Below are 42,076 nucleotides of genomic sequence, written 5' to 3' on the forward strand. Positions count from 1 at the left end.
TGCTAAAATTCCATACAAAATTTTAATTCCTTTTTCTTTCATCTTTTAGCGTTCTGCTTTTTGCTTGTTGCCAACGTGTTTGTGTAATGAAAGTTGCGTGGTTTAAGCAATAAAGTTAATAAATAAAACACGAACCAAGAAAATCCGAGAGGATTTTCGTAAGTAGGCTTTTACCAGCAATTTTTTTTACACGGTGTTAGGCACTTTTTTTTATTTTCCACCTTTCTTTCTATTATATTTTTCCATTATTTTAAATGCTTTTTTTCCATTATTTAATATGTCATTTTGTGTCAAATAATGAATTGCAAATACAATTTGAACACCTCTATTTTCAATATTTATAGATTTCGGATATTCCAAAATATTAGTTGCGATAAAATTTAGATTTCCTAATCCACCAGTGTCTAAAGTTTCTGCATATTTTATAAGATATCCACTGGTTTTTCCTAATTCACGAACAAATTTTATATAATTTTCATTTCCACTGAAGCATAGACTGTAATACTCGTATTTGGGTTCGTAATCACTCCAATTTCTGCACCCACTCCATATTTTTATAAACGTGCTCAATGAAATTTTCTTCAAAAGATTTTTCTGTCTTCTAAAATTTATTTTTTTAGCTATATATGTACCTCTAGATTTTTCAATTTTAGGAATTATTTTTTTGACACATTTTCCAAAATTCTTTCTTTCGGAATCGCCACAAAGTTCTTTTTGAAAAAAATCTGTTATAATATTTAGCTCCTTTATTTCCTGCGTAGAAAAATAATTATTTAAGCTTGTTGAAGTTTCTTGTCCAAATGAAACTTGATTTAAAAATAGTAAGATATATAAGATTATTTTTTTAATCATTAGAGTCTCATTTTCATAATTGTGCCTAACGTTGTTGTATAAGGTTTGTTGCGTTGGTTTTGCAGTAAAGTTAGTAAATAATTACTGACAAAGAAAGTCCGCGAGGACTTTCGTAAGTAAGCAAAAAGCCAGCAATAAATTTTATACGGTGTTGCCAGTAGTTTTTATTTAAATTCTTTCGGTTTTCTTCTTATATATTTATTTTTTTTTATTTCGTTTGAGTTTGAGTAAAGAGTATAAAATAGTTTCTTTTGTGGATTTTTATATTCTAAAAGGATTTTCAAATCATTAAAATTAGGAGGAAGCCCTTTAGCTTGAGTTCTTTCATTTCCGTTAACTTCTTCAAACATAGTATAAGTTCCTTTTAGAAGTATCTGTTCATTAGCTTGAATTGGTTTATTTATGTCAAGTTTGTCAATTTTCGTAAAACTTAACTGTTGGTTCAAGTAATTTAGTTTTGGGTAATATGCAGTTATTTCTGAATTATTTGTGATTTTTAAATCAATTCTCCAATCTATTTGAAAAACATATATTGCTTTATTTCCTTCAACATAACCTTTTGACGTGTCATTTTTCCCACTCAAACCTCGATTCATACTTAAACTTCCATCAGGAATTAATTCAATAGTCAGTTCAGGGCCGTTGAAATAAACTTTTCTAAAATAAGGAATAAGTGCTAAAAGAATAGTTATTACTAAACCTAAAATTCCAATTGTAATACTTAATGGATCCATTTTATCTTCAATTTGTAGCAAACAAAGTTGCATTATTTATCTTCCTTTAGTTTTTTAATACTCCATATTGTAGAATAAATTAAATATCTAACTCCAAAAATGATAGATATGATAATAGTAAATAAATCTAATGGATAAATTTCATTATTAAATATTGATTTTTTTAGACTTCTTATTTTTTTCTTTAAAACTAAAACTTCTTTTTTTTCTTTATTTCCAAAAACCTTTAAATTCCATTCTGCATAATTAGCCTTTAATGTTGCTTTACCTCCTAAAATTTCGAAAACGTTCTTTTTTTCAATTTCGCTATTCTTTATTTTATTTATCCACTTTTCTTCGCTCATTTTTAATGAGTCGGTTGCTCCTAAATAATTAAAAAGCCCTGATAAATATTCATTATTGGGTTTTCTAAATTCAGAGTTTAATAATTTTACCTCCTTATTTAAAGATTCAATTTCATTTTTATTACTGGAATTTAAGTAATTCCAAATTACAAAAATTCCAATAAATAATATTATTGAAAATAAAGAATATAAAAACTCTCTTGCTATAATTTTCTTAACTTTTTCTTTCATTTCGGATTTGAGTGAGTAATTACTGGCAACGTTGTTGTATAAGGTTTGTTGCGTGGTTTAAGCACTAAAGTTACTAAATAATTACAGACGAAGAAAGTCCGAGAGGACTTTCGTAAGTGAGCAAAAAGCCAGCAATAAATTTTATACGGTGTTAGCTACTGGCATTTTTTATTAATTCCATTATTTCATTACTGTTACCTGCTGATTCAATTATTATTTCGTTAAAGTCTTTAAAATCAGATATTCCAATTCCACCTTCAGGATTTAATTTTTGTTTGTTATCTAATTCTAATATAAAATCAAAGTCAGAACAATTAGCAATTCCTTTTTTTTCAGATAAAGACTGAATATTTGATTTATATAATTTATAGTTTTCATTTGGAACTAATTCTCCAATTATTCCACCCATACTTTCGTCTGAAATTTTTAAGTTTGTTGTTCCAACAACATTTTCATTTATATAAATTTTCGCTTTCATTAATCTTTTCCTTCTATTGATATTTTAACAAGTTCAATTCCTATATTTAAACCTAAAAGAATATTTATCGTTTCTTCATCTACTGAAATAATTATTAATTTATAATCTTTTTTTTCCTCAGAAAATTCCACAGTTTCTATTTCCGAAATTCTCAAGGTCAAGGAAAGTCCTAAATTTAAAGAGATATTAACAAACCAATTGACTTGCATTGTTCCTTTTTTAATTTCACCAATCATATAGAATTCATTCCTTCTTTTGATTGCAAAACTATCAATAACTTCAAATTCTCCTTGTTCAGTTTGGGTGTTCATTTTGCTTGTAGCTAACGTTTTTGTATAATATTAGTTGCGTGCTTTAAGCACTAAATTTAGCAAATAAATCACAGATAGAAAGTCTGCGAGGACTTTCGTTAACTGGCTAAAACCAGCAATTAATTTTATACTGTGTTGTGTATAGTGCTTTATTCAGTTGCTAAATCCATTTTTTGATTCAATAATTCTACATTAAAATTAATTTTAGCATTTAAGGCTCTAAAAACTTTCAAAATTGTTTCAAATCTTGCGTCAGTTAAATTGTTTTCAATTTTAGAAATTTGAGCTTTTTTTACTCCAATAAGTTCTCCAAGTTGAGTCTGTGTTAATTTTCGGTCTTTTCGTGCTTGTCTAATTGCTTCTCCAATTAGGTCAAGTCGTAATTCGTTTTCGTAAGAATCTCTTTCATAAGTTCCTTTTTTACCAATATATTTGTCTTTTACTTCATCGAGTGTATATGTTTTCATTTCTTTTTGTTTTTAAATTCAAAGTATTTTTTCATTAATTCGGTTGCTTTGTCAATCTCCTTTTTAGGTGTTTTTTGAGTTTTCTTTATTATTCCGTGAGTTGCAATAACAATTGTCACTTTCTTGTCAGTTTTATTCCAAAATGCAAAAAGACGATACTGTTTTTTATTAAACAATGTCCGAAATTCCCAAATATCTGAAGTCAGTTTTTTAAAAAGTGTATTGTCGGATTTGACTTTTGCTTTGTCAATATTGAAAAGTATTTTTTCTCGTGCCTTCTCGTCCAATTCATCAAGAAATTCAAAAACTTCTTTAAGGAACTCAACTTTAAATTTTTCTATCATTCATATTTGTTTAATACAAAGATATAAGTTTCCTTTTTAGTAAACAAGTTTAATTTTATAACTGAATTTTTTTTCGCATTATACACAACTTGTATATACACCCAACTTTTATCAGCCTTTAAAACCAAATTGGCGGGCTATGCTGAGTTTTTATTGTTTATACTTATCTTTAATTTTTTAGTTAAAGATATCATTTTATTATAAAACATCAAACCCATTTTTAGAATTTTTACATACAGCATAAAATAAAACGTTCTACTCCCCTATTTTGCCTTTTTTTATAGCCAAATTTCAACATAAAAAAAGCTAAAAAAATACCATCCATAAACACACCAAATTTGTACTCTAAAAAAGACAAATAAACATACTCCATATCAGTGTCATATCAGCGTCATATTAACGTCATATTAACGTCATATTAACGTCATATAAACGTCATGTTAAGCCACCTCAAAATTAAGCCTTAAAAAAGGGAAAAATTCCACTCAAAAAAGGCAGCAAAAATACCACAAAAAAAAGGGTAAAAAACAACCCTTTTTTATACTACAAAAGCACACCAAAAAAAGGGGTTCAATAAAAGCATGTTTAAACCCAAAAAACAGCATAAAAAAAATTGGTAGCATTACTTCTAAAAGTAACCATACCAATTTTAAAAAAGTGTTGTTCAAAAAGCCTTACTTTGCAGCTTCTTGTTGCAATGCTTTAAACTGTTGCAATAATTCTTTGTAACGGTTTTCGGCTTCTTGTCCTGGTTTTTGGTCTGCATTGCTAATCATGTTTAGCAAATACCCTACTTGAGCTACAAACATTTGTTGCGGATACACTACATCATCATTTTTAAGTTGTTGTAGTACTTTTTTAGCAGTTTCTGACTTGCTTTTCTCCAATTGGGCTTGCAGTTTTCTAGCGTCAGAAAGTAATACAATTACTTTTTCTTGCAACGCAATCTGATTCACCAAATCCGTTTTGCTCAATCCGCTTTTAGCAACCCTAGGATCCATTTTAATTTCAAAAGGCTGGCTTAACGTTTGTCCGTTTACTTTTAAGTTTACGGTATACAGGCCAGGCGCTACAATAGGGCCTCTTTTAAAACTTCTTCTTGGGTTGCTAGACCATGCTCCTTTTTGTCGTAAATCCCACGCAAAACGATTAATTCCTGCTTTGGTTTCTAGCTTAGTATCTACATATCGAAAAACCTGACTCAGGTTCATGTCTTCTACCTCTTCTACTTTTGGCAATAAGGTTTTATTACTTACAATACTAGCAACCGTTTTGTTTTGGGCATCTATAATTTCCAATTCAATAGGACCTTTGTGGCCTTTTGGCAAATAATAATCAATACGTACACTGGTTCTTGGGTATTGTGCCACCCCTGCTCTACTGCTTACCTTCGGATATCGATAACGGATGGTATTGTCTGGCTGAAACAATACAGGGACATCTTTTAATTGAGTAATACGTGCATCTCTCAAAGCCGTAATATTGTCTAGAATCCAAAATGCTCGTCCCATGGTACTCAATACCAAATCGCCTCTAAATATTTTAAGGTCGGTAATGGGAGTTACAGGTAAATTTTGCTGAAAAGAGTGCCACTGCTCACCATCATCAAAAGAAACAAACATCCCATATTCTGTACCTGCATACAACAAACCTTCTCGTACAGGGTCTTCTCTTAACACTCGCGTATAGTAATCTGAAGGTATTCCGTTAGTTGCTGTAGTAAGCAATTCCCAACTTTTTCCATAGTTTTCTGTTTTATAAATATACGGTGTCGCATCGCCCAACAAATGTCTTTCTACGGCAATATAGGCTTTGGCAGGATTGTGGTGCGAAGGTTCTACAGACTCAACGCGTCCGCCTTTAGGCATTTTTTTAGGGGTCACATTTTTCCAAGTTTTCCCTCCATCTTGGGTGATAGAAATTACTCCATCGTTAGATCCTGTCCAAATCAACCCTTCTTTTAGTTTCGATTCTCTAATGGAATACAAAGTACTGTAATATTCTTCTCCGGTGATGTCTCTCGTAATCGGCCCACCAGAAATCACTTGTTTGTCGGCTTCAAAAGCGGTTAAATCGGGTGATATGGTTTCCCAACTCTCGCCATCGTTTATGGTTTTATGCAAATATTGCGATCCATGATACACCACATCAGGATTGTGAGGCGAAACATGAATGGGTGCTACGCGCTGAAAACGGTATTTTAAATCTTTAGGATTGTGTCCATAAATGTTAGACGCTCCAACATAATAACTTTTTTCGGTACCTGTGGTTTTGTCGAATACAAAAAAGCGCCCTTTACAATTGGCATACACAATATTGGCATTGCCTGGTTTGGGTACTGCTGGGCCTGTTTCGCAACCTCCTGTATTCATAATCCAGCCTACACCCGGATATTGAATGGCGCTTGGCGGAAAACTTGGCACAGAAACAGTGCTACTATTGTCTTGCTGCCCTGCATACAACCAATACGGATATTGATCGTCTACTTCTACTTGATACAATTCTGCTGTGGGTTGGTTAAATTGGGTAGACCAAGTTTTACCGCCATTATGCGATATGTTGGCCCCACCATCATTGGCCTGAATTATTAGTGATGGATTCTTCGGATTCAACCAAATATCATGATTGTCTCCATGGGGTGCGCTCATACGTTTCCAAGTTTTTCCACCATCGGTTGATTTTAACAACGGATTGGCATTGGAATACACAATGTCTGGATTGGTAGGATCTAATTCTATATTGGTATAGTAAAATGGTCGGTTTACCAAACCTTTGTTGTTAGAAATGTGGGTAAAAGATTTCCCTTGATCTACTGATTTGTACAAACCGCCTTCTTTGCCAGGGGCTTCTATAACCGCATACACAATGCTAGAATTTACAGGCGACACTGCCAAATCAATTTTACCAATCAATCCTTTAGGCAATCCGTTTTCTAGTTTTACCCAGTCTTTACCACCGTTAATAGATTTATAGATTCCGCCTTCATCTTTGTTTCCTCCAGAAATAATCGTCCAAGGTTTGCGTTCTGCTTTCCAAGCTGCAGCATACACAATATCCGGATTGTTGGGTAACAATTCCAAATCGGCAAAACCTACTTGGTCAGAAACAAATAAAACTTTTTCCCAATGTTTCCCTCCGTCTGTGGTTTTATAAATACCGCGCTCGCTATTGGCTTTAAAAGCATTCCCAATGGCTGCTACCCAAACTACATTGTGGTTGTTCGGGTCTATTTCTACAGCACCAATTTGGCCTACATCCTTTAATCCAATGTGCTCCCAAGTTTTTGCACCATCTATAGATTTGTACATTCCTTTACCCGCAATTACATTGCTTCGTAATCCGTCAGAACCTGTACCAACATACACAATATTAGGGTCGTTAACGGCTACTTCTATAGCTCCAATAGATGGGGTAGCAAAATAACCATCAGATACGTTGTTCCAAGACACTCCATAGTCTTCTGTTTTCCAAACGCCACCACCAGTAGCTCCTAAATAAAAGGTGCCTGGTAATTGTGAAGTTCCTGTTACTGTGGTTACTCTTCCTCCTCTTTCTGGTCCTACAGTTCTGTACTGAAAAGCATCAAAATCTTGAGCTTTAATTCCCAATGCCATCAATACAAAAAGAAGACTAATTTTTATTGTTTTAAATTTCATACTATCTGTTATTTATCTTCTTTGATGAGTTCGTAGCCTTGGTTAATTCCCTTTTCTAGGGCAGGTACCCCACGTTCCATCCACATTGGTTTTGGGGCTCCTTTTAAATAATAATCAAAGAATTGCGCCAAACGAATGTTAAAGTCTATTCTATTTTGCATTTTTAAAGGCCAGTGGGGTTCGCCATTATAATTCAATAACCACGAAGGTTTGCCCAAACGTCTTAAGCTTACAAAGAATTCAATTCCCTGATACCATGGCACATGTCCGTCTGCATCATTGTGCATAATTAATAATGGAGTTTGTATTTTATCGATATTAAAAATCGGTGAGTTTTCTACATAACGCTGCGGATATTCCCATGGCGTACCTCCTATTCTACTTTGGGTATGCTCGTACTGAAACTGTCTGCTTAAACCTGTCCACCAACGGATTCCTCCATAAGCACTAATCATATTCGGTACAGGTGCTCCTGATTCTGCAGCTTTAAAGATATTGGTTTTGGTTACTAAATAGGCAATTTGATACCCTCCCCAGCTGTGCCCTTGCACACCAATATTGTCTTTGTCTACAAATCCTTTGTCTATTAAAGAGGTAATTCCAGGTATAACACAGTTCAAAGCACTTTCTCCAGGATACCCATCTCTATAATAAATATCAGGATTAAAAATTAAATACCCACGACTGGCATAAAAAGGATAATTGATGGTAGATCTACCATAAGAAGGCGCACGATGTCTGTAAATACCGTCTGAATTTTTCTCATAGAAATTCACAATCATTGGGTATTTCTTATTCGGATCAAAGTTTTCTGGTTTTACCAACATCCCTTTTAAGGGTTTGCCATCTAAAGAAGTCCATTCCACCATTTCAATTGTTCCCCAATTGTAGTCTTTTTGTTGCGGATTGGCATCTGTTATTTGTTTGGGTGATTTTAGGCTAACGTCTGTAACATAATAATTCGGGAATTCCGTAAAATTTTGTCGTGTAAACAGCATTCTCTTTTTTTTATCTTGTTGTGCCATTTTATAGGCTCCATACGTATGGCCAGATTCCACCAATTGTGTTATTTTATTGTTCTTCGGATGAAAACTTGCTATTCCACCAAACTTGGTCTCATCATTAAAGGTTCTTAACAACCAAGTGTTCTTTGTTGAGATGGATTTTTCATCATCATCTAATTTAATATAACGATAGCTGGTCTTTTTAGCCCTACCATTTGTCAATTGTTCTGCAGCTCCTGTATCAGGATCAAAAGCCCAAATGTCGTAACGATCGTAAACCAATAGCTTTTCATCGTTTTCTGTCCAGCCCATAGCCCTATAACTTCTTGGATCATCAGGATAATCGTGCAACTCGTTATAGAATTGTTTTCCTTTGGTTAAGGCTTTGTAGCTCGATGTTTTAAGGTTGTAAGTAAACCAGGTAGAGTCTTTTCTAGAATAGCCATACATATAATTTCCTTTCGGACTCAATGCGTTTCCTCCGTAAATCTTTTTACCCAACATTGTTTTTTTACCCGTAGATAAATCTACTTTCATCATGTCCATAGCACGTTGGCCTGTCCACTGACTCTCTAACATATAAGGCGTATTGTTACCAATAACGGCATAGTCTGAGTTGCCTTCATCTGCATAACGTGCAACATCAAACTCAGCATCTGCAATCTGCACCATTGTATTCGAGCTAAAATCATACAAAGACAAAAAGGCTTTTTTCTGATCTCTTTTTACTTGCATTTCTTGTACAGTGTACAATCTTGGTTCGTTATAACTCCACACTTCTACATTTACAATTTCTTCTTTAAGTAAGGTGGTGTCTTGTACAATAGGCGGTTTTCTTAATCCAAAGTACAAACGTTCTTCGTTTTTAGAAAAAACCAATCGTTCATCTGGCGATACCAATAAGTTGGCTGCATTCTCTTCAGAGGCTACCAATTGCTCTGCAGCAGCTGTTCCACTTTTCCAAGCAAACAAACTTGGCTTTTTAATTAGGCTTTTGGTAGAATCTGCATCTACTACAAAACCAATGCGTTTTCCAGAATCAGAGATGCCCATTTGTGGGTATTTGGTTTTAGCATGACTCTCAAAAATCAATGTAGATGCTCCATCTTTTACATTGTATTGGTAAACACCACTTTTCATTCCCGATTTTGTACCTGTAGTTGCATAGGTTATTACCTTACCTTCTTTAGACAAAGCATGTTTGGTTACAAACTTTAAGGTATCTTCTATACCTGTTTCTAATTGACGGATTACAATATGATAGCCATTTTTACTCGATACCTTTTTTACTTTTGGTTTTTGGGTTTTTGCCTTTGCTGTTTTTTCAGGTTGCTTTTCTTTCTTTGGCTTTTCTGTTTTTTCTGTTTTTTCTGATTTTCCTTTTTTAGGCGTTACCGGTTCTAATTGATAAGCCACAATACCAGCCCATTTTTCCGGAATTTTGTACCATTTTACATTCGGTATTTTTTCTACCTTTTCTTTCTGAATGTTATAAATTACCAAAGTATCTTTCGGAAAATCTTTCTTTTTGGTCTTTTTACGTTTCAATGCAGTAATACTGTCTTTAGACGCATTCACCGAAAAAACCACGAACTTAGAATCGTAAGTAAAATCTCCTCCTTTCGCACGAGGATATTCCATAATAGCATTGCCCTTAGTACTTTTTAAGTATAGGGTTTGGTCTTTTTCGTCTTGAGCTAAGCCGAATAAAACATAATCCCCAGAATTGGATATGCTTGCATTTTTAATCTGGTTCCATAATGCTTTATCTTCATGTTGCATTACTTTTTTTTGCGCTTGCAAAGAAATTGCGACGCAAAACAATAGAAAAGTGGACAAAGTTTTCATAAGTGTACTAGTTTGAATTTGAATTGATATACCTAAAGTTCTTTTGTGTTGAACTTGTCTGAATTATACTATGTTATTACTCGTAAAAAAGTGAATGCTTTTATAAACATTCACTCAAGTTGATTAGTTGTCAATAGCTAAAATGATTTAACTATGGTAAAGACCCATTTAAAAATAATTTGTGCTTGCAAACGCTTTTTAAATTAGTGGAGGATTACAAGTTTCTTTAAAATTTGTATCCTAAGGAACTTGCGCGTAAGTAAATAAAAAAAAGAGAGGTGTTATTTTGTGCATAGGTTAATTAGTTTGATTTGAATTTTGTCCTAAATTAAGAAGATTTTAACGAATTGATTGCCAAAAGCTAATACTGTTATCAATTTTAACGCATTTTAAAGAATACTTTAACATTATATCACCTACATGACCTATTTTATTTTTTTGCCAGTACAATCCCTAAGAATATAATTCAAATGATTTACATCGTTTTGATTCAATTGTAAAGTGCCTGTAATAGCCACTACATCATCCGTTTTAAAGGTATTCGAATTTATATAGTGAATCTCTAGGGCTGTTTCTGGTTATTGCACAACATTTCCTTTTTTTAAATACAACTAAGTTGCATTATATTTGTATTATGGGAGTAATAAGAAAAACGAAATCTGTAGCCGCTATTTTAGGTGAGTTTGAGAAATTAGAAGGCTCAGGTGCCATTTCAGTGATAGATTTGATTGCTATGATCGGCACAAGATTTAACAAGACCACTATATATCGTGTTTTAGATAAATTGGAAGAAGATGGTTTGTTGCATTCCTTTTTAGGAAAAAACGGATTAAAATGGTATGCCAAATGTAATGGCTGTACTTCTACTGCACATCATGATTTGCATCCGCATTTTCAGTGTGTAGCTTGTGGTAAAGTAGATTGTATACCCACTACTGTAAGTATCCCAAGTTTGCCCAACAGAAAAGTGGACACCACCCAGGTATTGATACAAGGTACATGCGAAAATTGCCTTTAGAAATACTACTTTAAAAGGAATTTTTCTGAACAAATGCTAAAAACTTTGGTTTGTACTGCTCAGAAACTGTAATACGTTTTTTGTTGATTATAATTTGGCTGCGTTCTATTTCTTCTATGTTTTTTAAAGACACAATATAAGAACGATGTACTCGCATAAATTGAGCACTAGGCAATTCTTGCTCTAAAGTTTTTAAGCTCATTAAAGTTAAAATGGCTTTTGGGTTGTGTTTTAACCAGATTTTAATATAATCTTTTAAGCCCTCAAAATACATTACATCCGCTAATTTTATACGCAATTGTTTGTATTCTGATTTTACAAAAAGGAATTCCTTTTCTTAAGACACTACTTGTTGTGCTTTGCCTTTTATCAACTCGAACCATGTATTGGCTTTGTTGGCAGCCGCTAAAAACTCAGCATAATCAAAAGGCTTTAACAGGTAATCTAAGGCCTCTACTTTAAAACCTTCTAGTGCATATTCATCAAAAGCAGTGGTAAAAATAACACGTGTTTCTTTGGGCAGCATTCTAGAAAACTCAATACCGGTTAAATCTGGCATTTGTATGTCTAAAAACAGCAAATCTACAGGATGTTCTTTGAGATACTGCAGGGCTTCTATAGTACTACTACACTTCTTTTTTAGCTCTAAAAAAGGCGTTTTTTCTACATAACTTTCTACTAAATTTAGTGCCATAGGTTCCTCATCTACTACAACACAAGATATTTTAATCTGACTCATGGTTTATTGGGTTTCAATTTCTAAATTTACAATAAAACGATCTGAAATGACTTCCGTTTGAAATAGATATTGTTCTGGATATAATAATTCTAGCCTTTTTTCTAAATTCTTAAGTCCTATACCAGAACCACTTTTATCGTTTGCTCTTTTTGGGAAATTTGTGTTTTTTATGGTAAACGATACGGTTTTGTGGGTACTAGTCATATTGATGTTAATCGTGCTTTCTTTGCTAGCAGAAACCCCATGTTTAAAAGCATTTTCTATTAAAGAAATAAATAATACAAGGTGCAATTTGAATGCCTGTTTCTGCATTCGGAAAATTATAATCTACCTTGGTCTTATCAGATACTCTAAGCTTCATTAATTCAATGTACTTTGTCATAAAATCAATTTCTTTGGTTAAGCCAATCGATTCTTCATTGGTTTCGTACAAAAGATAACGCATTAATTTACTTAAACTATGTATGGATGTTTTAGCCTTATTAGGCGAAAGATCTACCATAGCATAAATATTATTTAAAGCATTAAAAAAGAAATGGGGTTGCAATTGATAATGCAAATGCTGTAATTCTGATTGCAATTTAAAATTAAGGGCTTCTTTACGTTCTGCCTCTGTTTTTACCCAACGTTTGGTGGTTTTAACAGCAATAGAAAATAACAAAGGCGCCATATAAGATACCATTTGAATGTAAATAAACATTTTAAACGGAGGCCCTGAATTGGTACTATTATTAGGTCTATTTTTAGCGATATCTAGAAAAAAAGTATCTTCTATGGTTTCTTTTAAATAGATAAACCCTCCAATACAAATAATGTTAATAAGCACAAACCATAAGGTTTTTTTATTGAACAGATAGGTGTCTATCCATAAAAAATAGTTCAAATAAAAGAGCATTGCCGAAAACAATAAAGGAATCCAGAAATGAATGATTACTCTGTTTAAATCTTGTTCTTGTCCGTAAGACAATAAATAAGGCATACTAAACAGCACAAACCAAACCAGAATGTGCGAGAGTAAGGTAATGTTTTTATTTTTAATCATATTGTTTTATGCTAATGCTTTATTAAAATGATGTCTTATTTTTTAATGAGAATTCATTAGTTCATCTCATTTTATTCTCGATATAAATTTTACTGATTTCAGCTGTAAACTCTATTTGAATAGACAAAATTTTAATCTATCGTATAAATATAAAACAAATCCTTTTTTATGATATAAAGAATAGATGTTTTAAATGATTTACTATATTAATAAGGTTATTTTATAGATGGCAAATGGAAGAGTTTTGTAATGCATTACAAATTATAAAAAAATAGAAAGCACCTAATAATTTATTAACTTAAAAAATTATCTTTTAAAATAGAAGAAGAAATTAGTTAAGATTATTTTTATTATCATATTGCCAAACTTTTAACTTGGATTTTATTTACAACCTTACGGCTATGAAATGTGTGCAATTAGAAACATACTAGATTTTCGACCTAGTATATTACAGCTTTTTTGAGTTATAAATTTATTATAAGCTAAATAAAAAAAGGTTTGTGATTTTATAAAAGAATCACAAACCCTTGAAGTAGACATACGACCACATTTTTTTATAGCCGTTGTTGTATGTTGAACTTTGTTTATCATCTGTTATTAAATCAATTTTTTAAAAGTCGTATAGTATTAAATATCATTTTTAAAATATTTTACTCTTAATAAGTAAGTAAAAAGTGATATGTACATAATCTTTATTAACATTTTTAGACTTTATACATAACGAATTTACTACTTAATTAATTCAACTTTATAACAAAATGCATGTTTTCCGGAATGATTATCTGGGAACGAAAGCTCTAAACCATAAACATCTCTTTTCCAATGTATTTTTTCGTCAGATCCTATCAAGCTAATGTTTTTTATTTTTTTATTAAAGTATGGTAAAATTGTAGATGCCATTTTTGCAGTTGTTTTGCCTTTCGTTGGTCTGTCAAGAACTATAACATATAGCGTATTTTCGTCTTTACTTTGTGTGTAACGGATATCATTTTCTGTGTATATAGCTTCCCAATTTTCATTAAAATGACCATCTGATTTTAAGGTAGTTGGACCTTCTCCATCAATTACCCAAGGTCTCGTATTGTAAATTGCCTCTCCGTTCATCTTTAACCATTCTCCAATTCCTAACAATGTTGTTTTTTGATCTTCAGGTATGGTTCCGTCTGCTTTTGGACTTACATCTAATAATAAGCAACCGTTTTTACTAACTACATCACATAAAATCTCAACAATTGCTTCTGGAGAACGAGATTTACGTCCGTTATAAAACCAACCTCCAAGTGGTGTGTCGCTCAACCAAGGATCTGCACGTAGTCCCGTAGAACGACCTTTTTCATAATCTAAAATACCTGCTGAGGGTGGAATACATACATCATATTTTATTTTATAAGTTAGCCCAATATCTTGATTGTTATTATTTGCATGATTCAATAAATAAGCAAATGCTTTTTTACGAATGTTGTCACTTAGCAATTCTAGCCCCATATCAAACCAATAAAGGTCTGGGTTATACTTGTTAGCAGACTCCTTTAATATATTAAACCAACGCTGTTCAAAATCGGCACTTGGGTAAGGTGCAAAACTATCGCTATCTGATGAAAAAGCGTGAGGTGTTCCATATAAATCTTCATTTCCTGGTTTACCTCCATCAAAAGCAAACGAATGGTAGTACCAATACCAGGTAAAAGCATGATGGTAGGTAATAAGATATTTCATATCTCGTTTACGAATCGCTTTTTCTAACTCACCTGTAATATCAACACCTGCCATATCCATACTGTTCCAACGACTAACATCAGAGTCCCAGTTCAGGTAATTATCATGAAATACACCTATAGGCCCCATAAATTTAGCTCCTGCTTTTTGAAAAAGGTCTGCCCATTCTTCGGCATCGAATTTTGTTGGCTTAAATTGTTTGATAATATCTTTATAACCGACTTTGTTTTGATCGCCTCCAAATAGTTCTTTGTGTCTTTTAAATTCACCTGAAGGTTGCGTTTTTCCTCTTGGAGCATTGTTCCAATACACGCCAATAGTGTCGTACATAGCCCATCCATACCATTCTGTAGTTTTGTTTTGTGTAGCTAATGTTGCTGGTCCAATACAAGTAAATATTCCAAATTTCGCATCTCTAAACCATTCAGGAACTGAATGTTTGGCTATTGATGGCCATTCTTCTTTAAATTCAGCACCTGCTTTTTTAGCTTCTTCAATTTGATTGACTTCACTAGCGTTCTCTTTTTTATCTAGTTTGTTTTGCGTAAAACCTAATTGATACATGAAAACAGTTAGTAATACAAATATAATTTTCTTCATAATTATTTGATTTTAATTTTATATACAATAGCAGCATCACCTTCTTTAGGTTTGCTTTTGGGTTGAATTAGCGTTAAGCCCTCTTTTGTTTGTTTCCAATTAATTTTTTCACTGCAACCCAATACAGTTACCTCTTTAATATCATATTTTTTTGAGTCTATAAATGAATGGAGAGTTTTAGTTCGATTTTTAGATGCCCATCCTAATTGTATTGCATATATAGTATCACCATTTCTGGTATATCTAACATCTGACGGATTTAGCTTAAATAATTGTTTTTTACTAACAGAACCATCTGATTTATTTGCTTTAAACATAGAAGGACCTTCGCCAAAAACATCAAAAGGACGAGTATTATATATTGCTTCACCATATAATTTCATCCAGCGACCAATTCCTTCCATTGTTTCAACTTGTTCTGGAGGCATTGTGCCATCTGCCATTGGTCCTGCCGATAACAACATAACTCCATTTTTACTTACAACATCGGCTAAAAAGCGAATACCAAATTTGGGATCTAGTGCTACCCTGTGCTTTTTGTTGTAACTCCAATAAGAGCCTAATATAAAGTCAGTTACCCACACTTCATCTTGTATGTCATCCATAGAAGATTGTTCTACATTTACAATAGCCAAATCTTTAGGAAAAAAAGCTCCCTTTGTATTTACTACAACTTCTTTATTTAGCTCATTAGCTTTATTAAAATAATTACTTAAAAATTGCTTACGATATTCTTCAGCGATAAACTTTTGTCCAAAATCCATCCAAATATAATCAGGACAATGTGCATTAATTACTTCATCTAGTTTATTTAGCCAAAGTTCTTGCATTTCTTCATAGCTATAGTTGCCATAGAGTAGTTTGTATTTCTCGTCTTGTGGTACTTTACAGTTATGATAACTTTTGTTTCTTATACTATTTGGACGTAAAAAAAGAGAACTATCATCTTTTGGGTAAAAGAGACCATGAAAGCCATGATGAAAAGTAGACATAAACTTTAGATTACGTTTTTTAGTTTCGTAGGCCATGGCTTTAACTACATCAATATTAGGCCCCATATTGGCTGAATTCCATTCGTTAACCTTGCTATCCCATAATGAGAAACCATCGTGGTGTTCGGCAATAGCACCAATTATTTTAGCCCCCATTCCCTCAAACATATCTACCCATTGTGCTGCATTAAACTTTGGGGCTTTCCACATAGGAATAAAATCGTGATATTGGAAATTTTCACCATAAGTTTTTACATGATATTTATGCCCCCAATGCCAAGGCTTTTTTAAAGAATCTGCATCGTGAATGTACATGATGCGAGGATACCATTCACCCACCATAGCAGGTACAGAATATACTCCCCAATGGAAGTAGATGCCCAGTTTAGCATCTGCAAACCAATCTGGTACTGCTTTATGTTGTTTTAGTGATTCCCAACTAGGGCTATAATTTTTTTGTGCTGTTACAAACATGCTTGTAATAAGCATAACAAAACTTACTATTATTCTCATAACTATTCATTTTTTTGTTTCAATTTCAGTTTATAACAAAATGCATGTTTACCACTCACATTTTTTGGAAACGAAAAAGTCATATTTGTTTCGTTTTGCTGCCATTCAATTATTTCATTAGAACCAATTAAACTTACACTTTCAACCTTACGAGTTAAATACTCAAACCCTTTTCCTAGCTTTTTAGCTATTACAGTATTTGTTATTGGTTTATCCATTACAATTACGTACAAAGTATTATTATCTTTACTTTGGGTATATCTAATATCTTGTTCAGTGTAAATAGCCTCCCAGTTTTCGTTAAAATGACCATCTTTTTCAAGTTTTGTTGGTCCTTCTTCGGCTATTACCCAAGGACGCGTACTGTAAATAGCTTCTCCGTTAGTTTTTAACCATTCTCCAATACCCAATAAGGTTTCTTTTTGGTCTTCTGGAATGGTTCCATCAGGTTTTGGACTAACATCTAACAACAAACAACCATTTTTACTTACAATATCTATAAGAATTTCAATAATGGCTTCGGCTGAACGTGATTTACGTCCGTTATAAAACCATCCACCTAAAGGAGTATCTGTTAACCATGCATCTTCTCTCGCATTTTGAGAACGTCCTTTTTCAAAATCTAAAATTCCTGCTTTAGGCGGAATTGGGACACTAAATTTTACTTTATAAGATATTCCAATATCTTGGTTGTTCTTTTCTGCATTGTTTAACAGACCTGCAAATGCCTTTTGACGAATGTTTTCGCTTAATAATTCTAATCCCATATCAAACCAAAATAAATCTGGATTGTATTTTTGAGCTGCTTCTTGCAATAAAGCGTTCCATCTATTTTCATATTCAGCATCAGGATATTCATCAAAACTATCACCATCGCTAGAAAATTTGTGAGGTTTTGAATACAGATCTTGGTATTCTGGATTTGCCCCATCAAATTTATGTGATTCATTAAAAAACCACCACGAAAATGCATGATGAAAGGTCATTACATATTTCATACCCTTTGCGCGTATGGCTTTTTCAAGTTCTCCTACTACATCAATACCTGCAGTACGTTTCATATTCCAACGAGTAATTTTTGAGTCCCACAGCATAAAATTATCATGATGACACCCCATAGGCCCACTAAATTTGGCTCCTGATTTTTCAAATATATCAGCCCATTCTTCAGCATTAAATTTTTTGGGCTTAAAATCCATAATCAAATCCTTATAACCGTATTCATTTTGATCTCCAAAAAGTTCTTGATGTAATTTGAAGTTACGCGTTGTATCAGGAGAATTTGGTCTTACTGCATTTGTCCAGTATTTTGCCTTTTTATTATACATAGCCCATCCCCACCATTCTGTAGTTTTGTGTTGTGTTGCTAATACAGCTGGCCCAAAATGGGTGTAAATTCCAAATTTAGCATCTCTAAACCACTCAGGTGTTGAATGACGAGCTATAGAAGGCCATTCTTCTTTATATGTTTTTTTCTCAATTTTGTTCTCTTGCTTAGAATGGGTTTCGCTTATGTTTTTCTGAGATTTTTTTTGACCAAATATTGAGCCTCCAAAAAGAAGTACAAGAACCATTGCCAAAGTTTTAATTTTAATCATTTTATAATTGTTTTTAATTCTCTATTTCTTTGTTTATTAATAAATAGAACTATACCATGTTGTTTTTATAGAAAATTTTGATTTTTTCCACATCAGCAACTAAGTGTCTATTAATCAATACCCAAATTTATTATTTAATGTTATTGAGTTTAAAAAAAAAACTATATTAAAACTATACTTTGGGATTTAAGCTTCCAACATAAACTATATTTAAAACCGGAAATAGCTATCTTGCAAAAAAAATAACATGCGTTTTGGGATCGCTTTCCTGTATCTATTAATACTTGTCTGCTCGTCTAGGGTTTTAGCCCAAAACGAAATAGATACTTCGGTTTATGAACTTAAAAAGTTTAACAATAACCGTTATCTAATGTCGCAAGCTCCAACCACAGAGGCATATTATTATTTTAAAAACGGAGCCGAGTATTTTTTTTCGAAAGGTGATACTATTAATCATCTAAACTGTGTTGTTCATATGTCTGATATTGAATACAGAAAAGGAAAATTTAACAATGCTTTTGAGCTGCTTTGGGAAGCAATGCCTATGGCTAATGCTATTGTTAATAAAATGCCTTTACTTGAAGTGCACCAAATGCTAGGTATCTTATACGGTGTTTACAACAAAGAAAATGAAGCATTATTTCATTTAAAAGAAGGCGTAAAGATCGCTGAAAACTATGCAATATCCGACGAGCAATTTCAAAAAAGACTTACAGCTTGTTATTTAGATATCGCTGTACAATATGCTACAATGAAAAAATACGATGCTGCACTTAGCTACCTTAATTTGTGTTACAAAAGTGATAAGTCTGGTAACAGACTCTATTTTGTTGATGGTATATACGGACATGTTTACATTGAATTAAAAGCATTCAAAAAAGCTGAAAAATATTTAAAAGGCGTACTTAACTATCTTGAAAAACAAGGAAATGGTTTTCAGGCATCTGTAGCTTATTATATGGGAGAATTGAAAAATGGAATTAAACAAACAGATAGTGCTTTTGTTTATTATCATAAATCACTAAAAGCAATAGATTCTTTACAAAGTCAAACCAAATTAAAGCCAAAAGTTTTAGAGAGTATAGCTATGTTGTATGCTAAAAAAAACAACAATAAACAAGCATATAATTATATACAAAAGTCAAAAAAATGGTCTGATAGTTTATTTAATATTCAAAGTTTACAAAATAAAAATCTTTTTGAGATAAAAAATAAATACAGAGAAGATCTTAAAAAAAAGAAGTTACAACTAGTGAATCAAACTAAGCTTTTAAAATTAAGTAATAAAGCTCAATTTAGGTTACGTTTATTAATTTTTGTAATCCTATTATTAGGATTGATAGGCATTATTACTTTTAGGCTAAAAACAAAAATGAAAAAAACAGTTTTAGAAAAGAAACTCAATGATGAAAAAAACAAAGCTATACTTAGTGTTAAAAACAAAGAACTTACTGCTAACGCATTGCAAATAATAGAAAAAGAGCAGTTAGTTAAAGAACTTTTAGACGAAGTAAGAATTAAATTACCAAACTCACATAAAACTTTTAAAAATAAATATAAACAGAGTAGTAAAAAAATATGGCAAGATTTTCATCTCCGATTTACACAAATTAATAAAGGTTTCTATGACCAGTTATTAGAACAATATCCAAATTTAACATCAACAGATTTAAAACATTGTGCTCTTATAAAGCTAAATTTCGATAGTAAAGAGATGTCACACTTTTTAGGTATTTCTGTTAATAGCGTACATATGGCCCGTTCACGTATTCGAAAAAAAATGAATTTAAAAAGAGAAGAAAACCTAAATATTTTTTTAAATAAGATTTCTGAATCATAAAAGTTTCAAACTCTTTTAAAGAAGTAAAATATCAATTTTATAAATACTAATTATAATTAAGTAATAATTTAAAAATCCATGAAGTATCAATTTAAGGCAGCACTATTTTTAATTCTGGTTATCAATCTTACTACTAATGCACAAGATTTAGATTGGGAAACACCAGAAAATATTGGAGTTAATAAGGAAACCCCTCATACCTATTTTATATCGTATGAGTTGGAAAAAGACGCTATTAAAGATGAGTTACAAACCAGACATTATAAGTCTTTAAACGGTGTTTGGGAATTTAATTGGACTAAAAATGCAGAATTACGAGATAAAACCTTTTATCAATTAAATAAGTCTATGAAAGGTACAACACCTGTGCCTTCTAACTGGCAAATGCAAGGTTTTGGATATCCATTTTATGCAAATATTACTTACCCTTTTTCTAAAAATAAACCTTACGTACCTCATGACTACAATCCTGTAGGTCAATATAAAAGAACTTTTGTAATTGATGGTTTATGGAGAGATAAAGAAATTTACATTCATTTTGGAGCTGTAAAATCGGCCTTTTATCTTTGGGTAAATGGTAAAAAAGTAGGATACAGCCAAGGAAGCAAATTACCTGCTGAATTTAATATTACAAAATATATAAAAGAAGGCAAAAATGAAGTTGCCCTTGAGGTATATCAGTTTACAGATGCTAGTTACATAGAAGATATCGATTTTTGGAGATTAGGAGGAATAGAGCGAGATGTTTTTCTGCATGCAAGACCTAAATTAATGATTCAGGACTTTTTTGCAAAAACTACCTTAGATAAATCCTTTAATAATGGAGTGTTAAACTTATCGGTAGATCTGAAAAATGTTGATAAGCAGCAAAAAGGGACTCTTGAAGTTAAATTGTATGATGGAAATCAGATTATTTATGTTTCAAGTAAAAAACTTCAATTGAAAAAAGAAGAAAATAAAACTCTCAATTTTAGCACTGAAATTAAAAACGTTAAAGCTTGGTCCGCAGAGAAACCAAATTTATATACACTTAGTTTATTATTAAAAGACAAAAATAATAATCTATTAGAATGCACTACTCATCAATTAGGTTTTAGAACTATTCAACTTAAAGACGGACAACTATTGGTAAATGGTAAAGCCATATTATTTAAAGGTGTAAATCGCCATGAGCACGATCCAAAATCGGGTCATGTTATGTCTAAAGAAGTTATGTTGAAAGATATTAAATTGATGAAGCAATTTAATATCAATGCAGTTAGAACCTCTCATTATCCTGCAGATCCTTATTGGTACAAACTATGTAATAAATATGGATTGTATGTAATTGATGAAGCCAATATTGAAGCACATGGTTATGGTTGGATTGTAAATGAGGTTGCCAGAGACCCCAGATATTACAACGCGATTACAGATCGTATTCAACGTTTATTTAATAGAGATAAGAACAACCCTTCTGTTATTATATGGTCTATGGGTAATGAAACAGGAACAGGAAAACCTTTTATTGATAGTTACAATTGGCTAAAAAAAATAGACAACACTAGGTTGGTCTCTTATGATAGAGCAGAAATTGATCCAGAATACAACCACATTCGTCATACAGATATTATTGGGTATATGTATGCTCCTATAGTTGATGTTGAGAAAGAACATTTACCAATGAATCCTCATCGTCCATTTATTTGGGTAGAATATGCGCACTCTATGGGGAATAGTACAGGGAACCTTAAGGAATTATGGGATTTTGTTAGAAGAGAACCCAGAGTGCAAGGTGGTTTTATTTGGGATTGGATAGATCAAGGAATTACAACTAAAAACTCGAAAGGAGAAGAATATTGGGGGTATGGAGGAGATTTTGAGCCCGAAGGAAAACCGCATGCTGGAGCATTTTGCTTAAATGGGTTAATTTTTCCAGACAGAACTATACAACCAGCCTTATGGGAGGTTAAAAAGCAGTACCAGAATATTCATATGAAAATGATTGATGTTAAAGAATTGACTTTTGAAGCCTATAATGAGAACTTTTTTATCAATTTATCTGATTATAACTTAGAATGGGAACTATTAGAAAATGGAGTTATAATTAAAAAAGGGAAACTATTATTAAAAGCAAATCCACAAGAAAAAGTTAAGTTTCATTTAAAAGACCAAGGTATATCTTTAACAAATGCAAGTGAGTATTTAATCAACTTTTATTGGAAAACAAAAACAGACTACGGTTTATTAATGGCAGGTCATAATATTGCAAAAGATCAATTTTTAATTAAAAGAGCTTCTATAGTCGTTAAAAATAGCAATTCTAAAGAATTAGTAAAGGTTAAAGAATCAAAAGAAAACATTACTATTGTTTGCAAAGACAATATTTTGGTAGGTTTTAACAAAGCCACAGGAAACCTAACTTCTTATAAAGTAAATGGAGACAATTGGTTAACTGCTCCGTTAATATTAAATACATGGAGAGCTCCAATAGATAACGATTTAGGAGCTAAAATTCCTGTTAAATCATCTGACTGGAAGGATATTGAGTCTAAAATGAAAGTGAAACAAATAACATGGCAAATGTTAAGCGAAAAGAAAGCCAAGATTAGTGTTTTTAAAACGGATAATAAAACGGCTAATTTTATTTTAAGTTACACAATAGATAATGATGGTAAAATTCAAGTTCAATATGTTTTTGAAAGAATTGAAGGCAAAGGTATATTGCCTCGTATGGGAATGAACCTTAAGTTAAATAGAGGTTTAGACCTAGTTTCTTATTATGGACGAGGACCACATGAAAATTATCCTGATAGAAAAGAAGGTGCTTTTGTAGGCCTTTATAAAGCTGATGTTAAAGATTTTTACGTTCCATATATACGTCCTCAAGAAAATGGTTACCGAACAGATGTTAGATGGTTAGAAATTACAAATAAAGAAAAAAATGGATTTAGATTCTCTAGTAAACAATACCTTAACTTTAACGTTAATCATTTTAATAATGAAGATTTTGAAACACATACTAAAAATCGTCATACTACGGATATTGTTCCTAGTGACCATACAAATTTAAATATTGATTATAAACAAATGGGAGTTGGAGGAGATACAAGTTGGGGTGCTTTACCTTATCAACAATTTTTAATTTATCCAGAGCCTATGAAATATACTTTTGTGATTGAACCACTTTACAATAAGTAAAGTTTTATTAAAAAAAAAATCCGGAGCTCCCTTTAAACTTTTGTTTTAATTCTTTCTCTAGCGTACCTAAGTTGTTGCGTAAGATTATTAACTGTGGTTGAGTATTAAAGTGCCTAAATAAAAATCAAATAGAATATATCACAGCAATATTTTTAAGTGGGTTTATACAAAAAATTACACACGTTTTAGTGTCTAGTTATTTTTCCGTTTGCTTATTTATCCAATCCATTAAATCATCTTTATTTATTTCGTTCCAAGTTGTCTGTGTATTCCGATTTTCGGATAGATTATATTCTGATTGTAAAACAATTAATTCCGTATTTTCATTTCCTGCAAGTTTTAATTCGGCTAAAAACCCAACTATGTCAGTCAAATTGTTCTCATATAAGGTTCTGTAGTACTTTTTTAGTCTATATTTTATTTTAGGCTCAACATAAGCTCTAATAGCATAATTTTTGTAAAACTTAACATTCTCATTATTTTTGTTCGAGTAGCTATAAGTAGAGAAATTATGGTAATTATCTTGGGCAGTTTTAGGCGTGCCTTTCAAATAGGTTTCCAACATAAAATTCATAAATATTGGCTCCCAAAGGTCAATTCGGTTAATTTTTATATCTCGTTTGTGTTGTTGCCATTTTCTTGTCCAATCCAATGTAAAATCACAAATAACAATTCCTTTTATGTTAACCTGAAAGTCATAATCTCCTTTATTTATAAATTCAATATATTTCATCGCTCTATGGCCTACTAAACTTGCTCCTAAAAAGAAAATATTTTTATTAGGTAAATGATGTTTGTTAAAGAGCTCTTTAATTAAATTATGAGTATAATTCACAGACGATTTAGAAAAGTAAAAGTCTAAAGGGATTTCAGTTGAAATTGACAATACCGCAAAATTATTTTCAGATGCTTGATCATACATCTGCTTTGAGCTAAAATTCTTTTTGTCATATTTTGAATCTTCAAGAAAAATAAGTACGCCTTTAATCTCTTTATTTTCAGGAAGCATTAGCGTATAGCCTTTTTGAATAAAAGACAGAAAGTCATTTTCTCTTATTCCAATTTTTAAACTATCATTTTTTACAGGTTTGTAATCTTCAACCAATTTCTGTGCAAAAGATTTTGCATTTAAAATAGTAAAGAAGAATAAAAATAAAACTTTAAAAGATATTTTCATTATCATTTTTTCTAATAATTGAAAACCAGCACCTATCTCATTTTTTCTAAATTATTAATTCCCCACTACCCTTTCAGTACAAGCATTTTACAAAAAATAAATCTAACGGTCTCGGCGATGCGTAGTTCCGTGGATTAATATTTAACTTTGCAAGCACACGCCAAGCTGAAAATCTGCTAGGAGTTTAGAAGTAGGCGAAAACAAGCAATTACCAATAGCCATTGTTACAGGGCGTTTTTTTATTCTTTTATTAAACGTATACTTAAGCCAAACCTAAGATCTAAATCTTCAAATAATACTTCCCCATTTTCAAGGAAGGTTATTGTTCTTCTTGTATTGTTGTTTAAGTCTACACTTGAGGTGCAAAATCTTGCAATTAACGATTCAAAATCTGGAGTACCAGCAATTATAGTAGTTCCTGCAGGTTTAACATTAAAACCAAACAAATTTGTGCCATTTCCAGAACTATTGAACCAGCCTTCAGTACTTTTTAATACTGTAGCTTCATTACCTATATGCCCTTGACTACCAACATAGTTAATTAGCTCAATATAATCTTGTTCGGTGGGCATTCTCCATCCTTCAATTGCAAGTTTACCCGTTTGTATTGCTTCATTATTGTAGTGCGCTCCATGAAAATTAGTTGGTAACTCTTCTATGTAAAAGTTACCTAAATCAAAAGTAGATGCCCATTGATAAAGCGCTTGAGGGTTATTCGTGTCTACCCAAGGGAAAGGTGATTGATTAAAGTGTTCATATTCCGTAATTAGAACTCCATCATTAAAGGTAGTTGTTTTTAAGTTTTCTGCCATCCAGATTTGGTTACCAATGGTTACTGTTTTATACACATTTCCATCAAAATCGGTTAGCACTATTTCTTGATTTTGAGTAGTTTTATTAGGCTCATCAGAGCAAGAATTCAATACAATAGTAAAGATTAAAAGTGTTATTTTTAAAAATTTTATTTTCATTTATTTTTGTTTTAAATGTGCTACAACTTAAGGTTTTATCCAACTTCTAAAATTCATAACTATTTGCTCTCCTTTCAGTTTAACAATTTTACAAAAAATAAATTTAACGTTTTTCGTTTAAGATTGGTTGCGTTTTTTTAGCTAAAAGTAAGCAAATTATTAAACAACTTTGTGCCTAAGTATTTTTCCGATGGAAAAATAAAGTAGCAATAAATTTTATACAGTGTTGTAACCAGTTTTTTATAATTCTTCAAATAGTATTACTTTAATATCTGGAAATTGAGTTTTTAATTCTTTTTTTAAACCAACAATATGCGAAGCTCCAACAAATAGAATACTTTTTTTAAAATCATTTTCATTGATTTGTGTACCAAGATTATAGGCAAAACGTCTATTTCTTTGATTAAAATAGTCAACTGCTTTTGCACAATCTGAGTTTTGTTGATTTGTATATTTTAGTCCACTTAAACTATCCAAAAGTTGAAGGTGTTTTAATTTGTTATTGATAATACCATACCTACCAACAATAGAAGGTAAAATTTCTCTTAGTACTATTTTTCGAGTTAATTTCTTTTCTTTTCTTTTGAATGATGTACCATCCATAGCCTTGTCACAAGCTCTCCAATGTTTATGAAATTCTCCATTGGTTTGTTGGTCATCAGCTGCATATATTTTTTTATGACTTAACTTAAGTGCTAATTTTCTAGACAACTCATAGTTTTCGTGCCTTCTAGACTTTTTATGACCATTAGGAAAATAATCTTGAATGTATTGGTAATAGTAGAAATTTGGATAATCACGTTGATAGGCAAATGAAAGTTTAATTCTGTTAAAATCATCTTTGGTCAATTTGTCAAAATCTTTGCTTAACAAATAATCTAATGAGTCTTTATTGTATTCAAATTCTTCTTTAACTTTTATAGAATATTTATAAAACTCTTGAAGGCTTTTGCTATATCCATTTTTTAAATACTGCCAGCTTAAAGAGTCATCAGGCATAGCAGTTTCAACAAATATAGCATCCGACTTGTATTTTAAAGACTTATTATACAGTGGTTTGTAGCTATTTTTTAAAATCTTTGGTACTTGATGCATTGTACCTACTAAAACAATTTCCTTTTGTTGGCCAAAAACAAAGGAATAACTAAAAATTATAATAAAAAATAGTATGTTCTTCATTATTCGTATTATTTAAATTACCTACAACTAACGCCCACACCCACTTTTTCTAAATTAATAATATTCTTCTACTCTTTAGTTTAACAATTTTACAAAAAATAAATCTAGCGCTTCGTTTTTATTTTTGTTTATTTCTTTGGCCTACTTACCAACGTCGTCTGTGTGTATACTTTGTTGCGTGGTTTAAGCAATAAAGTTACTAATTAATTACTGACAAAGAAAATCTAAGAGGACTTTCGTAAGTAAGCTAAAACTAGCAATTAATTTTATACTGTGTTAGCTGACGTTTTTTATTTCTAGTTTACTTGGTTTCCAATTTCCTTTCTCAGATTTTTTCCAAATTCTCCAATGTTTTTCAGACGGTTTAAAAGGTAGCTTAGAGTTTAACTTTTCTATAAACTCAAATTCATATTTTCCTACTTTCTCAAATGGAAAAGCAAACCAAACTGAAATCGTTGTTTTTTTAGATAGTCTTAAATAAATTTTAGAGTTTTTGTTCCTAAATTCCAATAATGGTATTAATTTTTGATTCGGTAAAACTTTATTAGTTTCTGGATTCTTGAAGTGAAAATTCCAATTAATATTAAGACTTATTGGTCCTAAAATATTTTTTGGTAATTTATTATTCAGTTTAAGTATTTCAAACCCTTTTTCAAGATTGTTTTGAGATAAACTCCAAATCCAAGTTTTCAGCCAACCATCATTTTTCATTTTTGGAATTCCAAATTTCAAAGACAACTTCAAAGCCAAATTAAGAGCAGAATATCCTTTTTTTTCAGATTGATATAAAGTCAATTCAATTGATTCAGGTTTAGTTTTGTCTGCATATAAATTCAGAAAATTTAAGGTCTTTTCATAATTAACTTCTATGGCTTTTCTATTCAAACTGTGTGCTCCTCCAGAGTTAATTGGTAATCCTTCATATGAAATAAATTTATTCATTTTCCTATTATGCAGATTTTTTCTCCTAAATGACAGCCAACGTGTTTATATATGGTTTGTTGCGTAAATTTAGCACTAAATTAGTAAATAATTACAGGCAAAGAAAATCCGCGAGGGCTTATGTAATTAGGCTTTTAATAACATTTTTTTTTACACGGTGTTGTAGCCAGTTATTTAATTCCAAATTTCATTCGATTTTGTTAAAATAACAGGATTTTTATCAGTTATAAGTATCGTTTGTTCGTGTTGGGTTACATATCCACCTTTGTTTCCGACTAAAGTCCAACCGTCATTCAGTTCTACTGCAACAGTTGAATTTGTTGAAATAAAAGTTTCTATTGCAACTGTTGTATTTTTTTTGAATCGTTCTCTGTTATTTTTAACTCTGTAGTTTAAAATATTTTCGGGTTCTTCGTGTAAACTTCTACCAACTCCGTGACCAGCTAAATTTTTAATTACTTTAAATCCCGACTTTTTAGCTTCAGTTTCTATTAAATATCCAATTTCAGAAATTTTTACTCCGCCTTTTATATTGTTTATAGCTTTACGTAAAATTTTTTTAGAAGCATCTACAAGAGGTTGATGATTATGAATGTCTTTTCCAAGAACAAATGAGCCACCATTATCAGACCAAAATCCATTTAACTCAGCTGATACATCAATATTAATTAAATCTCCTTCTTTCAATATTTTTTTATTTGATGGTATTCCGTGTGCTGCTTCATTATTTACACTTATACAAGAATAACCAGGAAATCCATAAGTTTCATAAGGTGCAGATTTAGCACCATAACTCTTTAAAATTTTACCTCCATATTCATCTAATTCTTTAGTCGACATTCCAACTTTAGCATATTCCCTCATTAGTTTTAGTGTAGTTCCAACAACTTCACTAATTTCTTTCATTCCGATTAATTCAGATTCTTTTGTTATTGACATTTTGTTTTTTTAATTGGTTACCTTTTTTGTATGATTTCGTTGCGTGTTTAAGCACTAAGTTAGCAAATACAAACCGAATAGAAAGTCCGAGAGGATTTTTGTAAGTAGGCAATTAGCAAGCAATTAATTTTGTACGGTGTTGTGCAACGTATTTTATTTGAATTCAATTCTTAATTTTTCATACTGATTCACCATTCTTTTTGTAAATTCAGAATTAAATTCTTCTTCGTTTATTTTTCCTTCAATTAAGTTTTCAAGATTCTTATAATTCTCCAACTTGTAATAAGTCCTTTTATTTTCATTATTTATTCCTAAGTCAAAACTATTTTCTGTTTTTTTTAAAATATTTCCAATAAAATTTGATTCTGCTTTTGAGTTAAAAAATAATGAATCATTTTTCAAGATCATTTTTCGCGGAATCATTCTCAACATATATTCAGAACAAATATAAACAGTGCTATTTTTTATAAAAATTTCTGCATAATCAATTGTATTGTCTTCAAGTTTTTCAGAACTACTTGAATACCAATTTCCAGAAATATTCCATTTTTCTTTTTTTTTATTGCAACTTAAAAGCAAAATAATGATTAGTGAAAGTGTTAGTATTTTAGTCATCAGTAATTTTTCGCTTTATGTTGCCCAACGGTTTTCTGTATGATTAGGTTGCGTAATCAAAAAACTAAATTAGCAAAAAGAAATGAACCAGAGGAATGATCCGAAGCATTACTCCGAACAGTTAAAAACCAAGCAATAAATTATACATATTGTTAGCTTTTAGTGATTTTATTTCCGCTTACTTGCTTGTTGGTATTTTGCTTTAAGTCGACTTTTCAATTCCGCAATATTTTTAATTCAGATTTCGAGTAAACAATTCCTCAACTTGCTGAATTCCGATTGAGTGATATTCATAATATCCAATTCAGTATTCAATTCAGCAAACTTGTACAAAATCGTTTTTATGTTTTTTCATTCTTTATTTTTTGTTCTCTACCGATTAAAAAATATAAAAAAACACCAAAAAAATTAGCGAATAAAACGACTAAAATCCAAACAATTTTATTGTTCCCTTTGAATTTGCTTTTTAAAATATCCACAAGAGCAATTATCGTTGGTAAAATCGCAAGAAATAAGACCAATAATATCAGAATTAGTTGCCAAGCTCCAATCATTCCTAAATATATCATTTTTTTCTTTTTTTTAATTATTAGTCTGACGTTTGTCTAGCATTAAAGCCAACTAACGTCCACACCCACTTTTTCTAAATTAATAATATTCTTCTACTCTTTAGTTTAACAATTTTACAAAAAATAAATCTAGCGTTTCCTTTATAGTTTTGTTTTATTTTTTACCTAGTGTTGACTAAAGTTGTTATTTATAATTTTGGTCTTTTATTTTTTCCAATTTAGCCATAAGTTTTTGTAATTCATTTTCTTTCTCTCTAAATATTGGTTTGCATTTATTAATATAATCTCTAGCTTCATAACAGAAATTGTATTCCTTTTTACATTTTTGAGATAAAGCAATAATTAATTTTTGATGCCCATTAAAATCTTCAGGAAAAAATTCAATCCCTTTTTTGTAGTGGAAAATAGTTTCTTCCCATTTTTCAATTCTAAAATAGCGATCTCCAATTCTAATATTATCTTCATACAGTGTTTTTAACCTTTTTTTAGAAGGATTTTCTATTTCAATTTTTTCATTAAAAAAACCTAGATAAATATTTAGAGAAAGACTTAGTATTATGATGCTAACTAAAGAATAAATTAAATATGTTTTATCAAATTCCGATTTTTTTAATTTTATTTTTAAAATCTTTTCTTCCTCAGACAAATCTCTTATTTCAAAATTTTCTTTTTTTGATTTCGGCACATCATAAAATTTACTTCTTTCCTTAAACTTTCTTTTATTTTTCAATAATTTTCTATTACTTGTTATTACTGAATTCATAAAAGACATAAAACCACCACCACTCATATTTCTTTACATTTTAATTTTATTTCTCTTTCAGTCATTAATGTTTGGCAACGTTGTTGTATAAGAAAAATTGCGTGTTTAAGCACTAAAGTAGCAATTTTTTTTATACAGTGTTGTGTGAAGTTTTATATTATTTTTTTCGCTTTCTTAATAATTTTTCAATTAAAGGTTTCGTATATTTTTCAGCGGGATCAATATTTTCCGCATCTTCCTTTCGATAATATTCTCCAGAATCAAATGCTTCATAACATTCCCACGCAACATCTGAAAATCCGTAATTTTCGAAATAGTATTCATTCGTTACCCAAAAGGAATAAATATTGTTCATTATACAATCTCCATCTTCATAATCCATTTTTCCATTCCAATATTTTAGAGCAGTTTCAAGAGATAGTTTTTCAACCAGTTCAGTTGGATATTCTTTCGGATTATTAATAATTTCAGAGACTTGGTTTCCGCTCAAATTCTCTTTCGATAATTCGATTAATATTTTTTCAATATTTCGATTTTCTTCTGACATTTATTTTCTTAAATCACTCAATTTCAGTTTAGCGATTAGATTTTCTCAAATTAAGCACAACTAGCGGCCATACTCACTTTTTTCTAAATTTTTCATTACAAATATTTTACAAAAAACAAATCTAATGCTTCGTTTTTATTTTTGTTTATTTCTTTGGCCTACTTACTAACGTTCTCTGCTAGGATTTCGGCGTGGAAAATCCGCATGGATTTTCAACTGTAGAAATCAGCCGATTTAAAGTTAGTAAATTTTGTTTTTTTTTCATTCAGCGCGCTGAATTATAGCCATTGTTCGCAATAGTATTTTTTAGTTCTTCCTTAATTTTTTTCAGTACATTGTATTCTTCTTCTAAGTCAATTCTAAATTGAGTTGAAATTGTTTTATTTAAATACTTAAATTCTATTTTATTATTAATTCCAGCCATATGCCATGGACCTACATAGTTCGGTCCAGGATGCTTATATTTATCCCAAAAATCTTTGATTGTTAAATCCAGCATTTTAATATTTTTAACATCATAACGTTCAGATTTAATTTCAATAAATTCGGTATTTATCTTTATTGTTCCATCAAGTTTCCCGTTTAGTTTTTCTGAAGAGCCAATTGCTCCGAATTTTCCGAGAGCAAATATTCCAAGTGAGATATAACAACATACTTGGAAAAGTGTTTCAAGAAAATCATTTCTCCAATTATCTTGATTTTCAATTGCTAAAAAACCAAAAATCAAAAATGAAATAATTCCACTCCAATACCATTTCTGAGAATCACTTAAATTCAGAAAACTCTTGTTCGGAATATATATTTCACCTTCGAATCTCATAGTATTGCCAAAATCTGTGTGTATGCTTTGTTGCGTGGTTAAGCGATAAAGTTAATAAATAAAAACTAACCAAGAAAATTCACGAGGATTTTCGCAAGTAGGCTTCCACCAGCATTTTTTTTTACACGGTGTTAGCTGACGTTTTTTCATTCGATTTAGTTTTATTCCGATTTTGCTGGATTTTTTCCCCAGTCACACCAAAAGTCAAACTTTTTTTCAGTTAATTTTTCTTTCAAATTTTTATTCATTCCTATAATTATAAGATTTTCGTGAGTATTTGTTGCAAAAAATTCTTTTCCATTTTTGACAAAACTTATATCTTCATAATTATAACCATTCCAATCTCCGTATTTTTTTGATTTGATAAATTGCTTTAATTCATCTGATAATTTATATCTGACAAAATAATTTCCATTAGAGTAAATTTTTTCAACCCTTTTGTTTTTTTCTACTAAAAATTCAGATAGAGATTCAATTTCAGGTATAATTTCTTGATTTGAATAAAGTACATTGAATTCAACAAATTCAGCATTTTCAAAAGCATAATCAAGTAAATATTGCCATTTTTCTTCTTCTCCATATTTCAATGAATCGTCACAATAGTATCTGTTTTCGGTGTTGCTCATAAATGACAGCTAACGTGTTTGTACAAGGTTAGTTGCGTGGTTTAAGCAACTAATTTAGTAAATAATTACAGACCAAGAAAGTCCGCGAGGACTTTCGTAAGTAAGCAATTAGCCAGCAATTAATTTTGTACGGTGTTAGCAAACGTTATTTTACTTTTTCTATTATAAAATGCTCTAAACTAAAATGATACTCTTTGTCCTTCTCAATAATGTCATCAAGGTCGTAATACATTGCTGTACTTGAAAACTCTCCTTCTGCGTATCCACAAAAATCTTTAATTGAAACCGAAATAGAGAATTTTTCCACACCTTTCTCTCGCTTTATATAGTCGTATCTAACTTTCCTTTTTTCCTTTTTATCCGTAATAACTCCAATGAAATAACAATCAGCCATTTCTTCTGGGTTTTCGTGTTTTTGTACTCTGTAAACTTTTAATTTTTCTTTAGTGTTTTTCGTTTTTCTAAAAGCAATTTGCACAGTATCTCCAACCTTGAAAGAGTTAAAGTTGTTTTCAATCAATTGTTCTTCCTTTTCTTTTTCTTTTGAAATTTTCTCCCAATAACTTTTATAGTGGTCAATTTGAGCTTTTAAATCAATAGGTTTGTCGTTTAGTTTTCTGTGAAATGATGTTAGAATTATTGATGACATATCATCAGGATGAAAAATTCCTTTAGACTTAAAATACTTTGAAATCCGATTTTTACCTTTCCATAATTCCCAACCATTTCTAATTCCTTGTCCAGTTCCAAAATGTAATTCAGTCACAGCATCGCTCTCGTCTTTACTTTTAAATTCTGATTTGTCAGATTCCGACCATTCACAGTTTAAATATTCAATTGCATCTTTCAGATTTTTCGGGATATAGTTTTCCTTATAATCTTTGCAATCATTTTGCGAAAAGACTGTTCCAAAAACAAAAAGTAATATGATTGCAATTGCGTTTCTCATAATGTTTGCCAACTAACGGCCATACCCACTTATTTCTAAACTTTTTCAGTTTCACAATTTTACAAAAAACAAATCTAGCATTTCGTTTTTATTTTTGTTTATTTCTTTTGCCTGCTTACTAATATGTTTGTTTAACATTAGCTGCTTTGGTTATGCATAAAGTTACTAAATTATTACTGACAATGAAAATCCGCGAGAATTTTCGTAAGTAGGCTAGAACCGGCAATTAATTTTGTACAGTGTTGGCAGTAATTATTTTTTCATATATTCTTCAGCCTCATAAGCATCAATAGGGAAATTCGGTTCAGTCATTTTCTTATAGTAAAATTCTCCAATACTTAAATTCAGGTTTATATAAATAGAATCTAAATTTTCAACTTCTTCATTTTCCCATAATTCATCGTGAAAAACATATCCCATTTTCATAGTTTCAAAATTCAGAACGATTGGATCTCCATTCATTCCACTTCCAACAATAAGTAATTTTCTATTATAAATATTCTTATTTTCTTCTTCTATATTTTCAGTTCTTATTTCATTTACACAAGAAAAATAAATTCCGCCAAAATTCAGATATTGTTGAAAAGAAAATTGTTTGAGGAATTCAACTAATTCTGAATTCAACCCAATTTCTTTAAAAAATTCAAGATTTTTTTCATTGACTTTAACTACATTTTTAGTGTAATTAAATTTAATGATTTCTAAAGATTTTTCAAATAATAATTTGTCAATTTTCATTTGATTTATTTTCTTTATAATTCTATTTTATTGATGATTTTCGTCAATTACTGCCAACTAACGGCCCCACCCACTTTTTTTTAAATTTTTCAGTACAAGCATTTTACAAAAAACAGATATAGCGCTTCGTTTTTATTTTTGTTTATTTCTTTGGCCAGGTTAACAACGTTTATGTATAAGATTAGTGGCGTGTTTAAGCACCTAATTTAGCAAATAAACACCAGATAGAAAATCCGCGAGGATTTTCGTAAGTAGGCGAGAACTAGCCATTAATTTTATACTGTGTTGTGTGTAGGCTTTATTCATTTGCAATTAATATTCAAAACAGTGATAGTATTCCAATTATTAAAAATATCGAATAACCTATAATTGAAACAATATATTTATAATCCTTTTTTTCCTTTTTAATGACGCTTAAAGCTGTAAGTATTATTCCAGAAATAAGAAGAATATTCGTCAAAATAACTAATATTGATAAAATAAAGTCAGAATTATTTGTTGGCTTTTCATAACCTTCCAATTCAATTGTCAACGTTGTAGAAGTCGCAATTATGTAAGCAACTAATACATTTAATAAGAAAAGATATATTAAAAACCGGAAAGACCAATTTCTAAAATTTGTTGTTTTATTATTACTTACTTGAGTTGATTCCATTCAGTTATTTTTGATTCGATTGTTTTTTTTTTAGATTTGAGTGGGCAAAAAGATTTTGTATTCAACTAGTTTGCTTTAGTTTAACTGACTTTCCAGCTTACACACAACTAGCGGCTATACCCACTTTTTTCTGAACTTTTTTAGTTTCACAATTTTACAAAAAACAAATCTAGCGCTTTGTTTTTATTTTTGTTTATTTCTTTGGCCAGCTTACCAATATATTTGTTTAATATTAGCTGCTCTGGTTATGCATAAAGTTACTAAATTATTACTGACAATGAAAATCCGCGAGAATTTTCGTAGGTAGGCTAAAACTAGCAATTAATTTTATACGGAGTTGTACAACGTATTTTAATTCAAACAAGCTTTTATGGAATTCTTATAATCTTCCATTCCAACTATTTCTTTCCTTTTTGTTTTTCTCCATTTTCTTTGATATTGAATATCTAAAATTTTTATAATGTAAAAATTATATTCAGTTACGCATTCATAAATTTTTCCTTCGCAACCAAGTTCAACATATTCAACATTATATTTTCTTTCAAATTTTTCGTCCTTTTTCGTGTTTTCAATTGGGGCAATTCCACTATTCAAGTAAAGTTTTGGTGTTCCATTTTTCCAATCTTTTCTTGCTTGTTCTTTAGTTATTTCACACTTTCCGTTAATAACAATTGATTTCGGTTTTTTCCTTTTATTCCAAATTGTTTTGTATTCATAAATTAAGTTGGGATAATTTCCGACTGAAATTTCTAAAAAATGACTTTCTTTTTTAGTTTTGGTAATTAAATTAAATTCTCCTAAATCATTCGCAAATGTTCCATTTGAAGTTCCTTTTTCAAAAACATAAATTTCTCCTTTAGGTTTTTTCATATTAACTGAAGAGAATATTTTTCCTTTTATTGTGTCGTTTTGAGAATGAGAAAATTCAGCCTTTAGTAAAGCTAAAATTATAAATGTTATGACGAATTTTATTTTCATTCTTTATGTTGTACAACTAGCGGCTATACCCACTTTTTTCTAAACTTTTTCAGGTTCACAATTTTACAAAAAACAAATCTAGCGCTTCGTTTTTATTTTTGTTTATTTCTTTGGCCAGCTTACTAATATGTTTGTTTAATATTAGCTGCTCTGGTTATGTATAAAGTTACTAAATAATTACAAACAAAGAAAGACCATAAGGACTTTTGTAAGTAGGCTAGAACTAGCAATTAATTATACACTGTGTTGTAAGTAGTTTTTTATTTTCCTCCAACATATGTTTATAATACTCGTTTCATAAATTGCTTGTTTTTTTTGAAATATTATAATTAAAATACTTTCAATAGATGAAATAAATGCAAGATTCAAACATATTTTTCCAAATCCGTGTGTCGAATTCAAGATGAGTTCAGATAGATACAGAAACAAACTGGTGAGCCATAAATATCCTATTATAGTTTTCGTAACATAAATTTTCCTGTGTCTAAAATAGGATAATACAAAAACAGTAGTTTTCATTGTTAAAATCAGCATTAAAGGAGACCTTAAATGAATTCCAACATTTCTAATATAAATAACACATAAAGAAATGAAAATCCAAGATAAGTAATAGATTAAAACGGATTTAGTATTTTTAATTTTACTATACTTAATTATATCAAATATCAATATTGTTAAAAAAATAATAGTAGCAATATTTTCAGCATTCATTGAATGTCTAAAAATCATAATTATAATTAGAAAAACAATACTTAATACTATTCTTAATTTGTCATTCAAAATTCTGGTTTTAAATTACTTAACGTTGTTGTATATGGTTTGTTGCGTGGTTTAAGCACCTAATTTAGCAAATAAAAACCGAATAGAAAATCCGCGAGGATTTTCGTAAGTAGGCTAGAACCAAGCAATAAATTATATACGGTGTTGGCATGTCGTTTTTTTATTTCCGTAAATCTTCGTCAGTCATTTTTGAATCGTATATTTTTCCGTCTTTATCGAAACTCCAGACATTAGAAATTTCCTTAATCTCAGGGAAGTCTGTATTTTTTGATTTGACCTTTTGTTTTACAATTCTAGGATATTTTCTATTTGCGTCTTGTTTGTTTTCTTTTTCAGATTTCGCTGTTGTAATTCCACGAATTTTAGTTTTCTTTTTCGACCTGCTCATGGTTGTTTTACTTTTCGTTATAAATATCGCAATCTATGGTTCCGTTTATGTCATTTATAAATTTTATTGTCCGCTCACTGAAATGTAGTCCAGGACTTTCATCTCCGAGAAAAATCACAATTTCTAAAACATAACTAAATTCAGGATTTTGGTTTTTCAATTCGATGAATTCATTTTTATGTTTTTCTAATTTGTCAATCAGTTTTTCAACTTCTTTAAAATAGTACGGATTTATCAGTTTTCCAGAAGATAATTCCCAAATCGTACAAACTGGTGTTTTTCCGTTTTCAAATTTCCGTTTAAATTTAGTCGGTTTTATAGACAGACATGAGTTAAAATCCGAGAGTTCGAAATTTTCATTTTCGGTTTTAATTGCAAAGTATGTATATCCTTTAGTGTCTGTCATTCAAATGCATGCCAACTAACGCCCACACCCACTTTTTCTAAATTAATAATACTCTTCTACTCTTTCAGTTTAACAATTTTACAAAAAACAAATCTAACGCTTCGTTTTTATTTTTGTTTATTTCTTTTGCCAGCTTAACAACGGTTGGTATAAGAATAGTGCGGTTTTGTGTTCGAGGATTTTCCGAAGGAAAATCAGAGTGACCAAATACGCACTAACCTTTAGATTTAGAATTAAATTTAAGCATTATTTTTATACATTGTTGTAGCCAGTTATTTTTAATAATCAGCTTCATATCCGTGTCCATTCTTTCCATAAAAAATTAACCATTTTGCTAGAGAATAAACGATATGTAATTTACTTTCCAAATCTTCTTCGTCAACATCTGGTGGAATTCTTTGGTCTTTCAGATATTCTAATTTATTCTCTTTAGCAATTTTATCAGCAACTGTCATTAATCTATTTCCATAATCTAAAGTCTCATCAGCTAGTTTTGTTTCCCAGGCTTCATTGGCTAGTTTTTCCCCAATTATATCAACACAATCAACTAGGAACTGACCTCTAAATACATTTTCATCTTGTCCTAAAGCTATATAGCAAGGAACTCCATCTTGTTCTTTAGCAAGTGGAATAACAAAAAAACCTTTATGTTCTTTTAAGAATTCCTCATAAGTAGGTTTATCTTCTAATTCCTCATACTTTTCTTTTAACCATTTTTCAGCTTCTGGGTCTTTTCCGACCATAGGTGCTTTAATTGTCTCATAAGTTGGGATTTGATTTTCAAACCATTCTTGTATTAATTGGTCTTTAGTAGGAAACTTTTTTCCTTTTAATTTGTCCAAAAAACTAGGTTTCGGAATATTGTCCGATTCCACCATTTCAAATATTTCTTTAAACCTTTTTTCAAATCCTTTTTTAGGCTTTCCTAAAGGTCTCATATCTAATCCCATAATCTTGGTTTTAATTGGCTACAACCAGCGGCCACACCCACTTTTTTCTAAACTTTTTCAGTTTCACAATTTTACAAAAAACAAATCTAGCGCTTCGTTTTTATTTTTGTTTATTTCTTTGGTCAGCGTACTAAATATGTTTGTTTAATATTAGCTGCTCTGGTTATGCATAAAGTTACTAAATAATTACTGACAAAGAAAATCCGCGAGGATTTTCGTAAATAGGCTAGAACTAGCAATAAATTATATATGGTGTTGTGCTTTCATGCTTTTCTAATTTAACAATTCATTTATTTTTTCGAACCAACCTTTAACCTCATTATTAGGATCTCTCTCTTCTATCATTTCGGCTGTCATATTAGGGAATGCTCTTTCCGCTAAGAACTTTTTTGCGTTTGTATCTCTAATTGGGTTTGGTATTCCATTCTTTAAGGAATAAGCCTCTGCAAATATTTTCGGAGTAGCTTTATTATCCCTATTTAATTGGTCAGGTATTTCAATATCTATGTCAAATCCAATTTTCACTGCATCTTTGTGTAAGTAGCTTTCTATTTCAAGTTTTTGAGTTAATTGACCAATAGATAAATCATTACGCTTGTTAACTTGGTCTATGGAATTTTGATAAGAAGCTACATCATTATCATATAGGTGAAATTCTGGCTTTCCTAATTCTTTTAAATAATTGTGATTAACCCAATGTTTTAATGTAGAACCTCCCATTAAAATAAATGCAACACGCTCATCAGTAAGTAAGTTTGGTATTTCAGGATATTTTAAGTTCATAGCTTTACTTAAACAACCTAATGCAGTGACATCAGTTGGTCCTTCTACGCAAATTAAAGCTTTTACTCTGCTATCAGGTGTTACACCTAAAGTTTCTGCTATTTTTGGAAAAATGCTTTCTCCAAATGTAATGCTTAATTTATCGTGTTCGTCTTTATCTATAAACCTTAAACTATTTGTTGGAAGTTCAGAAGCTAATCCAGGACTATGAGTTGTTAATATTATTTGGCAGTTACTTTCATTGGCTAATGATTTAAAAGATTCAATTAGTACTTTTTGATTACTTGGATGTTGTGCAGTTTCAGGCTCTTCAATCGCATAAATTATATTTTGTTTAGCTGAAGATTTAAGTCGTCTTTCAGCTTCTGCCTTGAAGAAACTTACTAAAATCATTCTTCTTACTCCACTGCCTCTTTTATTAAGAGGGATTCCGTCATCTGTGTCTAATTGGATGGAGAATAAACCATTCCATTTTGCTGGAGTTGGAGGGTTAAATTTTGGGTCTAATTTGCTCGCTAAATTTTCATCAATTTCTTTTAATGCTTTATGGGTATTGGATGCAATTTCTTCTGCTTTTTCTCTTACTTTTTTCTGAATATCATTTATTTCTTGTTGTACTTCTGAAATAGCAGTTGCAATTGCTGCTTTCATAGGGCTTTGTACTTCACTATCAGAATCACTACTACTTCTGTCGCTTTGAAATAAAGCAAACATTGGCAAATAAGTATCTATTTGTTCCCAAATCCTTTTAGCATCTTCTTTTGGTTTTGAAACAGGTAATTCGATTTTTTGAAGTTTTAAGTCTGAAACTGAACTCCAAATTGCTTTTCTCATTGTTGGATTTCCCTTTAATTTAGAATCTAATGATTTCGCTTTTATAATTCCTTGCAAGTCTTTTTCTTTTAGCTCTAGAAGATTTGCAACTTCTTTTTCTGTTGGGTGATTTGCAATAATATAAATATCAATGCTTGGTGTTTTTTTATTACAATCAATTTTTTTTCTAATCACTAAAGTTTCATCTTTAGATAAAAGGTATTCATCTTTTAGATTAGTTGGAGAAGAAGAATCAATAGATATTTCAGAAGGGTAATCGGTGAATTCGCAAGTTATTTCAACAGTTTTATCTGTTGAATGAATATTTGCATCTGAGGATTCTATTTTTACTGTACTATTATTAAAGAAAATTTCAAGTGCTTCAAGTACCGTAGATTTTCCAATATCATTTTTTCCAATGATTGTGGTTAATTGGTCAAATTCAATTTTTGTTTCAGTTTGATAAGCTCTGAAATTTTTAACAGTTAAAGATTTTAAATTCATTTGATTGCTTGGTTTTTCTGCATGAAGCACAACGTTCAGGCTATGGTTAGTACGGGATTTAAAAGTAGTGAACTTTCGATTAAGCACTTAGCCAAAACTTTTTATTTTGTTTTAATTTTTTCATTTTAAAAGCCAAAATAAAAAAGATTTGGCGGACTTCGTTTAAAGCTTTAAACTTTGGATTAAGCACCAAACCCGTATTAATTATAGCCCTTGTTGTAGGTAGTTTTTTATATCCTTTTCCGCTTCTGTTTTTTTAGTTTTTATATAATCATTGTTCGTTTTAATCAAGTCAAAGTCCTTTATTACAGTTTTTAATTGTTGTTTGTCTTTGAGTTTTTTTAGAACATTAATTTTCTGAAAAATATATGCAGGTTCAGGTTTGTCTATCAGTTTGACTTGAATTCTATTCAACAAATCTTTTAGAATAATCTCAAATTCTTTCTGGTCTCCCTTTTGCCTATAAATCTCAGCTTTAGAAATAAGCTGATAGTCATCTAATCCGTTATTAAAAGCGATGTCAATATTTTCTATCGCTAAATCATATTCTTTAAGACCTAAAAAAGCTAATGATAATCTGTTATATATTGTATGAATTTTAACTCTTCCATAACCTTGTAATTCTAAAGTTCTATTTAAAGCAGTAATAGCTTTTTCATAATACTTAAACCTTATACAAGTATTCGCAAATGAGTTAAATATTTTATTCAATTTTTTATAATCGCCATTTAATATTTCAATAAGTGATAAGTTATGTTTTTCAATTTCTAAAAATAAGTCGTTAAAGCCTGAAATTGCATTTATTTCATAGGCGACTTTCTTTTGCTCATCTAAATAAATATTTGGTTTTGAAAAAGTGTATCTAGAAATCAGAGTTAGTCGAGTTAAATGATTTTCAATGTCATATATTTCAGAATCATTTAGAGAAAGAACTTTTCTCGAACTTAAGATGGCATTATCAAAGTCCTCAATAGAATAATACATTGAGGAAATGTCTCTCCAGCCATTAATATTTTCAGGATATAAATCAATTAATTGTTTATAAACTTCTATGGCCTTAAGTTCTTTACCTCTTGAATGATAAAGTTTTTCTCCTTTTTTATATAATTCTTCTTCTGTCATTTTTTTAATTACCTACAACTTAAGGCTATGCCCAACTTTTTAAATTAATAACTATTCTCTTCTCCTCTATTGAGTTCAAAAAAAATAGTATTCAACGGAATTTAAACTCCATCTAAATTATCAATGTAATGTGTTAGCCTACAATTTTTCAATAAATATATAACATTTTTTATGGTTACACTGCCCAACCTAAAAAAATAAGGCGCATATTTTAAAAAATATCAGCAACAAAACACCTAAAATTCATTACAAAAGCATAAAAAAGTCACTCTACACACACCTTTCTATAGGTTCTGCTCCAGTTTGCTTCGGGTTTTGTTCGTAAAAGCATGCATTTTTGAAAAATACACCCTAC

39 protein-coding genes are annotated in these 42,076 nt (G+C 30.6%); 3 read left to right on the forward strand and 36 right to left on the reverse strand.

The window, feature by feature from the left end; translation table 11 throughout:
- Positions 1-210: 210 nt before the first annotated feature.
- The 9 genes from ACWYN7_RS15850 to ACWYN7_RS15890 form a co-directional block, all read right to left on the reverse strand.
- Positions 211-852, reverse strand: coding sequence for a hypothetical protein (locus ACWYN7_RS15850; protein ID WP_462860953.1), 642 nt, complete (start codon positions 850-852; stop codon positions 211-213).
- Positions 853-1,016: 164 nt separating this feature from the next.
- Entirely contained in the window at positions 1,017-1,586 is a 570-nt protein-coding gene (locus tag ACWYN7_RS15855) for a hypothetical protein (RefSeq protein WP_462860954.1), read from the reverse strand.
- 32 nt (positions 1,587-1,618) lie between these two features.
- Positions 1,619-2,161, reverse strand: coding sequence for a hypothetical protein (locus ACWYN7_RS15860; protein ID WP_462860955.1), 543 nt, complete (start codon positions 2,159-2,161; stop codon positions 1,619-1,621).
- Positions 2,162-2,312: 151 nt separating this feature from the next.
- The gene (locus tag ACWYN7_RS15865) at positions 2,313-2,639 is read right to left on the reverse strand and encodes a hypothetical protein (RefSeq protein ID WP_462860956.1); all 327 of its coding nucleotides are present in this window, start codon (positions 2,637-2,639) and stop codon (positions 2,313-2,315) included.
- On the reverse strand, positions 2,639-2,950 hold the full coding sequence (locus ACWYN7_RS15870) for a hypothetical protein (RefSeq protein ID WP_462860957.1): 312 nt from the start codon (positions 2,948-2,950) through the stop codon (positions 2,639-2,641). Before ACWYN7_RS15870 ends, ACWYN7_RS15865 begins: the two co-directional genes overlap by 1 nt.
- 149 nt (positions 2,951-3,099) lie before the next feature.
- Positions 3,100-3,417 (reverse strand): helix-turn-helix domain-containing protein, encoded by a 318-nt coding sequence (locus ACWYN7_RS15875; protein WP_459487577.1) that lies wholly within the window; start codon positions 3,415-3,417, stop codon positions 3,100-3,102.
- Positions 3,414-3,761 carry a type II toxin-antitoxin system RelE/ParE family toxin gene (locus ACWYN7_RS15880; RefSeq protein WP_459487578.1) on the reverse strand — a complete coding sequence of 116 codons (348 nt, stop codon included), beginning with the start codon at positions 3,759-3,761 and terminating at the stop codon, positions 3,414-3,416. Before ACWYN7_RS15880 ends, ACWYN7_RS15875 begins: the two co-directional genes overlap by 4 nt.
- Positions 3,762-4,435: 674 nt before the next feature.
- On the reverse strand, positions 4,436-7,417 hold the full coding sequence (locus ACWYN7_RS15885; RefSeq protein WP_462860959.1) for a WD40/YVTN/BNR-like repeat-containing protein: 2,982 nt from the start codon (positions 7,415-7,417) through the stop codon (positions 4,436-4,438).
- Positions 7,418-7,425: 8 nt separating this feature from the next.
- The gene (locus ACWYN7_RS15890; RefSeq protein WP_462860960.1) at positions 7,426-10,203 is read right to left on the reverse strand and encodes a S9 family peptidase; all 2,778 of its coding nucleotides are present in this window, start codon (positions 10,201-10,203) and stop codon (positions 7,426-7,428) included.
- 700 nt (positions 10,204-10,903) lie between these two features.
- On the opposite strand from ACWYN7_RS15890, the gene ACWYN7_RS15895 reads away from it, so the two are divergent.
- Positions 10,904-11,287 (forward strand): Fur family transcriptional regulator, encoded by a 384-nt coding sequence (locus ACWYN7_RS15895; protein ID WP_462860961.1) that lies wholly within the window; start codon positions 10,904-10,906, stop codon positions 11,285-11,287.
- Between the two features lie 10 nt (positions 11,288-11,297).
- Here ACWYN7_RS15895 and ACWYN7_RS15900 read toward each other — a convergent pair whose 3' ends face one another.
- From ACWYN7_RS15900 to ACWYN7_RS15930, 7 genes are all read right to left on the reverse strand, one after another.
- On the reverse strand, positions 11,298-11,585 hold the full coding sequence (locus tag ACWYN7_RS15900) for a LytR/AlgR family response regulator transcription factor (RefSeq protein WP_462860962.1): 288 nt from the start codon (positions 11,583-11,585) through the stop codon (positions 11,298-11,300).
- A gap of 39 nt (positions 11,586-11,624) precedes the next feature.
- Entirely contained in the window at positions 11,625-12,026 is a 402-nt protein-coding gene (locus ACWYN7_RS15905; protein ID WP_462860963.1) for a LytR/AlgR family response regulator transcription factor, read from the reverse strand.
- A 3-nt stretch (positions 12,027-12,029) separates the two neighbouring features.
- Positions 12,030-12,230, reverse strand: coding sequence for a hypothetical protein (locus ACWYN7_RS15910; protein WP_462860964.1), 201 nt, complete (start codon positions 12,228-12,230; stop codon positions 12,030-12,032).
- 43 nt (positions 12,231-12,273) lie between these two features.
- The gene (locus tag ACWYN7_RS15915) at positions 12,274-13,068 is read right to left on the reverse strand and encodes a sensor histidine kinase (RefSeq protein WP_462860965.1); all 795 of its coding nucleotides are present in this window, start codon (positions 13,066-13,068) and stop codon (positions 12,274-12,276) included.
- 729 nt (positions 13,069-13,797) lie between these two features.
- The gene (locus tag ACWYN7_RS15920; RefSeq protein ID WP_462860966.1) at positions 13,798-15,384 is read right to left on the reverse strand and encodes an alpha-L-fucosidase; all 1,587 of its coding nucleotides are present in this window, start codon (positions 15,382-15,384) and stop codon (positions 13,798-13,800) included.
- Between the two features lie 2 nt (positions 15,385-15,386).
- Positions 15,387-16,889, reverse strand: a complete 1,503-nt coding sequence (locus tag ACWYN7_RS15925; protein ID WP_462860967.1) for an alpha-L-fucosidase — start codon at positions 16,887-16,889, stop codon at positions 15,387-15,389.
- Positions 16,890-16,891: 2 nt separating this feature from the next.
- Positions 16,892-18,487, reverse strand: a complete 1,596-nt coding sequence (locus tag ACWYN7_RS15930) for an alpha-L-fucosidase (RefSeq protein ID WP_462860968.1) — start codon at positions 18,485-18,487, stop codon at positions 16,892-16,894.
- 370 nt (positions 18,488-18,857) lie between these two features.
- Here ACWYN7_RS15930 and ACWYN7_RS15935 point away from each other — a divergent pair, with 370 nt between their 5' ends.
- Together ACWYN7_RS15935 and lacZ are read left to right on the forward strand one after the other, a co-directional pair.
- Complete coding sequence (locus ACWYN7_RS15935) at positions 18,858-20,327, forward strand: tetratricopeptide repeat protein (RefSeq protein ID WP_462860969.1); 1,470 nt, start codon at positions 18,858-18,860, stop codon at positions 20,325-20,327.
- A 78-nt stretch (positions 20,328-20,405) separates the two neighbouring features.
- A complete protein-coding gene (lacZ, locus tag ACWYN7_RS15940) occupies positions 20,406-23,507 on the forward strand; it encodes a beta-galactosidase, LacZ type (RefSeq protein ID WP_462860970.1) in 3,102 nt (1,033 codons plus the stop codon).
- 196 nt (positions 23,508-23,703) lie between these two features.
- Here the strand turns inward: lacZ and ACWYN7_RS15945 are convergent, their stop codons facing one another.
- The 20 genes from ACWYN7_RS15945 to ACWYN7_RS16040 all read right to left on the reverse strand — a co-directional run bounded on the left by ACWYN7_RS15945 (position 23,704) and on the right by ACWYN7_RS16040 (position 41,721).
- Positions 23,704-24,684, reverse strand: a complete 981-nt coding sequence (locus ACWYN7_RS15945; RefSeq protein WP_462860971.1) for a hypothetical protein — start codon at positions 24,682-24,684, stop codon at positions 23,704-23,706.
- Between the two features lie 239 nt (positions 24,685-24,923).
- Positions 24,924-25,655, reverse strand: a complete 732-nt coding sequence (locus tag ACWYN7_RS15950) for an FISUMP domain-containing protein (protein WP_462860972.1) — start codon at positions 25,653-25,655, stop codon at positions 24,924-24,926.
- Between the two features lie 240 nt (positions 25,656-25,895).
- Positions 25,896-26,834 (reverse strand): DUF5694 domain-containing protein, encoded by a 939-nt coding sequence (locus ACWYN7_RS15955; protein ID WP_462860973.1) that lies wholly within the window; start codon positions 26,832-26,834, stop codon positions 25,896-25,898.
- A gap of 276 nt (positions 26,835-27,110) precedes the next feature.
- Positions 27,111-27,776, reverse strand: a complete 666-nt coding sequence (locus ACWYN7_RS15960) for a hypothetical protein (protein ID WP_462860974.1) — start codon at positions 27,774-27,776, stop codon at positions 27,111-27,113.
- Between the two features lie 174 nt (positions 27,777-27,950).
- Positions 27,951-28,715, reverse strand: a complete 765-nt coding sequence (gene map / locus ACWYN7_RS15965) for a type I methionyl aminopeptidase (RefSeq protein WP_462860975.1) — start codon at positions 28,713-28,715, stop codon at positions 27,951-27,953.
- Between the two features lie 153 nt (positions 28,716-28,868).
- A complete protein-coding gene (locus ACWYN7_RS15970) occupies positions 28,869-29,330 on the reverse strand; it encodes a hypothetical protein (protein WP_462860976.1) in 462 nt (153 codons plus the stop codon).
- 341 nt (positions 29,331-29,671) lie between these two features.
- Positions 29,672-29,899 carry a PLD nuclease N-terminal domain-containing protein gene (locus ACWYN7_RS15975; RefSeq protein WP_462860977.1) on the reverse strand — a complete coding sequence of 76 codons (228 nt, stop codon included), beginning with the start codon at positions 29,897-29,899 and terminating at the stop codon, positions 29,672-29,674.
- Between the two features lie 184 nt (positions 29,900-30,083).
- Positions 30,084-30,629, reverse strand: coding sequence for a hypothetical protein (locus ACWYN7_RS15980; RefSeq protein WP_462860978.1), 546 nt, complete (start codon positions 30,627-30,629; stop codon positions 30,084-30,086).
- A 190-nt stretch (positions 30,630-30,819) separates the two neighbouring features.
- Positions 30,820-31,209: a hypothetical protein gene (locus ACWYN7_RS15985; RefSeq protein WP_462860979.1), complete on the reverse strand. Its 390-nt coding sequence runs from the start codon at positions 31,207-31,209 to the stop codon at positions 30,820-30,822.
- A gap of 265 nt (positions 31,210-31,474) precedes the next feature.
- Positions 31,475-32,029, reverse strand: a complete 555-nt coding sequence (locus ACWYN7_RS15990) for a hypothetical protein (RefSeq protein WP_462860980.1) — start codon at positions 32,027-32,029, stop codon at positions 31,475-31,477.
- Positions 32,030-32,190: 161 nt separating this feature from the next.
- Complete coding sequence (locus ACWYN7_RS15995; RefSeq protein ID WP_462860981.1) at positions 32,191-32,655, reverse strand: hypothetical protein; 465 nt, start codon at positions 32,653-32,655, stop codon at positions 32,191-32,193.
- 145 nt (positions 32,656-32,800) lie between these two features.
- Positions 32,801-33,604: a DUF6794 domain-containing protein gene (locus tag ACWYN7_RS16000; RefSeq protein ID WP_462860982.1), complete on the reverse strand. Its 804-nt coding sequence runs from the start codon at positions 33,602-33,604 to the stop codon at positions 32,801-32,803.
- A 252-nt stretch (positions 33,605-33,856) separates the two neighbouring features.
- Entirely contained in the window at positions 33,857-34,342 is a 486-nt protein-coding gene (locus ACWYN7_RS16005) for a hypothetical protein (protein WP_462860983.1), read from the reverse strand.
- 319 nt (positions 34,343-34,661) lie between these two features.
- Positions 34,662-34,997, reverse strand: a complete 336-nt coding sequence (locus ACWYN7_RS16010; RefSeq protein ID WP_462860984.1) for a hypothetical protein — start codon at positions 34,995-34,997, stop codon at positions 34,662-34,664.
- 351 nt (positions 34,998-35,348) lie between these two features.
- Positions 35,349-35,975 (reverse strand): FEKKY domain-containing protein, encoded by a 627-nt coding sequence (locus ACWYN7_RS16015; RefSeq protein WP_462860985.1) that lies wholly within the window; start codon positions 35,973-35,975, stop codon positions 35,349-35,351.
- A gap of 940 nt (positions 35,976-36,915) precedes the next feature.
- Positions 36,916-37,143, reverse strand: coding sequence for a hypothetical protein (locus ACWYN7_RS16020; RefSeq protein WP_462860986.1), 228 nt, complete (start codon positions 37,141-37,143; stop codon positions 36,916-36,918).
- 7 nt (positions 37,144-37,150) lie between these two features.
- The gene (locus tag ACWYN7_RS16025; RefSeq protein WP_462860987.1) at positions 37,151-37,549 is read right to left on the reverse strand and encodes a DUF4279 domain-containing protein; all 399 of its coding nucleotides are present in this window, start codon (positions 37,547-37,549) and stop codon (positions 37,151-37,153) included.
- A gap of 278 nt (positions 37,550-37,827) precedes the next feature.
- Positions 37,828-38,499: a hypothetical protein gene (locus tag ACWYN7_RS16030; RefSeq protein WP_462860988.1), complete on the reverse strand. Its 672-nt coding sequence runs from the start codon at positions 38,497-38,499 to the stop codon at positions 37,828-37,830.
- Positions 38,500-38,772: 273 nt separating this feature from the next.
- Positions 38,773-40,599 carry an ATP-binding protein gene (locus ACWYN7_RS16035; protein WP_462860989.1) on the reverse strand — a complete coding sequence of 609 codons (1,827 nt, stop codon included), beginning with the start codon at positions 40,597-40,599 and terminating at the stop codon, positions 38,773-38,775.
- Between the two features lie 204 nt (positions 40,600-40,803).
- Positions 40,804-41,721 carry a tetratricopeptide repeat protein gene (locus ACWYN7_RS16040; protein WP_462860990.1) on the reverse strand — a complete coding sequence of 306 codons (918 nt, stop codon included), beginning with the start codon at positions 41,719-41,721 and terminating at the stop codon, positions 40,804-40,806.
- Between the last annotated feature and the right edge of the window lie 355 nt (positions 41,722-42,076).

It is taken from the genome of Polaribacter sp. M10 (assembly GCF_054968445.1).

Excerpts from the sequence above, each read along its gene's own strand:
- ACWYN7_RS15915 (WP_462860965.1), bottom strand. The coding sequence starts at position 13,068 with ATGATTAAAAATAAAAACATTACCTTACTCTCGCACATTCTGGTTTGG.
- ACWYN7_RS15920 (WP_462860966.1), bottom strand. The coding sequence starts at position 15,384 with ATGAAGAAAATTATATTTGTATTACTAACTGTTTTCATGTATCAATTA.
- ACWYN7_RS15895 (WP_462860961.1), top strand. The coding sequence starts at position 10,904 with ATGGGAGTAATAAGAAAAACGAAATCTGTAGCCGCTATTTTAGGTGAG.
- ACWYN7_RS15910 (WP_462860964.1), bottom strand. The coding sequence starts at position 12,230 with ATGACTAGTACCCACAAAACCGTATCGTTTACCATAAAAAACACAAAT.
- ACWYN7_RS15970 (WP_462860976.1), bottom strand. The coding sequence starts at position 29,330 with ATGACTAAAATACTAACACTTTCACTAATCATTATTTTGCTTTTAAGT.
- ACWYN7_RS15860 (WP_462860955.1), bottom strand. The coding sequence starts at position 2,161 with ATGAAAGAAAAAGTTAAGAAAATTATAGCAAGAGAGTTTTTATATTCT.
- ACWYN7_RS16040 (WP_462860990.1), bottom strand. The coding sequence starts at position 41,721 with ATGACAGAAGAAGAATTATATAAAAAAGGAGAAAAACTTTATCATTCA.
- ACWYN7_RS15995 (WP_462860981.1), bottom strand. The coding sequence starts at position 32,655 with ATGAGCAACACCGAAAACAGATACTATTGTGACGATTCATTGAAATAT.
- ACWYN7_RS16000 (WP_462860982.1), bottom strand. The coding sequence starts at position 33,604 with ATGAGAAACGCAATTGCAATCATATTACTTTTTGTTTTTGGAACAGTC.
- ACWYN7_RS15945 (WP_462860971.1), bottom strand. The coding sequence starts at position 24,684 with ATGAAAATATCTTTTAAAGTTTTATTTTTATTCTTCTTTACTATTTTA.
- ACWYN7_RS15960 (WP_462860974.1), bottom strand. The coding sequence starts at position 27,776 with ATGAATAAATTTATTTCATATGAAGGATTACCAATTAACTCTGGAGGA.
- ACWYN7_RS15855 (WP_462860954.1), bottom strand. The coding sequence starts at position 1,586 with ATGGATCCATTAAGTATTACAATTGGAATTTTAGGTTTAGTAATAACT.
- ACWYN7_RS15885 (WP_462860959.1), bottom strand. The coding sequence starts at position 7,417 with ATGAAATTTAAAACAATAAAAATTAGTCTTCTTTTTGTATTGATGGCA.
- ACWYN7_RS15955 (WP_462860973.1), bottom strand. The coding sequence starts at position 26,834 with ATGAAGAACATACTATTTTTTATTATAATTTTTAGTTATTCCTTTGTT.
- ACWYN7_RS15990 (WP_462860980.1), bottom strand. The coding sequence starts at position 32,029 with ATGAGATTCGAAGGTGAAATATATATTCCGAACAAGAGTTTTCTGAAT.
- ACWYN7_RS15975 (WP_462860977.1), bottom strand. The coding sequence starts at position 29,899 with ATGATATATTTAGGAATGATTGGAGCTTGGCAACTAATTCTGATATTA.
- ACWYN7_RS15865 (WP_462860956.1), bottom strand. The coding sequence starts at position 2,639 with ATGAAAGCGAAAATTTATATAAATGAAAATGTTGTTGGAACAACAAAC.
- ACWYN7_RS16010 (WP_462860984.1), bottom strand. The coding sequence starts at position 34,997 with ATGGAATCAACTCAAGTAAGTAATAATAAAACAACAAATTTTAGAAAT.
- ACWYN7_RS15985 (WP_462860979.1), bottom strand. The coding sequence starts at position 31,209 with ATGTCAGAAGAAAATCGAAATATTGAAAAAATATTAATCGAATTATCG.
- ACWYN7_RS15870 (WP_462860957.1), bottom strand. The coding sequence starts at position 2,950 with ATGAACACCCAAACTGAACAAGGAGAATTTGAAGTTATTGATAGTTTT.
- ACWYN7_RS15930 (WP_462860968.1), bottom strand. The coding sequence starts at position 18,487 with ATGATTAAAATTAAAACTTTGGCAATGGTTCTTGTACTTCTTTTTGGA.
- lacZ (WP_462860970.1), top strand. The coding sequence starts at position 20,406 with ATGAAGTATCAATTTAAGGCAGCACTATTTTTAATTCTGGTTATCAAT.
- ACWYN7_RS15890 (WP_462860960.1), bottom strand. The coding sequence starts at position 10,203 with ATGCAACATGAAGATAAAGCATTATGGAACCAGATTAAAAATGCAAGC.
- map (WP_462860975.1), bottom strand. The coding sequence starts at position 28,715 with ATGTCAATAACAAAAGAATCTGAATTAATCGGAATGAAAGAAATTAGT.
- ACWYN7_RS16005 (WP_462860983.1), bottom strand. The coding sequence starts at position 34,342 with ATGAAAATTGACAAATTATTATTTGAAAAATCTTTAGAAATCATTAAA.
- ACWYN7_RS15850 (WP_462860953.1), bottom strand. The coding sequence starts at position 852 with ATGATTAAAAAAATAATCTTATATATCTTACTATTTTTAAATCAAGTT.
- ACWYN7_RS15935 (WP_462860969.1), top strand. The coding sequence starts at position 18,858 with ATGTCGCAAGCTCCAACCACAGAGGCATATTATTATTTTAAAAACGGA.
- ACWYN7_RS15875 (WP_459487577.1), bottom strand. The coding sequence starts at position 3,417 with ATGAAAACATATACACTCGATGAAGTAAAAGACAAATATATTGGTAAA.
- ACWYN7_RS16020 (WP_462860986.1), bottom strand. The coding sequence starts at position 37,143 with ATGAGCAGGTCGAAAAAGAAAACTAAAATTCGTGGAATTACAACAGCG.
- ACWYN7_RS15905 (WP_462860963.1), bottom strand. The coding sequence starts at position 12,026 with ATGAGTCAGATTAAAATATCTTGTGTTGTAGTAGATGAGGAACCTATG.
- ACWYN7_RS16025 (WP_462860987.1), bottom strand. The coding sequence starts at position 37,549 with ATGACAGACACTAAAGGATATACATACTTTGCAATTAAAACCGAAAAT.
- ACWYN7_RS16035 (WP_462860989.1), bottom strand. The coding sequence starts at position 40,599 with ATGAATTTAAAATCTTTAACTGTTAAAAATTTCAGAGCTTATCAAACT.
- ACWYN7_RS15950 (WP_462860972.1), bottom strand. The coding sequence starts at position 25,655 with ATGAAAATAAAATTTTTAAAAATAACACTTTTAATCTTTACTATTGTA.
- ACWYN7_RS15925 (WP_462860967.1), bottom strand. The coding sequence starts at position 16,889 with ATGAGAATAATAGTAAGTTTTGTTATGCTTATTACAAGCATGTTTGTA.
- ACWYN7_RS16015 (WP_462860985.1), bottom strand. The coding sequence starts at position 35,975 with ATGAAAATAAAATTCGTCATAACATTTATAATTTTAGCTTTACTAAAG.
- ACWYN7_RS16030 (WP_462860988.1), bottom strand. The coding sequence starts at position 38,499 with ATGGGATTAGATATGAGACCTTTAGGAAAGCCTAAAAAAGGATTTGAA.
- ACWYN7_RS15880 (WP_459487578.1), bottom strand. The coding sequence starts at position 3,761 with ATGATAGAAAAATTTAAAGTTGAGTTCCTTAAAGAAGTTTTTGAATTT.